42 protein-coding genes (1 of these 42 only partly in view) are annotated in these 51,306 nt (G+C 70.7%); 30 read left to right on the top strand and 12 right to left on the bottom strand.

The features are described from left to right. The first annotated feature begins 291 nt into the window (after positions 1-291). Positions 292-1,884, top strand: a complete 1,593-nt coding sequence (gene serA / locus GA0115234_RS24160; protein ID WP_093545300.1) for a phosphoglycerate dehydrogenase — start codon at positions 292-294, stop codon at positions 1,882-1,884. Between the two features lie 79 nt (positions 1,885-1,963). Further along, positions 1,964-2,569, top strand: a complete 606-nt coding sequence (locus GA0115234_RS24155; protein WP_093545297.1) for a TetR/AcrR family transcriptional regulator — start codon at positions 1,964-1,966, stop codon at positions 2,567-2,569. A 40-nt stretch (positions 2,570-2,609) separates the two neighbouring features. Here the strand turns inward: GA0115234_RS24155 and GA0115234_RS24150 are convergent, their stop codons facing one another. Beyond that, on the bottom strand, positions 2,610-3,752 hold the full coding sequence (locus GA0115234_RS24150; RefSeq protein WP_093545294.1) for a PucR family transcriptional regulator: 1,143 nt from the start codon (positions 3,750-3,752) through the stop codon (positions 2,610-2,612). A 179-nt stretch (positions 3,753-3,931) separates the two neighbouring features. Here GA0115234_RS24150 and GA0115234_RS24145 point away from each other — a divergent pair, with 179 nt between their 5' ends. Then, positions 3,932-4,858, top strand: a complete 927-nt coding sequence (locus GA0115234_RS24145) for a proline dehydrogenase family protein (RefSeq protein ID WP_093545291.1) — start codon at positions 3,932-3,934, stop codon at positions 4,856-4,858. Positions 4,859-4,897: 39 nt separating this feature from the next. Next, positions 4,898-6,529, top strand: coding sequence for an L-glutamate gamma-semialdehyde dehydrogenase (gene pruA / locus GA0115234_RS24140; RefSeq protein WP_093545288.1), 1,632 nt, complete (start codon positions 4,898-4,900; stop codon positions 6,527-6,529). A gap of 118 nt (positions 6,530-6,647) precedes the next feature. Here pruA and GA0115234_RS24135 read toward each other — a convergent pair whose 3' ends face one another. The 4 genes from GA0115234_RS24135 to GA0115234_RS24120 form a co-directional block, all read right to left on the bottom strand. Then, positions 6,648-7,358: a nitroreductase family protein gene (locus tag GA0115234_RS24135; RefSeq protein WP_093545344.1), complete on the bottom strand. Its 711-nt coding sequence runs from the start codon at positions 7,356-7,358 to the stop codon at positions 6,648-6,650. A gap of 79 nt (positions 7,359-7,437) precedes the next feature. Continuing rightward, on the bottom strand, positions 7,438-8,646 hold the full coding sequence (locus GA0115234_RS24130) for a lysophospholipid acyltransferase family protein (protein ID WP_093545285.1): 1,209 nt from the start codon (positions 8,644-8,646) through the stop codon (positions 7,438-7,440). Continuing rightward, entirely contained in the window at positions 8,643-9,503 is an 861-nt protein-coding gene (locus GA0115234_RS24125) for a phosphatidate cytidylyltransferase (protein ID WP_093545282.1), read from the bottom strand. Before GA0115234_RS24125 ends, GA0115234_RS24130 begins: the two co-directional genes overlap by 4 nt. Then, positions 9,500-10,075 (bottom strand): CDP-alcohol phosphatidyltransferase family protein, encoded by a 576-nt coding sequence (locus GA0115234_RS24120; RefSeq protein WP_093545279.1) that lies wholly within the window; start codon positions 10,073-10,075, stop codon positions 9,500-9,502. The genes GA0115234_RS24125 and GA0115234_RS24120 overlap by 4 nt, the downstream gene beginning before the upstream one ends. Before the next feature lie 609 nt (positions 10,076-10,684). On the opposite strand from GA0115234_RS24120, the gene GA0115234_RS43635 reads away from it, so the two are divergent. Continuing rightward, positions 10,685-10,813: a hypothetical protein gene (locus GA0115234_RS43635; RefSeq protein ID WP_093545276.1), complete on the top strand. Its 129-nt coding sequence runs from the start codon at positions 10,685-10,687 to the stop codon at positions 10,811-10,813. Positions 10,814-10,825: 12 nt separating this feature from the next. On the opposite strand, the gene GA0115234_RS24110 is transcribed toward GA0115234_RS43635, so the two are convergent. Then, positions 10,826-12,388 (bottom strand): purple acid phosphatase family protein, encoded by a 1,563-nt coding sequence (locus GA0115234_RS24110; RefSeq protein ID WP_093545341.1) that lies wholly within the window; start codon positions 12,386-12,388, stop codon positions 10,826-10,828. Between the two features lie 129 nt (positions 12,389-12,517). Here GA0115234_RS24110 and GA0115234_RS24105 point away from each other — a divergent pair, with 129 nt between their 5' ends. From GA0115234_RS24105 to cimA, 8 genes are all read left to right on the top strand, one after another. Beyond that, positions 12,518-13,561 (top strand): 3-isopropylmalate dehydrogenase, encoded by a 1,044-nt coding sequence (locus tag GA0115234_RS24105; RefSeq protein WP_093545273.1) that lies wholly within the window; start codon positions 12,518-12,520, stop codon positions 13,559-13,561. Between the two features lie 239 nt (positions 13,562-13,800). Further along, positions 13,801-14,889: a branched-chain amino acid aminotransferase gene (locus GA0115234_RS24100; RefSeq protein ID WP_093545270.1), complete on the top strand. Its 1,089-nt coding sequence runs from the start codon at positions 13,801-13,803 to the stop codon at positions 14,887-14,889. A gap of 260 nt (positions 14,890-15,149) precedes the next feature. Further along, on the top strand, positions 15,150-15,830 hold the full coding sequence (gene ureA / locus GA0115234_RS24095) for an urease subunit gamma (protein WP_093545268.1): 681 nt from the start codon (positions 15,150-15,152) through the stop codon (positions 15,828-15,830). Beyond that, positions 15,827-17,515 (top strand): urease subunit alpha, encoded by a 1,689-nt coding sequence (locus tag GA0115234_RS24090; protein ID WP_093545265.1) that lies wholly within the window; start codon positions 15,827-15,829, stop codon positions 17,513-17,515. The genes ureA and GA0115234_RS24090 overlap by 4 nt, the downstream gene beginning before the upstream one ends. 20 nt (positions 17,516-17,535) lie before the next feature. Beyond that, positions 17,536-18,537 (top strand): agmatine deiminase family protein, encoded by a 1,002-nt coding sequence (locus GA0115234_RS24085; protein ID WP_093545338.1) that lies wholly within the window; start codon positions 17,536-17,538, stop codon positions 18,535-18,537. Positions 18,538-18,540: 3 nt separating this feature from the next. After that, entirely contained in the window at positions 18,541-19,146 is a 606-nt protein-coding gene (locus GA0115234_RS24080) for a TetR/AcrR family transcriptional regulator (protein ID WP_176729253.1), read from the top strand. 98 nt (positions 19,147-19,244) lie between these two features. Beyond that, positions 19,245-20,579, top strand: coding sequence for an MFS transporter (locus GA0115234_RS24075; RefSeq protein WP_093545259.1), 1,335 nt, complete (start codon positions 19,245-19,247; stop codon positions 20,577-20,579). A 280-nt stretch (positions 20,580-20,859) separates the two neighbouring features. Beyond that, positions 20,860-22,467 (top strand): citramalate synthase, encoded by a 1,608-nt coding sequence (cimA, locus tag GA0115234_RS24070; protein ID WP_093545257.1) that lies wholly within the window; start codon positions 20,860-20,862, stop codon positions 22,465-22,467. Positions 22,468-22,527: 60 nt separating this feature from the next. Here cimA and GA0115234_RS24065 read toward each other — a convergent pair whose 3' ends face one another. After that, positions 22,528-23,442 carry a GNAT family N-acetyltransferase gene (locus GA0115234_RS24065; RefSeq protein ID WP_093545254.1) on the bottom strand — a complete coding sequence of 305 codons (915 nt, stop codon included), beginning with the start codon at positions 23,440-23,442 and terminating at the stop codon, positions 22,528-22,530. A gap of 286 nt (positions 23,443-23,728) precedes the next feature. On the opposite strand from GA0115234_RS24065, the gene GA0115234_RS24060 reads away from it, so the two are divergent. The 9 genes from GA0115234_RS24060 (at position 23,729) to GA0115234_RS24020 (ending at position 36,610) form a co-directional block, all read left to right on the top strand. After that, positions 23,729-24,703, top strand: coding sequence for a LacI family DNA-binding transcriptional regulator (locus GA0115234_RS24060; protein WP_093545251.1), 975 nt, complete (start codon positions 23,729-23,731; stop codon positions 24,701-24,703). 78 nt (positions 24,704-24,781) lie between these two features. Beyond that, positions 24,782-26,455, top strand: coding sequence for an ABC transporter substrate-binding protein (locus GA0115234_RS24055; RefSeq protein WP_093545248.1), 1,674 nt, complete (start codon positions 24,782-24,784; stop codon positions 26,453-26,455). Positions 26,456-26,606: 151 nt separating this feature from the next. Continuing rightward, the gene (locus tag GA0115234_RS24050) at positions 26,607-27,665 is read left to right on the top strand and encodes an ABC transporter ATP-binding protein (protein WP_093545335.1); all 1,059 of its coding nucleotides are present in this window, start codon (positions 26,607-26,609) and stop codon (positions 27,663-27,665) included. Then, positions 27,662-28,642: an ABC transporter permease gene (locus GA0115234_RS24045; protein WP_093545245.1), complete on the top strand. Its 981-nt coding sequence runs from the start codon at positions 27,662-27,664 to the stop codon at positions 28,640-28,642. Before GA0115234_RS24050 ends, GA0115234_RS24045 begins: the two co-directional genes overlap by 4 nt. Before the next feature lie 3 nt (positions 28,643-28,645). After that, on the top strand, positions 28,646-29,710 hold the full coding sequence (locus tag GA0115234_RS24040; RefSeq protein ID WP_093545242.1) for an ABC transporter permease: 1,065 nt from the start codon (positions 28,646-28,648) through the stop codon (positions 29,708-29,710). Beyond that, a complete protein-coding gene (locus GA0115234_RS24035) occupies positions 29,707-30,726 on the top strand; it encodes an ABC transporter ATP-binding protein (RefSeq protein WP_093545239.1) in 1,020 nt (339 codons plus the stop codon). The genes GA0115234_RS24040 and GA0115234_RS24035 overlap by 4 nt, the downstream gene beginning before the upstream one ends. 107 nt (positions 30,727-30,833) lie before the next feature. Next, a complete protein-coding gene (locus tag GA0115234_RS24030; protein ID WP_093545236.1) occupies positions 30,834-32,264 on the top strand; it encodes a GH1 family beta-glucosidase in 1,431 nt (476 codons plus the stop codon). 55 nt (positions 32,265-32,319) lie between these two features. Next, the gene (locus GA0115234_RS24025; protein WP_093545233.1) at positions 32,320-33,714 is read left to right on the top strand and encodes a hypothetical protein; all 1,395 of its coding nucleotides are present in this window, start codon (positions 32,320-32,322) and stop codon (positions 33,712-33,714) included. Positions 33,715-33,958: 244 nt separating this feature from the next. Then, complete coding sequence (locus tag GA0115234_RS24020) at positions 33,959-36,610, top strand: SpoIIE family protein phosphatase (RefSeq protein WP_370804558.1); 2,652 nt, start codon at positions 33,959-33,961, stop codon at positions 36,608-36,610. Positions 36,611-36,727: 117 nt separating this feature from the next. Here the strand turns inward: GA0115234_RS24020 and GA0115234_RS24015 are convergent, their stop codons facing one another. Next, positions 36,728-37,363, bottom strand: coding sequence for a YceI family protein (locus GA0115234_RS24015; RefSeq protein ID WP_093545227.1), 636 nt, complete (start codon positions 37,361-37,363; stop codon positions 36,728-36,730). Between the two features lie 383 nt (positions 37,364-37,746). On the opposite strand from GA0115234_RS24015, the gene GA0115234_RS24010 reads away from it, so the two are divergent. Continuing rightward, the gene (locus GA0115234_RS24010; RefSeq protein WP_093545224.1) at positions 37,747-38,271 is read left to right on the top strand and encodes a hypothetical protein; all 525 of its coding nucleotides are present in this window, start codon (positions 37,747-37,749) and stop codon (positions 38,269-38,271) included. 377 nt (positions 38,272-38,648) lie between these two features. Then, positions 38,649-38,894, top strand: coding sequence for a hypothetical protein (locus GA0115234_RS24005; protein WP_256088791.1), 246 nt, complete (start codon positions 38,649-38,651; stop codon positions 38,892-38,894). A 205-nt stretch (positions 38,895-39,099) separates the two neighbouring features. Here the strand turns inward: GA0115234_RS24005 and GA0115234_RS24000 are convergent, their stop codons facing one another. Further along, the gene (locus tag GA0115234_RS24000) at positions 39,100-39,627 is read right to left on the bottom strand and encodes a GNAT family N-acetyltransferase (RefSeq protein ID WP_237541660.1); all 528 of its coding nucleotides are present in this window, start codon (positions 39,625-39,627) and stop codon (positions 39,100-39,102) included. 184 nt (positions 39,628-39,811) lie between these two features. Between GA0115234_RS24000 and GA0115234_RS41885 the strand changes: the two genes are divergently transcribed. Further along, positions 39,812-40,786, top strand: a complete 975-nt coding sequence (locus tag GA0115234_RS41885) for a DUF3396 domain-containing protein (RefSeq protein ID WP_141718463.1) — start codon at positions 39,812-39,814, stop codon at positions 40,784-40,786. 100 nt (positions 40,787-40,886) lie between these two features. Here the strand turns inward: GA0115234_RS41885 and GA0115234_RS23995 are convergent, their stop codons facing one another. From GA0115234_RS23995 to GA0115234_RS23985, 3 genes are all read right to left on the bottom strand, one after another. Next, positions 40,887-42,116, bottom strand: a complete 1,230-nt coding sequence (locus GA0115234_RS23995; protein WP_093545218.1) for a glycoside hydrolase family 64 protein — start codon at positions 42,114-42,116, stop codon at positions 40,887-40,889. 159 nt (positions 42,117-42,275) lie between these two features. Continuing rightward, positions 42,276-42,599, bottom strand: coding sequence for a DUF397 domain-containing protein (locus tag GA0115234_RS23990; protein WP_093545215.1), 324 nt, complete (start codon positions 42,597-42,599; stop codon positions 42,276-42,278). After that, positions 42,596-43,420, bottom strand: coding sequence for a helix-turn-helix domain-containing protein (locus tag GA0115234_RS23985; protein WP_093545212.1), 825 nt, complete (start codon positions 43,418-43,420; stop codon positions 42,596-42,598). The genes GA0115234_RS23990 and GA0115234_RS23985 overlap by 4 nt, the downstream gene beginning before the upstream one ends. Before the next feature lie 111 nt (positions 43,421-43,531). Between GA0115234_RS23985 and GA0115234_RS23980 the strand changes: the two genes are divergently transcribed. The 5 genes from GA0115234_RS23980 to GA0115234_RS23960 all read left to right on the top strand — a co-directional run. Next, a complete protein-coding gene (locus GA0115234_RS23980; protein WP_093545329.1) occupies positions 43,532-43,972 on the top strand; it encodes an ATP-binding protein in 441 nt (146 codons plus the stop codon). Positions 43,973-44,088: 116 nt separating this feature from the next. Further along, positions 44,089-44,961 carry an MBL fold metallo-hydrolase gene (locus tag GA0115234_RS23975; protein WP_093545209.1) on the top strand — a complete coding sequence of 291 codons (873 nt, stop codon included), beginning with the start codon at positions 44,089-44,091 and terminating at the stop codon, positions 44,959-44,961. Positions 44,962-45,094: 133 nt separating this feature from the next. Beyond that, positions 45,095-48,970 carry an endo-alpha-N-acetylgalactosaminidase family protein gene (locus GA0115234_RS23970; protein WP_093545206.1) on the top strand — a complete coding sequence of 1,292 codons (3,876 nt, stop codon included), beginning with the start codon at positions 45,095-45,097 and terminating at the stop codon, positions 48,968-48,970. A gap of 262 nt (positions 48,971-49,232) precedes the next feature. Then, entirely contained in the window at positions 49,233-50,678 is a 1,446-nt protein-coding gene (locus tag GA0115234_RS23965; RefSeq protein WP_107405802.1) for a S1 family peptidase, read from the top strand. Then, positions 50,675-51,306, top strand: the start of a protein-coding gene (locus GA0115234_RS23960) for a serine/threonine protein kinase (protein WP_093545203.1). The gene runs 1,714 nt beyond the window's last position; 632 of the gene's 2,346 nt are visible here — the first part of the coding sequence; its start codon is at positions 50,675-50,677; its stop codon lies off the right edge, out of view. The genes GA0115234_RS23965 and GA0115234_RS23960 overlap by 4 nt, the downstream gene beginning before the upstream one ends.

The following is a 51,306-nucleotide window of genomic DNA, read 5'->3' as shown; positions in this document are numbered from 1 at the left end:
AACGACGAGGACGCGTAACACCGACGCCCCGGGGGCGGGTCCACGGACCGGCCCCCGGGGCGTTTCCCCGTTTCACCGCCGGAAGAGGCGGCGTCGTACGTGTGTACAAGTCGTCCACCCCCGTGCGGGTGATCCTTCCAAGGGGGCGCGGTATGCGTCCTGGCGCATGACTACACTTCTCCACACATACACGCGTCAGGCCCACAGTGTCGTGCGTCTTCCACGCGGCAAGCCCCTCCACCGCCTGCGGCCGTCGGGACGGCCGTCCGCACTGGACCTGTGAGGACTCACGTGAGCTCGAAACCTGTCGTACTCATCGCTGAAGAGCTGTCGCCCGCCACGGTGGACGCGCTGGGCCCGGATTTCGACATCCGGCACTGCAACGGCGCGGACCGCGCCGAGCTCCTCCCCGCGATCGCCGATGTCGACGCCATCCTGGTGCGCTCCGCCACCAAGGTCGACGCCGAGGCCATCGCCGCCGCGAAGAAGCTGAAGGTCGTCGCCCGCGCGGGCGTCGGTCTGGACAACGTCGACGTCTCCTCCGCCACCAAGGCCGGCGTGATGGTCGTCAACGCACCGACCTCCAATATCGTCACCGCCGCCGAGCTGGCCTGCGGTCTGCTGGTCGCCACCGCGCGCAACATCCCGCAGGCCAACGCCGCCCTCAAGAACGGCGAGTGGAAGCGCTCCAAGTACACCGGCGTCGAGCTCAGCGAGAAGACCCTCGGTGTCGTCGGCCTCGGCCGCATCGGCGTCCTGGTCGCGCAGCGCATGTCGGCCTTCGGCATGAAGATCGTCGCGTACGACCCCTACGTCCAGCCCGCGCGGGCCGCGCAGATGGGCGTCAAGCTCCTCACGCTGGACGAGCTGCTGGAGGTCGCCGACTTCATCACCGTGCACCTGCCCAAGACGCCCGAGACGCTCGGCCTGATCGGCGACGAGGCGCTGCACAAGGTGAAGCCCTCGGTCCGCATCGTCAACGCCGCGCGCGGCGGCATCGTCGACGAGGCGGCGCTCGCCTCCGCCCTCAAGGAGGGCCGCGTCGCCGGCGCCGGTCTCGACGTGTACGCGAAGGAGCCCTGCACGGACTCCCCGCTCTTCGAGCTCGACCAGGTCGTCTGCACCCCGCACCTCGGCGCCTCCACCGACGAGGCCCAGGAGAAGGCGGGCATCGCGGTCGCCAAGTCCGTGCGCCTGGCCCTCGCCGGTGAGCTGGTGCCGGACGCGGTCAACGTCCAGGGCGGCGTGATCGCCGAGGACGTGCGCCCGGGTCTGCCGCTCGCCGAGAAGCTCGGCCGGATCTTCACCGCGCTCGCCGGTGAGGTCGCGGTCCGCCTCGATGTCGAGGTGTACGGCGAGATCACCCAGCACGACGTCAAGGTGCTCGAACTCTCCGCGCTCAAGGGCGTCTTCGAGGACGTCGTCGACGAGACCGTTTCGTACGTCAACGCCCCGCTCTTCGCTCAGGAGCGCGGTGTCGAGGTCCGCCTCACCACCAGCTCCGAGTCGCCGGACCACCGCAATGTGGTCACCGTCCGCGGCACGCTCTCGGACGGCGAGGAGGTCGCGGTCTCCGGCACGCTGGCCGGGCCCAAGAACCTCCAGAAGATCGTCGCCGTCGGCGACTACGACGTGGACCTGGCGCTGGCCGACCACATGGTGGTGCTGCGTTACGACGACCGTCCCGGCGTCGTCGGCACGGTCGGCCGGATCCTCGGCGAGGCCGGTCTGAACATCGCGGGCATGCAGGTCTCGCGGACGGACGCGGGCGGCGAGGCGCTGGTCGTGCTCACCGTCGACGACGACGTCCCGGCGTCGGTGCTCGCCGAGATCTCCGTGGAGATCGGTGCCGCCTCGGCCCGCACGGTGAACCTCACCGACTGACGGTCCCCGGTGTCTCCCCGTACCCGGCATCTAGACGTACGTCTTACACGAACGTCTGCATGCCGGGTACGCTGCTGTCATGGGACACCGTGAGGATCTGCTCGAAGGCGCCAAGCGCTGCCTGCTGGAGAAGGGGTACGCCCGGACGACGGCACGTGACATCGTGGCCGCCTCCGGTACGAACCTCGCCTCCATCGGCTACCACTACGGCTCCAAGGAGGCCCTGCTCAACCTCGCCTTCCTCAAGGTGACGGAGGAGTGGGGCGATGTGCTCACCGAGAAGCCGGACGAGGGCGTGGACACCGGCGCCGAGGAGCGGAAGGCGCCGCTCGACCAGTTCCGCGACACCTGGCAGCGGGTGATCGACAGCTATGCGGAGACCCGGTCCGTCTGGCAGCTCCAGATGGAGGTCGTCTCCCGGATCGACCAGGACCCGGAGCTGCGGAAGGCCCTGATGGGCCCGCAGCGCGAGGGGCGTGACGGGCTCGCCGAGAACATGCTCGGCATCGACGCGGAGAAGGACCCCGAGCGGGCACGGGTGGCCGGGCTGTTCTGCCAGGCGCTGCTCGCGGGCGTGATGGTCCAGTGGATGATGGACAGCGAATCCGCCCCGTCCGCACAGGACTTGACCGATGGTCTGAAGGTCGTGCTGGAGGGCCGGATGGCTCCGGACGAGCGGCCCTAGGGCCTTGGGTCCGGACCCTGCCGGATCCAGAACAAAGGCCCTAGCTCCCGAGCCGCGCGGCCTTGAGTGTCATGTGCAGCAGCAGCCGGTCCTCGCCGTCGTTCAGGTCGAGACCGGTGAGCTGCTGGATGCGGGAGAGCCGGTAGTAGAGCGTCTGGCGGTGGACGCCCAGTGCGGCGGCCGTCCGGGACGCCTGGCCCGCGCAGTCGAGGAACACCTCGGCGGTGCGGGCCAGATCCTTGTGCGGCGGGGTGAGCAGGGTGTGGACCGCGGGGTCGGCGGCCGCCTCCGGGGGGAGCCCGGTCAGCAGCCGGTACGCACCGATCGCCGACCACTCGACGACCGGCCCGAACCGGGCCTCGGCCGTGGCCGCGCGGGCGGCCGCCACCGCCTCGTGCCAGGCCGCGGCCAGCTCCGCGAGACCCCGGCGGGGCACCGCGACCCCGGCCGTGGCGCCCCGGCCCGCGGCGGAACGCAGCCGGTCCGCGGCGGAGAGCGCCGGGTCGAGCACCTCGGTGGAGCGCAGCCGGACCAGCGCGGCCAGCGAGGGCAGCCCCCCGGTGCCGGGGATCGTGGCGAGCGCCGCCGCCGACGGCACCGTACGCACCGACGGCGGATCGTCCGGCCACGGGGTCACGCACACCACCGTGTGCAGTCCCGTCGCGTCCGGCCCCAGTGCCTCGTGCAGCGCGGCGACGGCCATGTCGCGCTGCCAGCCCCGCCCGGCGGTCAGCACCGCGCCGAACTCCCGCGACGGGTCGCCGCCCGCCCGCGCCTCCTCGGCGAACAGCGCCCCGATCCGGGCCGCCACCTCCATCGCCGCCCTGAGCTGTTCGTCGGTCGGTCCGGGGTCCGCGTCGAGCAGCCATACGTAACCGAGCACGGCCCCCCGGTGCCGTACCGGCAGGCAGATCCGGTCCCGGAAGACCCCGGCCTCCGGGGCCGCCGGGATGCGGACCGGGCCGGTGGCGCGGGTGATGCCGAAGGCCTCGAACCAGGCGCGGACGGCGGGCGTGGAGCGGCGGGTCAGGATCGAGCGGGTGCGGACCGGGTCCATCGCGGTGTCGTCGTCGCTGTCATGGGCGCCGAAGGCGACCAGGCCGAAGTCCCGGTTCTCCAGCGTCGCGGGGGCGCCGAGCAGCCCGGAGATCTCGTCGACCAGCTCCTGGTAATCGCCCTTCACCCGGCCATTCTCGCACCCCTTCAGACATATGTCTGAGAACGGGGGAGCGGATGCGTGACAGCTGTCGATGGCACAGGATCGGAGAGATCCTTAGATTTCACGGTGGTTCTCCGTGCTGTACCGATCTGTTCCCCCTGTACCGGTATGGCCTTCGTTCGTACTTTCCGTGGAGGTGCCCCGTGCTGGGTCCCGTGATTCTCGCCGCGTCCCGCAGCGACAAGATGCGCCGTTTCATCTCGGCCGCACCTGGCACCAAGCAGGTCGTCGACCGGTTCATCGCCGGTGAGACCGTCGACCAGGTCGTCCCGATCATCGAGGACGCCGCCGGCAAGGGCCTTGAGGTCACCCTCGACGTGGTGGGCGAGGACATCACCACCCCCGAGCAGGCCGCCGCCGCGCGCGACGCCTACCTCGAACTGATCGGCCGCCTCAAGGACCTGGGCCTGGGCACCAAGGCGGAGATGTCCGTCAAGCTCTCCATGTTCGGCCAGTCCCTGGACGGCGGGCACGAGCTGGCGCTCGCCAACGTCCGTCCGGTCGTCGAGGCCGCCGCCGAGATCGGCACCACGGTCACCCTGGACGCCGAGGACCACACCACCCTCGACTCGATGTTCGCCATCCACGAGGAGCTGCGGAAGGACCACCCGCAGACCGGCTGTGTGATCCAGGCCTACCTGTTCCGCACCGAGGAGGACGCCCGCCGCCTGGCCGACGCCGGCAGCCGCGTCCGCATCGTGAAGGGCGCCTACAAGGAGCCCGCCTCCGTCGCGTACCAGGACAAGGCCGAGATCGACAAGGCGTACGTCCGCATCCTGCGGATCCTCATGGAGGGCGAGGGCTACCCGATGATCGGGTCCCACGACCCCCGCCTGATAGCCATCGCCCAGGAGCTGGGCCGCAAGGCCGGGCGCAAGCTGGACGAGTACGAGTTCCAGATGCTGTACGGCATCCGCAGCGACGAACACCTCCGGCTCGCCGCCGAGGGCCACCGGATGCGCGTCTACACGGCGTACGGCACCGACTGGTACGGCTACTTCATGCGCCGCCTCGCGGAGAAGCCGGCGAACCTGCTGTTCTTCGGCCGCTCCATCCTCACCAAGGGCTGAGCCCCCCTCCACCTCTCTACCCAAGGAGCAACGGAACTCATGGACGCTGTGACCCAGGTCCCCGCGCCGGTCAACGAGCCGGTCCACTCCTACGCCCCGGGCTCCCCGGAGCGTGCCCGCCTGGAGGTGAAGCTCAAGGAGCTCGCCGAGAACCCGATCGACCTCCCGATGACCATCGGTGGCGAGAAGCGGATGGGCGGCGGCGAGCGCTTCGACGTCGTGCAGCCGCACAACCACAAGGCCGTCATCGGTACGTTCGCCCATGCCACGCAGAAGGACGCGCAGGACGCGATCGACGCCGCGCTCGCCGCCGCCCCGGCCTGGCGCGCGATGTCCTTCGACGACCGCGCCGCGATCATCCTGCGCGCCGCCGAGCTGCTCTCCGGCCCGTGGCGCGAGACGCTGGCCGCGTCCACGATGCTCGGCCAGTCCAAGACCGCGCAGCAGGCCGAGATCGACACCCCCTGCGAGCTCGTCGACTTCTGGCGCTTCAACGTGCACTACGCGCGCCAGATCCTGGCCGAGCAGCCCCCGGCCAACTCGCCGGGTGTGTGGAACCGCATGGACCACCGCCCGCTGGAGGGCTTCGTCTACGCGATCACGCCGTTCAACTTCACGGCCATCGCGGGCAACCTGCCCACCGCCCCCGCCCTCATGGGCAACGTCGTGGTGTGGAAGCCGTCCCCGACGCAGACCCACGCCGCCGTGCTGCTGATGCAGCTCCTGGAGGAGGCCGGTCTGCCCAAGGGCGTCATCAACCTGGTGACCGGTGACGGCATCGCCGTCTCCGAGGTGGCCCTGAACCACCGCGACCTGGCCGGTATCCACTTCACCGGCTCGACCCCCACCTTCCAGCACCTGTGGAAGACGGTCGGCACCAACATCGCCAACTACCGCACCTACCCGCGGCTCGTCGGTGAGACCGGTGGCAAGGACTTCGTCGTCGCCCACCCGTCGGCCGACCACGCCGTCCTGAAGACCGCGCTGACCCGTGGCTCCTTCGAGTACCAGGGCCAGAAGTGCTCGGCCTCCTCGCGTGCGTACGTCCCGGCCTCCATCTGGAACTCCGGTTTCAAGGAGAAGTTCGCCGCCGAGGTCGACTCGATCACCATGGGTGACGTCACCGATCTGTCGAACTTCATCGGCGCCGTCATCGACGAGCGCTCGTTCGCCAAGAACAAGGCCGCGATCGACCGTGCGAAGGCCGACCCGTCCTGCACGATCGTCGCGGGCGGCACGTACGACGACTCGGTGGGCTACTTCGTCCGCCCGACCGTCATCGAGTGCGCCGACCCGGCCAACGAGGTCTTCACGACCGAGTACTTCGGCCCGATCCTCGCCGTGCACGTCTACGAGGACGACACGTACGACGAGATGCTGGCGCAGATGGAGTCGGTCTCCGACTACGCGCTGACCGGCTCCGTCATCGCGAACGACCGCGCCGCGGCCGCGTACACGATGGAGAAGCTGCGGTACGCCGCGGGCAACTTCTACATCAACGACAAGTCGACCGGTGCCGTCGTCGGCCAGCAGCCCTTCGGCGGCGGCCGTGCCTCGGGCACCAACGACAAGGCGGGCGCCCCGCAGAACCTGCAGCGCTGGACCCTGACCCGGGCCATCAAGGAGACGCTGGTTCCGCCGACCGACTACACCTACCCCCACCAGGGCTGACACCCTTCGGGGCGCACCACCCCGGCGCCCCGCCACGAATTCCGCCTCCCGCCCGGTTCCCCTGCCGGCCGGGAGGCGGTTTCCATTCCGGGGCCGGCCGCGCGGGTCCGGCCGGGGTTCAGATCTCCACGAGCACCTGGTCCAGCGACTTGCGCACCAGACCGGGCACCTCGCAGTCGTCGGCCGGATATCCGACCGGGATCACCGCGAACGCCTTCTCGTTCTCCGGGCGGTCCAGCACCTCGCGCAGGAACCGCATCGGGCTCGGCGTGTGGATCAGCGCCGCCAGGCCGGACAGATGCAGGGCCGAGAGCAGCATCCCGACGGCGATCCCGACCGACTCGTCGACGTAGTAGTGCTTGCGCCGGGCGCCGTCCTCGCCCACCCAGTACCGCTGCTGGAACACCACGACCAGGGCCGGGGCGTCCGTCATATGGGTCTTGACGGCATCCGTGCCCAGCGGGCGCAGCGCCGCCAGCCACTCCTCGCCGAGCCGGCCGTCGTAACTGACGCGCTCCTCGTGCTCGGCCGCCTCACGGATACGCCGGCGCACCTCCGGGTCCTTGACCAGGACGAAGGTCCACGGCTGCTGATGCGCGCCGGACGGGGCGGTCGCGGCACAGGCGATCGCGTCCCTCACGACCTGCTCGGGAACGGGATCGGCCGAAAACCGGCGTACGGTCCTGCGCTCGCCCATCCGCTCCCGCAACCGGGCGGCACGCGCGAGCGACTCCTCCGCCGCGATGCGTGCGGGACGGTAGGGGACCGGCTGGTAGGGCGCGCCATGGGTGGGCGTCCACTGCGGGGTTACGGCTGTGGTCTCGGACATGTCGGCAGTGTGGCGGGCGACCATCGGTCCGGACCAGGGCATCCTCGGACAGAACCGGTACGCCGGCGTCGGTGTCCGGTCAGGCCCAGCCCGCGACGATCAGCGAGAGCCCCGCCGCGAACCCGCCGCCCAGCAGGACCAGGTACTGGCCGTACCGGCGGCGGTGCCGCCGCATCAGCAGCCCGAAGGCGGCGAAGCCGAGCCCCACGGTGAGCGTCCGGGATCCCCGTGCCGTCGCCGACGCGGCGAGCCAGTCGAGCGGGGGGACCCCGGCGCGGCCCGCCTCCGCCCCGTACACCTTGAACGGAATGCCGTTCCACGGCTGGTGCCGCACCGCGGAAGCGCCCTCCGCGGCGAGCTCGGAGCGGACCTCGGCCCGCATCCGCTCGGTGGTCAGCGGGGCGGGCGGATGGACGCCCGCGGCGGCCAGCTGAAGGGCGAGCAGACCACCGGCCAGGCTGCCGCACAGCGCGCCCAGCGACATCCGCAGCGCCGACCGCGGCACCGCCACACAGACCGCGGCCAGCAGCAGCTCCGGCATCAGCGGCCAGCTCAGCGCCTCCGCCAGGCCCCAGCAGAACGCCAGCGGAACACCCCAGCGGGAGGTGACGACCGAGGCCACCCGGCGCCGCGTGGCCGAATCCTTCAGCGGCTCGGCGACGGTACGCGCGTGCAGCGCGACCACCGCGTCGCGGGCCTCCCGGGGCCCGGTCGTCGACGGCAGCGGGCCGCCGATCGACACCCGCACCAGCGCCGAGCGCAGTCGGCCGTGCTTGGGCAGGAGCCGGTCCGTGCCCGCGATCCCCACCGGCACGACCGGCACCCCGGCCCGCTCGGCCAGGACCAGCGCGCCGCGGTGGAAGGAGCCCAGCTCGCCGTCCTTGCCCCGGGTCCCCTCCGGGAACAGCACGACCGCCCGGCCGGAGCGCAGCTCGTCCGCCATGGACAGCAGGTCGTCCATGCCGCCGCCGCTGCGCCGGACCGGGAATCCGGCCGCGAGCCTGCGGCAGATCCGGCGCCGCCACGGCGAGGCGAACCAGTAGTCGGCCGCCGCGCCGATCGCCGGGGTGTGCCGGGCGTCGAGCGCGGCGAGCAGCGCCGCCGTGTCCGCGTGCGAGGAGTGGTTGGCGACGACGACGCAGCCGCCGCGCGGCAGCCGGCCGCGCCGCTCCACCCCGCCGGTGAGGCTGAGGACGCCCCACCACAGGCCGCGCCGGAGCGCGGCGGCGAACCGGGACCGGGCGGGCAGCGCGATCCGGTCGCGAACGCGCGGAAGGGTGCGGGTCATGTCATCACCATCGCCAGGAGAAGGGCCACCAGCAGGGAGTCGATCCGGTCGAGGAGGCCGCCGAAGCCGGGCAGCCAGCTGCCCGCGTCCTTCACCCCCGACTCGCGCTTGACCATCGATTCGACCAGGTCACCGAGGACGCAGCCGCCGAGCACCGCGGCCCACAGCGGGAACGCGAACGCGCCGAGCACCAGCAGCGGCAGGGCCGTCGCCGCCGCCGCGCCGAGCACCCCCGCCCAGGTCTTGTTGGGAGAGAGCGGCGACAGCGGCCGGGCGAGCGGGCCCCGGCGGCCCAGCGCCGTACCGCCGCACCACGCGCCGACATCGCCGAGCGCCACCGCGAGGCCCACCACGACACCGGTGTTCCCGAGCGTCACCAGACCGGTCAGGGCGACCGGGATCCACAGCAGCCCGAAGGCGGTACGCGCGGTACGGGTGAAGCCCGTCCGGTCGTCACCGTCCAGCACCGGCACCAGCGCGGCCGCGATCAGCAGCAGTGCGGCCGCCCGGATATCGAGGACCTGCGGCGCCGCCCAGGCCAGCGCGGGGAGCGCCACCGAGGCCGCCACGAGCACCCCGAGGTCACCCCGGCGCAGCCCCGCCATCCGCGCGAACTCGCCCGCCGCCACCACCCCGAGCCCCGCGGCCAGCACGAAGGTCCCGCCGCCGCCCAGGAAGTACGCCCCCAGGAAGACCGGTGCCACCAGCGCCCAGGTCCGCCACCGCCTGCGCAGCTCGGCCCGCATCCGGACCTTCGACGGCAGTACGGCGACGGCGACACCGCCCGCCCCCAGCACCCCCGCGACCAGCGGCACGGCCCGCGCCGCGGCCTCCTCGGCGATCAGTACGGCGCTCATGCCAGCTCCCGCCACAGGCCCGCCAGCCGGAGCGCCGCGGTGAGCAGCGAACCGGCGGCGATCACGGTCAGGACGGGGACCGTCCAGCCGCTCGCCGCCGCGATCACGACCAGGAGGCAGCGCTCGGTCTTGCCGACCGGGCCGCCGTTGCGCCGGGGTGCGCCCGCCGCCGCCCCGGCCAGCGACACCCAGGACGGCAGCGTCGCGGCGAGCCCGGCCACCGCCACCAGCCAGAGCGGTGCGAGCGCCAGGAATCCGGCCAGCACGACCAGGTCCGCCACCCGGTCGCCGAGTTCGTTGAGCACCGCGCCGCGCCGGGTCGTCCGGCCGGTGTCGCGGGCCAGCGCGCCGTCCAGGTTGGCGAAGGCGAGCCGGGCCGCGAGCAGCAGGGCGACCGGCAGGGCGGCGGCCGGACCGGCGGGCAGCCAGGCCAGCGCGGCGGCGGCACCGGCCGCCGCGACCACACCGGCCGCGGTGAGGGTGTCGGGCGACACCTCGTGGCGGACCAGCGAGGCGCGGACACCGGAGAGCTGGTCCGCATACCAGGGCTTGAGAGCGTAGAGGCCGTTCATGGGGCCAACTCTCGTGCGACGCACAGTCTTTCGACACGTGGCAGCTACTCATCTACGACTGAGTAGCTGCCGGCCGTGGTGCCCATGAGGCCGGGGCGCATCAGCTGGCGGTCCTGTGTACCGGACACCGGGCGGGCGGGCGGACGGACGGCCGGGTACTGCGCGCCGGCTCCGGGACGCCTGCTCCTGGACACCGGTCCTCGTCCGTCGGGATGACGGATGTGAGGTGGACGACAACCGCTCCCAGGAAGCTCCGAAGATGGTCCGTCGGCTGTCACACCGCCTCTGACCAGGTGCGATCGCCGGAAACCGGGGTTCTTGTGCGGGGGGCGCGGGCGGGCACCGTCAAACCTCCGTCTCAGATAGTAGGAAGTCCGAGTAATTGTGGAGACAGAACGGCCGGGCTGCCCTAGCTTTGTAGAAGCCGAACGTCACGCTAGATCCAGCGACTGGCGGTCGTGAGTACGCGCCCCTGTGCAGGCAACCCCTGCGGCGCCCGCTCCCCGCCCTTCCGGCGCCTCGAAATCCCGATCTCGGAATCCCGATCTCGAAATCATCTTCACGATCTTCGATCTCGAAGTCCTCGCGATCTCAAGGAGTCGATCCATCATGGTCCAGACGACTGTCCGCCGTGTCCGTCACGCCCACCGCCCGACCGAGTCGGAGCGCCGGAATGCCGCCGCCGCCCTCCAGCGTGCCCTCGACCGCAGGGACAACGGCGGCTCCACCGGTCACTGAGGACCGGTCCGGTCAGCCCCGGCTGATCTCGAAGTGGTCGATGCGCTCGCCCGACTCGGCGAGCGCGGTGACCTTCATCCGGGCGTGCCGGCCGGGCAGCACCTCCACGGCCAGGAACGAGAAGCCGGTGTAGCGCACCCGGGACCACTCCACGGTCTCGGCCGCCTTCCCGCCGCCCTTGACCACGTGGTACGTGTTCACGCTGTCCCGGTCGACGACATGCCCCTCGTAGGTGTCCGGGGCCGGGAAGTTGTACAGCGCCTTGCCCGCGCCGCCCGCGGTGACGTACACGATGCCGTCCCGCGTGGGATCGGTGCGCTCGCCGATCGGCACCTGGCGCCGGACGGTGTTCTTCAGGATCGCGTCGGTGCGCTCGTAGACGTGGTTGTGGCCGTTGATGACCAGGTCCACCTGGTGCTTCTCGAAAAGCGGTACCCATGCGTCGCGCACCCCGCCGTCGGAGGCGTGCGCATTGGTCGTCGAGAAGGCGCAGTGGTGGAAGAAGACCACCACGAAGTCGATGTCGTGCCGGGCCCGCAGCTCACCGAGACGCCGGTCCAGCCAGCGGGTCTGCCGGCCTTCACTGATCCCGAAGTTGGCCGGGATCTCGTACGAGACGTCATTGGCGTCGAGGGCGACGACCCCCACATTGCCGTGCACGAACGAGTACGCGCCGGGCTGGTTCACCGGGTCCGGGCCGTTGTCGGGCAGCGTCCAGCGGGCGTTCTGGCCGCCGTAGCCGTCCGGCGAGTACCAGGCCTCCATGTCGTGGTTGCCGGTGGTGACCATCCACGGCACGGTCTTCGACACGGTCTCCGTCTGCGCCAGGAACTGGTCCCAGGTGCGGGCGTCGTAGCTGTCGGTGGTCTGCCCGGAGCCGGACGGGTCGGCGTAGCAGATGTCGCCCGCGTGCAGGTGGAACGCCGGGTTCTGGCCCAGGATCAGCTGGTCGTTGCCGAGCGCGTGGTAGCTGACGCCCTGGTCGCCGAAGGCGGTGAAGGTGAAGGCCTCGGCGCGCGAGGGCGCGGTGGTGAAGGTGCCGAGCGTGCCCAGGTTGCGGGTGTCGGCGGGGTCGAAGCCGTCGTGGCCGACGCCGTAGTAGTACGTCGTGCCGGGCTGGAGGCGCTCCAGGCTCGCGTGCACGTAGAACTGCTCGGCGGCCGCGATCTTGCCGCCGTTCAGCTCGGGGGTGGTGAGGTGTCGCACCTCGGCGTCGATCCGGCGGCTCAGCGCCCACGGCTTGTGGCCGATCCGGATGTACGGCCGCCTCACGGCGAACGGGACCTGCCAGGAGACCGCCATCTGCGTGCGCGGGTCGGCGCCGTAGGCCAGGTGCCGGCCGAACGGCGCCACCAGCGAGCCGTCCACATGGGTGGAGGTGCGGCGCGAGGTGAGCGTGGTGGGCGCGGCGTAGGCGGGCGAGGCGGCGAGACCTGCGCCGGCGACCGCGGCGGTCGCCACGCTCGTACGCAGCACGCCGCGCCGGGTCAGCCGGGCCCGCAGATAGTCGTGCTGCTCTGCCATGCTCATGCGGTCGGCGAGCTTCTCGGGGATTCCGAAACGGGGGATGTCCATGAAGCAGAACATCCACCTGTTGCCTGACGCCGTACCGTCGAATAGGTGAACGGTACACGTACAGCTCCCCATCTGTCCGTATGGTGGACGCTGCATGTCATGGGGTGGGACGCGCAGTAGGGTGCGGACATGTCTCGCAGCATCAATCTCGCAGTGATCCCCGGTGACGGTATCGGCCAGGAGGTCGTGGCCCAGGGCCTCAAGGTCCTCAGGGCTGTTCTCCCGCAGGATGTGAAGCTGGAGACCAAGGAGTACGACCTTGGTGCCCAGCGCTGGCACCGCACCGGCGAAACCCTCCCGGACGCGGAGCTCGAAGCCCTCAAGGGGCACGACGCCATCCTGCTCGGCGCGATCGGTGACCCCTCCGTGCCGTCGGGCGTCCTGGAGCGCGGGCTCCTGCTGAAGCTGCGGTTCGCCTTCGACCACTTCATCAACCTGCGGCCGTCGAAGCTGTTCCCGAACACCGCGACCCCGCTGGCCGGCCGCCCGGACATCGATTTCGTCGTCGTCCGCGAGGGCACCGAGGGCCCGTACACGGGCAACGGCGGTTCGCTGCGCACCGGTACGCCGGCCGAGGTCGCCACCGAGGTCAGCGTCAACACCGCGTACGGCGTCGAGCGCGTCGTCCGTGACGCGTTCGAGCGGGCGAACGCCCGCCCGCGCAAGAAGCTGACGCTGGTGCACAAGAACAACGTCCTCGTGTACGCCGGCCACATGTGGAAGAACATCTTCGACAAGGTCGCGACCGAGTACCCCGAGGTCACCACCGACTATCTGCACGTCGACGCCGCGACGATCTTCTTCGTCACCCAGCCGGAGCGCTTCGACGTCATCGTCACCGACAACCTCTTCGGTGACATCCTCACCGACCTCGCCGCTGCCGTGACCGGCGGCATCGGCCTGGCCGCGTCCGGCAACATCAACCCGACGGGCACCTTCCCGTCGATGTTCGAGCCGGTCCACGGCTCCGCCCCCGACATCGCGGGCCAGGGCAAGGCCGACCCGACCGCCACGGTCCTCTCCGTCGCCCTCCTGCTGCGCCACCTCGGCCACGAGTCCGAGGCCGCGCGCATCGAGGACGCCGTCTCCGCCGACCTCGCGGAGCGCGACGGTGCGGCGCGCCGTACGACCGAACAGATCGGCGACGCGCTCGCGGTACGCGTAGCGAACTGACCCGACGACTCCGTTTCAAAGCCGCCGGGTAGCAGCCGCACCCGGCGGCTTCACCTTGTGCGGCCCCGGGTGCGACCATCGACCACTGGACCGCATACGCGTCGTTTCGTGCACGGCCACCCGAGAGCGATAATCGAACGGGGCCGTGACTCGCGACAGAACTCGGACGTCCTAGCACCTGTCTGACAGGAGCGGCGCGCGTGCGGTCCCACACACACAACGGTGAAGGACACGCACTCATGACGACGCTCACGATCGAGCTCAAGCCCTCCTCGAACCCGCTGTCCGACGCGGAGCGCGAGGCGAGCATGGTCAACCCCGGATTCGGCCGCCACTTCACCGATCACATGGTGACCATCAAGTGGACCGAGGGCCGTGGCTGGCACGACGCCCAGCTCGTGCCGTACGGACCGCTCTCGATCGACCCCGCCAACATGACCCTGCACTACGCGCAGGAGATCTTCGAGGGACTCAAGGCGTACCGCCAGCCCGACGGCTCGGTCGCCACCTTCCGCCCCGAGGCCAACGCCAAGCGCTTCCAGGGCTCCGCCCGTCGGCTGGCCATGCCCGAGCTGCCCGTCGAGACGTTCATCGCGGCCTGCGACGCACTGGTCAAGCAGGACGAGGCGTGGGTCCCGGCGCACGGCGGCGAGGAGTCCCTCTACCTGCGCCCGTTCATGATCGCGACCGAGATCGGTCTCGGGGTGCGGCCCTCCAACGAGTACCTGTTCCTGGTGATCGCCTCGCCCGCCGGCGCGTACTTCCCCGGCGGCGTGAAGCCGGTCTCGATCTGGCTCTCCGAGAACCGGGTGCGCGCCGTCCCCGGCGGCCTGGGCGACGCCAAGACCGGCGGCAACTACGCCGCGTCCCTCCTCGCCCAGGCCGAGGCCACCGAGAAGGGCTGCGACCAGGTCGCCTACCTCGACGCGGTCGAGCACAAGTGGGTCGAGGAGCTCGGCGGCATGAACCTGTACTTCGTGTACGGAAACAAGATCGTCACCCCGACCCTGACCGGCTCGCTGCTCGCCGGGGTCACCCGTGACTCGCTGCTCAAGGTCGCCCGCGACCTCGGCTACGAGTCCGAGGAGGGGCGCGTCTCCATCGACCAGTGGCGCGAGGACAGCGCGAACGGCAGCCTCACCGAGGTCTTCGCCTGCGGCACCGCCGCCGTCATCACGCCCGTCGGCACCGTCAAGTGCGAGGGCGCCGAGTGGCTCCAGGGCGACGGCACGCCCGGCGAGGTCACGATGAAGCTGCGCGAGCGCCTGCTCGACATCCAGCGCGGCGTCGCCGAGGACACCCACGGCTGGATGCACCCCCTCGGTTAAAGGTTCCTTCCTGCGGACCGGAGCCGGATCGTCGGCCCGGAACCCGTAGGTACGAAAGACCTGTAGGTACGAAAGACCCGTAGTACGAAAAGCCGCGCCCGCTCCCGCCGGGCGCGGCTTTCGTATGTCCGGACGGCGGCATCCCACCGGGACCTGCTCTCCCGCAGCCGTCCGGAGTGCGCCTTCTCACATACTTAGAGCGCCGCTCTAACCGCGGGTTAGAGTGTTGCTCCAAGTGAGAGGTCGAGAGGTGTGGAGACATGCGACTGACTCCGACGGAACGTGACCGGCTACTGCTCTTCGGCGCCGCCGAGCTGGCCAGGGCCCGCCGCGCCCGGGGACTCAAGCTCAATGTCCCCGAGGCGACCGCGCTGATCGCGGACACGGTCTGCGAGGCCGCCCGGGACGGGCGCAGGCTGGCCGAGGCCATCGAGGCCGCACGGTCCGTGCTCGGCCCCGACGACGTGCTGCCGGGCGTCGCCGACGTCGTCACCGAGGTCCATGTGGAGGCCGTCTTCGACGACGGCTCGCGGCTCGCCGTGGTCTCCCGGCCGCTCGGCGACGGGCTGGGCGACGAGGCGCCCGGGGCCGTCCTCCCCGGACCCGCCACACCCGAGCCGGAGCCCGCCGTACGGCTGACCGTCCACAACACCGCGACCGTGCCGGTCTCCGTGACCTCGCACTTCCACTTCTTCGAGGCCAACCCCCGGCTCGACTTCGACCGCGGTGCCGCCTACGGGATGCGGCTCTGCGTCCCTGCCGGGTCCTCCGTCCGGTTCGGGCCCGGCGAATCCGTCGACGTGGGTCTGGTCCCCATCGGCGGCGAGCGGATCGCGATCGGCTTCGCGGGCCTGGTCGACGGGCCGCTGGACGCCCCCGGCACGCGCGAAGAGGCCCTGCGGCGCGCCGCGGCCTGTGGATACCTGGGAGCTGAACGATGAGCATCGATCCGTACGAGTACGCCTCCGTGCACGGCCCGCGCGCCGGGGACCGGGTCAGGCTCGGCGACTCCGGGCTGACCGTCCGCGTCGAGTCCGACGCACAGCGGTACGGCGAGGAGTTCCTCGCCGGATTCGGCAAGACCGCCCGCGACGGGCTGCACCTCAAGGCCGCCGCGGTCCGCGACACCTGCGACGTCGTCATCAGCAATGTGCTGGTCATCGACGCCGTGCAGGGCATCCGCAAGGTGTCCATCGGGATCCGCGAGGGCCGGATCGCGTCGATCGGCCGGGCCGGCAACCCGGACACCCTGGACGGCGTGGACGTCGTCGTCGGCACGGGCACCACCATCGTCTCCGGCGAGGGGATGATCGCGACGGCGGGCGCCGTCGACACCCATGTCCACCTGCTCTCGCCCCGGATCATGGAGGCGTCCCTGGCCTCCGGCGTCACCACGATCATCGGCCAGGAGTTCGGCCCGGTCTGGGGCGTCGGCGTCAACTCGCCCTGGGCGCTGCGCCACGCCTTCAGCGCCTTCGACGCCTGGCCGGTCAACATCGGCTTCCTGGGCCGGGGTTCCTCCTCCCACCAGGCCCCGCTGGTCGAAGCGCTCGCGGAGGGCGGGGCCTGCGGCTTCAAGGTCCACGAGGACATGGGCGCCCACACCCGCGCCCTGGACACCGCGCTGCGGGTCGCCGAGGAGCACGACGTCCAGGTCGCCCTGCACAGCGACGGGCTGAACGAGTGCCTGTCGGTCGAGGACACCCTGCGCGTCCTGGAGGGCCGTACGATCCACGCCTTCCACATCGAGGGCTGCGGCGGCGGACACGTCCCCAACGTCCTCAAGATGGCGGGCGTCGAGAACGTCATCGGCTCGTCCACCAACCCGACGCTGCCCTTCGGCCGGGACGCGGTCGCCGAGCACTACGGGATGATCGTCTCCGTCCACGACCTCAAGACCGACCTGCCGGGCGACGCCGCCATGGCCCGCGACCGCATCCGCGCCGGGACGATGGGCGCCGAGGACGTGCTGCACGACCTGGGGGCCATCGGCATCACCTCCTCCGACGCGCAGGGCATGGGGCGGGCCGGCGAGACGGTGCGCCGCACCTTCGCCATGGCCGGGAAGATGAAGGCCGAGCTCGGCCCGATGGACGGCGACGGCCCCGCGGACGACAACGCCCGGGTGCTGCGCTACATCGCCAAGCTCACCATCAACCCCGCCATCGCCCACGGCCTCGCGCACGAGATCGGCTCCATCGAGACCGGCAAGCTCGCCGACATCGTGCTGTGGCGGCCCGAGTTCTTCGGCGCGAAGCCCCAGCTCGTCCTGAAGTCCGGCTTCCCCGCGTACGGGGTCACGGGCGACCCGAACGCCGCCACCGACACCTGCGAACCCCTCATCCTCGGACCGCAGTTCGGGGCGTACGGAGCCACCGCCGCCGACCTCTCCGTGGCCTTCGTCTCGCAGGCGGCGACCCAGCTCGGCGCGGACTCGATGCCCACCCGACGCCGCCGCGTCGGCGTGCGCGGCACCCGGGGCATCGGCCCCGGCGATCTGATCCACAACTCCCGCACCGGAGAGGTCGCCGTGGACGCCCGCAGCGGTCTGGTCACCCTGGACGGCGACCCGCTGCGCTCCGAGCCCGCCGACTCCGTCTCCCTGAACCGTCTCTACTTCCTCTGAGGACCCCCGTGACCTTCCGCATGCCGCCCGAGTGGGCCCCGCACGAACGCACCTGGATGGCCTGGCCCGGCCCCAACCCCACCTTCGGCACCGACGCCGAACTGGACGAGGCCCGCGCCGCCTGGGCCACCGTCGCCCGCGCCGTGCGCCGCTACGAACCCGTCACGATGGTCGTCGGCCCCGGCCAGGAGGACGGCGCCCGCGAACTCCTCGGCCCGGACGTCGAGCTCGCCGTCCGCCCCCTGGACGACGCCTGGATGCGGGACATCGGCCCCACCTTCGTCACCGACGGACAGCGACTGGCCGCCGTCGACTGGACGTTCAACGGCTGGGGTGCCCAGGGCTGGGCCCGCTGGGAGCACGACCAGCACATCGCCCGCTCCGTCGCCGGGCTCGCCGGCGTCCCCGTGCACAGCTCGAAGCTGGTCAACGAGGGCGGCGCCATCCATGTGGACGGCGAGGGGACCGTCCTGCTCACCGAGACCGTCCAGCTCGGCAAGGAGCGCAACCCCGACTGGACCCGCGAACAGGTCGAGGCCGAGGTCCACGCCCTGCTCGGCACCGAGAAGGTGATCTGGCTGCCGCGCGGACTGGCCGGCGACTACGGCACGTACGGCACCCTCGGCCATGTCGACATCGTCGCCGCCTTCGCCCGCCCCGGCACCGTCGTCGCCCATGTCCAGCCGGACCCGGCCCACCCCGACCACGAGATCACCCGCGAGATAGTGCGGATCCTGCGCGAGGCCACCGACGCACGGGGCCGCTCCCTGGAGGTCGTGGAGGTCCCGGCGCCCACCGTGCTGAAGGCGGACGGGGAGTGGGTCGACTACTCCTACATCAACCACTACCTCTGCAACGGCGGTGTGGTCCTCTGCGCCTTCGACGACCCGCGCGACAAGGAGGCGGCGGCCATCTTCGGCGAGCTGTTCCCCGACCGTACGGTGACGCTCGTCGATGCCCGTACGATCTTTGCCGGCGGTGGAGGCATCCACTGCATCACGCAGCAGCAGCCGAAGGTATGAACCGTGCCCCCCGCGCCACGCCGTCGTAACACCGCCCCGCCCCGCGAGGAACTGCTGGCCGCCGTCATGGCCACCATCGCCGAACGGGGGCTCGACGGCCTCACCATGGCCGGACTCGGCCGCGAGGTCGGCATGAGCAGCGGACACCTCCTCTACTACTTCCGCACCAAGGACGAGCTGCTGCTCCAGACCCTGGAGTGGAGCGAGGGACGGCTCGGCGCGGAGCGGCGCGCCCTGCTGGCCGGGCCGGGCACGGCCCGCGAACGGCTCGACGGATACATCGACCTGTACCTCCCCGACGGCCACCGCGATCCGCACTGGACGCTCTGGCTGGAGGTGTGGAACCGCGCGCGGAACGCGGACGACGACGCGCGCGCCCGCCAGGCCGCCGTCGAGGCCGCCTGGCACCGCGACCTGGTGGCCCTGCTGGCCGGGGGCGCGGCGGCCGGGGAGTTCCGCCCGGTCGACGCGGAACGGTACGCGACCCGGCTGCGCGCCCTGCTCGACGGCTTCAGCGTCCATGTCGCGGTCGGCCTCCCCGGCACCGGACGCCCCCAAGTCCTCGCGCAGGTCGGGGAGTTCATCGAGGAGTCGCTCACCGTCCGGTAGCGGGCGCGGAGCCGTGAACGAAACGCACGTAAGTACGCGCGATCGTTGCGCATTGCGCCCTTGTTCCGGTCCCGGCTGTTCGGGCACGGTGACGGACCATGGGACGAGAGCAGTGGAAGAAAATCTGGGTCGGCTCGGCCGGCAACATGGTCGAGTGGTTCGACTGGTTCGTGTACGCGACCTTCGCGGTCTACTTCGCGGATTCGTTCTTCCCCGAAGGCAATGAGACCGCCAATCTCATGAACACCATGGGCATCTTCGCCGTCGGTTTCTTCATGCGGCCGGTCGGCGGCTGGCTGCTCGGCCGGATCGGCGACCGCAAGGGCCGCAAGGCGGCACTCACCCTCACCGTCACGCTGATGTCGGCCTCCGCGATCCTCATCGCCATCGCGCCGACGTACGACGTCGCGGGGTACGGCGGCGTCGCCGTCCTGCTGGTGGCCCGGCTGCTCCAGGGCCTGTCCGTCGGCGGCGAGTACGCCGCCAGCGCCACGTACCTCACCGAGGCCTCCGCCCCCGACCGGCGCGGCTTCGCCTCCAGCTTCCAGTACGTGTCCATGACCGCGGGGCAGCTGGTCGGCCTCGGCCTCCAGATCGTCCTCCAGCGCAACATGTCCGAGGCGGCCCTGCACAGCTGGGGCTGGCGCATCCCGTTCGTCGTCGGCGCGCTCGGCGCCGCGATCGTCTTCTATCTGCGCCGCTCGATGCTGGAGACCGAGGTGTACGCGGAGTCCGGCGCCGCCGGCCAGGAGGACCGCGGCACCCTGAAGGCGCTGTGGCGGCACCGGCGCGAGGCGTTCCTGGTGATGGCGCTGACCATGGGCGGAACCGTCGCCTATTACACGTACACGACCTATCTCTCCAAGTTCCTCTCCACGAGCGCGGGCATGGACAAGCCCACCGCCTCGCTCGTCAGCTTCTGCGCGCTGTTCGTCTTCATGTGCATCCAGCCGCTGGCGGGCATGGTCTCCGACCGGATCGGCCGCCGCCCGCTGCTGATCACCTTCGCCGTCGGCTCCACCTTCCTGACCGTGCCGATCATGACGATGCTCAAGCACGCGGGCACCTTCTGGCCCGCCTTCGGCCTGGCGCTGCTCGCCCTGGTCGTCGTCACCGGGTACACCTCGATCAACGCCTGTGTGAAGGCGGAGCTCTTCCCGACCGGCATCCGCGCCCTGGGCGTCGCCCTCCCGTACGCCCTCGCCAACGCGCTCTTCGGCGGCACCGCCGAGTACGTGGCGCTCTGGTTCAAGAAGGCGGGCATCGAGTCCGGCTTCTACTGGTACGTGGCGGGCTGCGCGGCGGTCTCCCTGGTCGTCTACCTGACCATGCGCGAGACCCGCGACATCGACCTGGGCCGGGTCGGTGCCCGGGACGCGGACCGGCCGAGCGCGGAGCCGTCCGGGGCGACCAGCGTCACGCCCGCATCCTGAGACGGGGCGGGGCACGGAGGCGGCGCTGTGCAAGACTGCTTCCGTGCCCTCGTTCGCCATGATTATCGGCAGCAGGCGCGCCGGTCCGCAGTGACCGTCCCGCACCACCATGTGCGGCACGGCCATCGTGCCCCAGACCCGCGCGCAGACCTCTCGCACCCGCGAGGGGTTTTTTCGTTTTCCGGCCCTCACCTCGGCCGGAGCGAGGCGCGCACGGGATGATGGGGGCAAGTGGAGCCAGATCGTCCGGATCCGCTCATCCGACAGGAGTCAGACCAGCATGACCACCAAGGCCAAGGCCACCGACGACAGTTTCCATGTCTTCGACACCACACTGCGCGACGGGGCCCAGCGTGAAGGCATCAACCTGACGGTCGCGGACAAGCTCACCATTGCCCGGCACCTGGACAACTTCGGCGTGGGCTTCATCGAGGGCGGCTGGCCCGGTGCCAACCCCCGCGACACCGAGTTCTTCGCCCGCGCCCAGCAGGAGATCGAGTTCAAGAACGCCGAGCTGGTCGCCTTCGGCGCGACCCGCCGGGCCGGTGGCAAGGCCGCCGAGGACCCCCAGGTCAAGGCGTTGCTGGCGTCCGGCGCCCCGGTGATCACCCTGGTCGCCAAGTCCCACGACCGCCATGTGGAACTCGCGCTGCGCACCACCCTCGAAGAGAACCTGGAGATGGTCGTCGACACCGTCTCCTACCTCCGTGAGCAGGGCCGCCGGGTCTTCGTGGACTGCGAGCACTTCTTCGACGGCTACCGCGCCAACCCCGAGTACGCCAAGGCCGTCGTCCGCGCCGCCTCCGAGGCCGGCGCCGATGTCGTCATCCTCTGCGACACCAACGGCGGCATGCTCCCCGCCCAGGTCCAGGCCGTGGTCTCCACGGTGCTCGCCGACACCGGCGCCCGGCTCGGCATCCACGCCCAGGACGACACCGGCTGCGCGGTCGCCAACACCCTCGCCGCCGTCGACGCGGGTGCCACCCACGTCCAGTGCACCGCCAACGGCTACGGCGAACGGGTCGGCAACGCCAACCTCTTCCCGGTCGTCGCCGCCCTGGAGCTCAAGTACGGCAAGACCGTCCTGCCCGAGGGCGCGCTCGCCGACATGACCCGCGTCTCGCACGCCATCGCCGAGGTCGTCAATCTGACCCCCTCCACCCACCAGCCCTATGTGGGTGTCTCCGCCTTCGCCCACAAGGCCGGACTGCATGCCTCCGCGATCAAGGTCGACCCCGACCTCTACCAGCACATCGATCCCGCCCTGGTCGGCAACACCATGCGGATGCTGGTCTCCGACATGGCGGGCCGCGCCTCCATCGAGCTCAAGGGCAAGGAGCTCGGCATCGACCTCGGCGGCGACCGCGAGCTCGTCGGCCGCGTCGTCGAGCGGGTCAAGGAACGCGAGCTCAAGGGCTACACCTACGAGGCCGCCGACGCCTCCTTCGAACTGCTGCTGCGCGCCGAGGCCGAGGGCCGGGTACGCCGCTACTTCCGCACCGAGTCCTGGCGCGCCATCGTCGAGGACCGCCCCGACGGCACGCACGCCAACGAGGCGACCGTGAAGCTCTGGGCCAAGGGCGAGCGGATCGTCGCCACCGCCGAGGGCAACGGCCCGGTCAACGCCCTGGACCGGGCGCTGCGGGTCGCCCTGGAACGGATCTACCCGCAGCTCGCCAAGCTGGAGCTGATCGACTACAAGGTCCGCATCCTCGAAGGCCGCACCGGCACCGAGTCCACCACCCGCGTCCTCATCACCACCGGCGACGGCACCGGCGACTGGGCGACCGTGGGCGTCGCGGAGAACGTCATCGCCGCGTCCTGGCAGGCGCTGGAGGACGCGTACACCTACGGTCTGCTGCGGGCGGGGATCGAGCCCACGGAGTAGAGCGCGCGCGGAGCGGGCCCATCGTGCGTGCGCCGTGGGCCCGCCGCCCGGCCGTGCCGCTCAGGCGGCGGGGCGCGGAAGGGCGAGGTAGCGCACCTCCTCCACGACCCGGTAACCGGCGCTCGTGTACAGATTCATGGCCACCTCGTTGCCGCCCCACACCGTGAACATCAGCGTCGAGTCGCCGGCCGCGAGCGTCGCCCCTTCACCGGCCGCCATCGCCGCCCGGCCGTACCCCTTGCCGCGGAACCGCTCCTGGACGTGCAGCCCGTAGCCGTACGTGACCCCCGGCAGATGCCGGTGCTTCAGCCAGCCGGTGCCGATGGGTTCGCCCGCCGCCTCCAGCACCAGGAGCGTGTGGTCGGGCGTGGCCAGGCCCTCGGGGAGCAGATCCGCGAAGTCGCGGTCGGACTTGCGCAGGGCCTCCTCGTGACTCAGGGTTCCGGCCCGGATGATGTCGCCGGCGTAGGAGGCCTTCTCGGAGGCGAGCCACTCGGGGAACTCGCCCTGCGTCATCGGCCGGGCCGTGACCTCGCCGACGGGTTCCGGCGGGGAGCCGAGCAGCCGTGCCCGGACCTGGCCGCGTACGTCGTACGTGGCGAACAGCTCACCGGCGGGCTCGGTGAGCCGTACGCCGATGCGGGCCGCTCCGCGCTCCGCGCACCATCCCTCGGCCCAGTCCCGGGCGGCCCGCCCGTACCCGCCGCCGGCGTGCGGCGCGTCGATGTGCAGGTCGCCGATCCGGCCCGCGAGCAGACCGTTGTCGTCGCCCACGGCCACGGCGACGTGGCCCACCCTGGCCCCGGCGTCCGTGATCACGGCGACGGTCCAGTCGCCGATGCCCTCCCGCACACCGTCGAGCATCTGCTCCGCGGCGGGCAGCCCGATCCCGGCCGCCGCGTACGAGGCGCGTAACCGCCGCTCCAAGTCCTGCTGCCAGTCGGCCCTGTCGTCGAGAACGCTGAATTCTGTCACCTGATCACACTAGCCAGGCCGTTGAGGCGGAGCAGCTGTCGATCGAGCCGAAAGGCGAATCGCTCCCGGTGGCGCGTCACGCGGTTGTGCCTTCAGGAAATGAACGGACAATACCCTGCGCCCGCAAGGGAGATGAGGTCCGGGATGGGTACGGACCAATGTCGGCGTGAAGTATTGACGGCGGTGTTCCGGCGGGGTTAACTCACGCCGCAACGCCGGTACCGGTTCCGGAACCGGTTGCGGTACCGGTTCCAGCTGTCCCTCATGCCTTGCTCCGGAGGCCCCGATGCGTGTCACCATCGCCGATGTCGCCCGTGTGGCCGGCGTCAGCAAGACGACCGTGTCGCGCGTCGTCAACACCAAGGGCGAGGTGGACGGTTCCACGGCCGCCCGCGTTCGTGAAGTGATCGCACAGCTCGGCTACGTACCCAGCTCGGGCGCCGTCGGGCTGGCGCGCGGCAGCAGTCGTACGGTCGGCATGCTGGTGCCCTCGCTCACCTGGCCGTGGATGGGTGAAGTGCTCCAGGGTGTCGTCGACACCGTCGAGGCCGCCGACTACGGGCTGCTGCTCTTCACCTGCAACCGGGGTGCCGAGTCCGTGCGGCGCTTCACCGGCCAGGTGTCGGCGCGCGCCTTCGACGGGCTCCTGGTCGTCGAACCCGAGAACACCCTCGACCATCTCACCGCGCTGCACCGCGGCGGTCTGCCGATCGTGCTGATCGACGACCGCGGCCACCACCCCGAATTCCCCTCCGTCGTGACCACCAATCACGAAGGAGGCGCGAGTGCCGCACGTCATCTGCTCGCCGCCGGACGGACCCGGCCCCTGGTCATCACGGGTCCCCAGCACTTCGGCTGCGTACGCGACCGGCTGGACGGATTCCGTACGGTCCTGCCCACCGATCTCGTCGTCGAGGGGGACTTCACCGAACGAAGCGGCCGGCTGGCCGTGGAGCGGCTCCTCGCCTCGGGCGCGGAGTTCGACTCGGTCTTCGCGCACAACGACATCAGTGCGGCGGGCGTGCTGCGGGCGTTGCGCGCGGCCGGACGGTCGGTGCCGGGCGACATCGCCGTGGTCGGCTTCGACGACATCCCGATGGCCGAGCACACCGAACCGCCACTGACCACCGTGCGCCAGCCCGCCCGCCGGATGGGCGAGACGGCCGCACGGGTACTGCTCTCCCACCTCGGCGGCACGGCCGTGCCCGACGCACCGGTCGTGCTGCCCACCGAACTGGTCGTGCGCCACTCGGCGCCGTAGCGGTCCGGCCGGATTCCGCGGCCGACCGCTCCTCCGTACCCCCGGATCTTCCAGATCGCAGTCCCCCTTGGAGTCGCCATGTCCGTACGACGTCACGCCGTTTTGAGAGCGCTCTCGATCGCCACCGCAGCGGTGGCGCTCGCCGCTGGTTGCTCGTCCGCCAACTCGGGTGCCAACAAGGGGGGCGGCGCCTCCGGCGTACTGACCCTCGGCAAGCCGGACGGGCCGCAGACCGACAACAGCAACCCGTTCCTGAACACCTCGGCCGGCGCCACGCTCGGCTACCGCTACATGATCTACGAGCCCCTCGCCATGACGAACCAGATCCGGCCCGCCGACAAGGCGGCCCCGTGGCTGGCGACCGACTGGAAGTGGGAGTCCAACTTCACCAAGGTCACCTTCACCCTCGACTCCAGGGCCAAGTGGGCCGACGGCAAGCCGCTGACCGCCGACGACGTCGCGTACACCTTCGAGCTGCTCAAGAAGCACACGGCACTCAACTGGAACGGCATCCCGTTCGACGGGGTCACCGTGCGGGGCCAGAAGGTCGTGCTGACCTTCAAGGAGTCCCAGTACGTCAACCAGAACAAGATCATTCAGCAGTTCATCGTGCCCAAGCACATCTGGGAAGGCGTCAAGAACCCCGAGACCTGGCCCAACCGCACGCCCGTCGGCTCGGGCCCGTACAAGCTCAAGACGTTCACCCCGCAGACCACCACGCTGACCGCCACGCCCACGTACTGGAAGGGCGAGACCAAGGTCAAGGAGCTGCGCTACACCGCCTACAACGACAACAGCGCGGCGACCACGGCGCTGGCGAACGGCAAGGTCGAGTGGTCGTTCGTCTTCATGCCCAACTACAAGCAGCTGTTCATAGCCAAGGACCCCAAGAACCACAAGCTCTGGTTCCCCTCCGGGCTCGGCATCCACGGACTGTGGTTCAACACCGCGCGCAAGCCCTTCGACAACCCGGCGCTGCGCAAGGCCATGGCGATGGTCGTCGACCGCAAGGCGATCTACACCCAGGCCGAGGCCACGCTCTACCCCGAGATCACCAACCCGACCGGCATCCCGCTGCCCGCCGGTGAGTCCTTCCTCGCCCCCGCGTACAAGAGCGCCACCATCGCGCCGGACGTGGCGGGCGCCAAGAAGCTTCTCGCCGACGCCGGATTCGAGCTCGCCGGCGGTGTGCTGAAGGACCCGGACGGCAAGCCGGTGAAGCTCACCTTCACCGACCCGGCCGGCTGGAACGACTACATCACCGGTCTCGCGATCATCAAGGACAACATCAAGCAGCTCGGCATCGAGGCCAAGGTCAAGACGCAGACCGCCGAGGCCTGGGGCGCGGACGTCGCCAACGGCAACTTCGACGCCACCCTGCACTGGACCAACAGCGGGGCCACCCCGTACGACATGTACCAGAACATCATGGACGGCGCGCTGCTCCAGCCCGTCGGCAAGGCCTCCCAGCAGGGCAACTTCGGCCGCTTCAAGAACGACGAGGCCACCAAGGCGCTCAAGGACTTCGCCACCGCCACCGAGGACTCCGCCCGCACCGAGGCGATGAACACCCTCCAGAAGATCATGGTCGAGCAGGCGCCGATGATCCCGACGGCCGCCGCCCCCATCGGAGCCGAGTACTCCACGAAGAACTGGGTGGGCTGGCCCACCGAGGCCGACCCGTACGCCCCGCCGCAGCACACCCAGCCGTCCGCGCTGCAGATCGTGCTGAAGCTCCAGCCCGCCAAGTAGAGCCAGGGGATACGGGACACAGGGACCGGCCATGTCGAAACAGCCCGCACAGAACCAACGGAACGAACAGAACCAACGGAACGAACAGAACCAACGGAACGAACAGAACCAACGGAACGAACAGAACGAACAGAACGAACAGAACCACGTCGTGCTCGAAGCGCGCTCCGTCACCAAGCACTTCCCCGTGCGCCGCACCGGACGCGACCTCGTCGCGGGCCGACGCCGTACCGTCCACGCCGTCGACGACGTCTCGCTGGAACTGCGGCGCGGCACGGTCACCGCGCTGGTGGGGGAGTCGGGCTCCGGGAAGTCCACCGTGGCCAGACTGCTCGCCCGGCTCCATCCGCTGACCGGGGGCGAGATCCGGCTGGACGGCGCGGCCGTGAAGGCCGGGCGGGGCCGGTCCTTCCGCGCCTATGTACGCCGGGTCCAGCTGATCTTCCAGGACCCGTTCGCCTCGCTGAACCCGGTGCACACCGTGCGCTACCACCTCACCCGGGCCCTGCGGATCCACGGCCGGGCGGGCAGCGGGGAGGCGGAGCTGGAGGAGAACCTGACCGCGCTGCTGAACCGCGTCCAGCTGACCCCTCCTCATCAGTACCTGGACAGGTTCCCGCACGAGCTGTCGGGGGGACAGCGCCAGCGCGTGGCCATCGCCCGCGCGCTCGGCGCCGACCCCCAGGTCCTCCTCGCCGACGAGCCCGTCTCGATGCTGGACGTCTCGATCCGGCTGGGCGTGCTCAACCTGCTCAAGGACCTCAAGGACCGGCTGCGGCTCGCGATCCTCTACATCACCCACGACATCGCCTCGGCCCGCTACTTCGCGGACACCACGCTGGTGATGTACGCGGGCCGGATCGTCGAGGGCGGTGACAGCGAGACCGTCACCCAGCGCCCCGCCCACCCCTACACCCAGCTCCTCATCGCCTCGGCGCCCGACCCGGACCGGGTCGCCGCCGAGGCGGAGCAGGAGGACACCGGCAGCGGCGAACCGCCCTCGCTGATCGACCCGCCCCCGGGCTGCCGCTTCCACCCCCGCTGCCCGAAGGCCATGGAGCGCTGCCGCACCGAACTCCCGCCCCGCTTCGACCTCGAAGGCGGCCAGTGGGCGGCCTGCTGGCTGTACGCGGACGGTATGGAAGCCGGTCACGGGTCGACCAGCCACGGCTCGACCGGTCACGGGCCCCGGAAGGAGAGCGCGGCGTGAAATACCTGCTGCAACGGCTCGCCTTCTACCTGGTCACCGCCTGGGCCGCGATCACCATCAACTTCCTGATCCCGCGCATGATGCCCGGCGACCCGGTCCAGGCGCTGCTCTCCCGCTTCCAGGGCCAGCTCGACACCGGCGCCATCGACTCCCTCAAGGCGCTCTTCGGCCTCGACCAACACCGCTCGCTCTGGCAGCAGTACACCGACTACTGGGCGCATCTGCTCGACGGCGACCTCGGGCTCTCCTTCACCTTCTTCCCGACGCCGGTCGGCGAGGTGATCGCCCAGTCGCTGCCGTGGACACTGGCGCTCGTCGGCATCACCACACTGATCAGCTTCCTGCTCGGCACCGGCATCGGTGTCCTCACCGGCTGGCGGCGCGGCTCCTGGATGGACGGCCTGCTGCCCGTCACCACCTTCATCTCGGCCATCCCGTACTTCTGGCTGGGGCTCATCGCCATCGCGCTGTTCGCCGTGAAGTGGCCGGTCTTCCCGGCCGCCGGAGGCTACGACGGCTCACTCGTGCCCGCCTTCGACTGGCCGTTCATCTCCAGCGCGCTCTACCACGGGGCGCTGCCCGGCCTCACCATCGTGCTCAGCGCCGTGGCCGGCTGGATCCTCGGCATGCGGAACATGATGGTGACGGTCTCCTCCGAGGACTACGTCATGGTCGCCCAGGCCAAGGGGCTCTCCGAGCGCCGGGTGATGTTCGGGTACGCCGCCCGCAACGCGATCCTCCCCAACATCTCCGGCTTCGCCCTCTCACTGGGCTTCATCGTGGGCGGCACCCTGCTGGTGGAGATGGTCTTCTCCTACCCCGGCATCGGCTACCAGCTCTTCCAGGCCGTGGGCGCCAAGGACTACCCCCTGATGCAGGGCGTCTTCCTGATCATCACGCTCTCCGTCCTCGCGGCGAACCTGCTCGCCGACATCCTCTACATGGCCCTCGACCCCCGTACCCGAAGGGAGGCCTAGGACATGGCCGCCACCATTGCCGAGGCCGCCGTGGCCGACCCGGCCGGGACCGGTCCGGACGGGACCCCGGCCTCCGGCCGGCGCAGGCTGCGCTTCCTGCGCGGCCGCAAGACCGTCGTCGGCCTCGGGATCCTCGCCTTCTTCGTCGTGATCGCGGTCGTCGGACCCTGGATCGCCCCGTACGACCCCGACACCATGGGCGACCAGCTGCTCCAACCGCCGTCCGGTGCCCACTGGTTCGGCACCACGCAGACCGGTCAGGACGTGCTCTCGCAGATCCTGGTCGGCACCCGGGGCGTCCTGGTCGTCGGCTTCGTCGCCGGGATACTCGCGACGCTCCTCTCCGTACTGATCGGGGTCAGCGCCGGCTTCCTCGGCGGCACCGCCGACGAGCTGCTCTCGCTGCTCTCGAATGTCTTCCTGGTCATCCCGGGGCTGCCGCTGATCATCATCATCGCCAGCTTCGTCTCCGACACCGGCGACCTGCTCATCGCCGCCGTCATCGCCCTCACCTCCTGGGCGTGGGGAGCGCGGGTGCTGCGAGCCCAGACGCTCTCGCTGCGCCGCCGGGACTACGTCGAGGCGGCCCGCGCCACCGGGGAGTCGACCTGGCGGATCATCTTCTTCGAGGTCCTGCCGAATCTGACGGCCGTGATCGCCTCCGGCTTCGTCTCCACCGTCATCTTCGCGATCCTCTCCGAGATCACCCTCGCCTTCATCGGCGTGGCCGACATCTCCGACTGGAACTGGGGGACCGTCCTGTTCTGGGCGCAGTCCAACCAGGCGCTGGCCCAGGGCGCATGGTGGTGGTTCGTCCCGGCCGGGCTCTGCATCGCCCTGCTCGGCATGTCGCTCGCCCTGATCAACTTCGGCATCGACGAGTTCGTCAACCCGCGCCTGCGCACGGAGACCGGCGCGTCCGGGAAGGTCCGGATGAGGGTCGGCTTCACACCCGTGGTGCACGCGTCGGAGCCACGGGCATCCGGGCCGACCGCGTCCGAGCCGCGTGCATCCCTGGCACGCCCACCCCTGGCACCCGGTACGCACGACAAGGAGCCCCGCCCATGAGCAGCAGCGAGCCCGTTCTCACCGTCCGCGGCCTGAACGTGGACTACGGGACCGGGGACGGCGCCGTGCACGCGCTGCGCGACATCGACCTCACCCTGCACCGGGGCGAAGTCCTGGGCCTGGCGGGCGAGTCGGGCTCCGGGAAGTCGACGCTGGCGTACGCCGTGACCCGGCTGCTGTCACCGCCCGGGGTGATCACCGGCGGCGGGGTCCACTACCACCGGCGGGACGGTGGGGCGCTCGATCTGCTGGCCCTGTCTGCCACCGAGCTGAGGGCCTTCCGCTGGCAGGAGCTGTCGATCGTGTTCCAGGGCGCGATGAACTCGCTCAACCCGGTGCACACGGTCCACAGCCAGCTCACGGACGTACTCCAGGCCCACCGCCCGGAGCTGGGTCGGCCCGAACGGACCGCGCGCGCCCGGGAGCTGCTGGCGCTCGTCGGCATCTCCGCCGACCGGCTCGCCGCCTACCCGCACCAGCTCTCCGGCGGGATGCGCCAGCGCGTGATGATCGCGATGGCGCTCGCGCTGGAGCCCGAGATCGTCATCATGGACGAGCCGACGACGGCCCTGGACGTCGTCATGCAGCGCCAGATCCTGCGCCAACTGGTCAGGCTCCGCGAGGAGCTGGGCTTCTCGGTCGTCTTCATCACCCATGACATCTCGCTGCTGATCGAGTTCTCGGACCGGATCGCGATCATGTACGGCGGCCGGATCGTCGAGGAGGCGGCGGCCTCCGCGATCTACCGGGACCCCCGCCACCCCTACAGCGACGGGCTGCTGCACTCCTTCCCCGCCCTGCACGGCCCCCGCCGCGAGCTCACCGGCATCCCCGGATCGCCCCCGCACCTGTCCGCGATGCCGGCCGGCTGCGCCTTCCACCCCCGCTGCGGCAAGGCGGTCGACGCCTGCGCCACCCACGTCCCGGCGCTCGCCGCACCGGACGGGGACGCCACGCGCACGGTCGCCTGCTGGCTCCACCACCCGGCCCCGGCGACGACACCACCCCGCCCCTAGCGACACCCGCCGGGCCCGCGACGACCGTACGTACCGCCCCACGTGCCTTGGCCACACCGCCCCACGGCATCCGCCCGCAGTGACCCCACGCACACCACAGGAGACCCATGAACATCGTCACCCCCGCCGTCACCCCCACGGCCTACGCGCGCGAGATCACCGCCGCGGCCGTCCCCGGCCTGCCCGCGGACTTCCGCTGGGGCGTCGCCACCGCCGCGTACCAGATCGAGGGCGCCGCCGCCGAGGACGGCCGGACCCCGTCCATCTGGGACACGTACTGCAGGGTGCCCGGCATGGTCGTCCGCGGCGAGAACGGCGACGTGGCCTGCGACCACTACCACCGGATGCCCGAGGACGTACGCCTCATCGCGGACCTGGGCGTCGACACGTACCGCTTCTCGCTCTCCTGGCCGCGCATCCAGCCGGGCGGGCGCGGCCCGGCCAACGCGAAGGGGCTGGACTTCTACAAGCGGCTGGTCGACGAGCTGGAGGACAAGGGCATCACGCCCTGGATCACCCTCTACCACTGGGACCTCCCGCAGGAGCTGGAGGACGCCGGCGGCTGGCCGGCCCGTGACACCGCGTACCGCTTCGCCGAGTACGCCGCGCTCGCCCACGACGCGCTCGGTGACCGGGTGAAGCACTGGACGACGCTGAACGAGCCCTGGTGCTCGGCCATGCTCGGCTACGCGTACGGCAACCAGGCGCCCGGCCGGCAGGACTTCGGCGACGCGATCAGGGCCGTCCACCATCTGCTCCTGGGCCACGGCCTCGCCGCGCGGCAGCTCCGCGAGACGGCCGCCGCCCGCGGCCACGAACTCGAACTCGGCATCACCCTCAACCTCGGCACCGCCACCCCCGAGACCGACAGCCCCGAGGACGCCGAGGCCTGCCGCCGCGCCGACGGCATGGGCCGCCGTCTCTATCTGGACCCGCTGGTCAGGGGCGCCTATCCGCAGGACGTCGTCGCCGATCTCGCCCTGCACGACGCAGAGCTCCCGGTCCGGGACGGCGACCTGGACGTCATCGCCACCCCGATCGACGTCCTCGGCGTCAACTTCTACCGCGGCACCCTCTTCTCCGGGGTCACGGAGGAGGGCTCCCCGGTGGACACCGAGGGGCTGCCGGTCACGCGCGGCGTGGACCGCGACCTGCCGCGCACCGCGATGGACTGGGAGATCACCCCCACCGCCCTCACCGATCTGCTGGTGGGTCTGGAGAAGGAGTACGGCCTCCCGACGGTGATCACCGAGAACGGCGCCGCGTTCGAGGACACCGTCGCCGAGGACGGAGAGATCCACGACGCCGACCGCACCACCTATCTCGCCGACCACATCGCCGCCGTCGCCGCGGCCCGCGCCGAGGGGGCCGATGTCCGGGGCTACTTCGCCTGGTCGCTGATGGACAACTTCGAGTGGTCCTACGGCTACGACAAGCGGTTCGGCATCGTCCGCGTCGACTACGACACACAGGAGCGGACGCTCAAGGACAGCGCCAAGTGGTATCGCGACACCATCCGGCTCACCCGGGGCCGGTGAGCCGGCGCGTACGACGGCTGTCGCACGCGCCACCCATCCGGGTTAGCGTCGAACTATGCGGAACAGGCTGTTCCCGACGATGCTGGCCGGCCTGCTGCTGATGCCGGCGGCGGCCGTTCTCGGCACGGCCACGGCTGCGGGCGAGCCCGCGGCGACGGGGACGTCCGCGTCCGCCGTCGCCGCGTCCACCGTCGACGATGTCGCGCGGGCCCTGCGCAAGGGCCCGGTGTATGTCGATCCGGCGGCCTCCGGGCAGCTCTCGCCGGGCCAGGCCGCCGCCCTGGCGAAGAAGATCAAGGACGCCGACAAGCCCGTGTTCGTGGCGGTGCTGCCGCAGAGCTCCGCGTTCCCCGCGAAGACCCTGCTGAGCACCCTGCGCACCGACACCGGCATCACCGGCGTCTACGCGGTCCGCCTCGGCGACGGGTTCGACGCGGGCGCCGACCCCCAGGTGATGTCCACCCGGGCGGTCCACAACCTCACCGCCGCGGTGAAGACGCCCGGCGCGGACACCGACGCCGCCACGCAGCTGAACGCCTTCGTCGACCGGGCCGTCGAGCAGGCCCGGGGCAGCGCCCCCGCCTCCTGGGGCGGCTCGTCCGGCCGCGGGCCGTCCTCCACCACGGGGCTGATCACGGCCGGCGCGGTGCTGGCGCTGGGCGGTGGCACGGCCTACGCGCTGGTCCGCCGCAACCGCAGGCGCAAGGAGGCCGAGGAGCGGGCCGCGCTCGACAAGCTCCGGGTCGTCGTGGACGAGGACATCACCGCGTACGGCGAGACCCTGGACCGGCTCGACTTCCACCCGGCCGAACCGGGCGCCGACGACGCCATGCGCGCGGACTACGAGCGGGCCCTCGACTCCTACGAGGGCGCGAAGAACCTGATGGACCGGGCCCGGCGCCCCTCCGACGTGCGCGGGGTCACCCAGGCCCTGGAGGACGGCCGCTTCTCCCTCGCCGTCCTTGAGGCCCGCCGCTCCGGTGGCCAGCTGCCGGAGCGACGTCCGCCGTGCTTCTTCGACCCGCGCCACGGTCCCTCGGTCGCCGACATCCGGTGGTCGCCGTCCGGCGGAGCGGCGCGCGAGGTCCCGGTCTGCGCCTCGGACGAGCTCCGGCTCCGCACCGGCGACGAGCCGCTGAGCCGCACCGTCGACACCGGTGACGGCCGCCGCCCGTACTGGGAGGCGGGCCCGGCCTACGGTCCGTGGGCGGGCGGCTACTTCGGCGGCGGCCTGCTCCCCGGTCTGCTCGTCGGCACGATGCTCGGCTCCATGCTGTCGAGCCCCGCCTACGCGGCGGAGTACGGCGGCGGCGACTTCGGCTCCGGCGGGGACTGGAGCGGCGGCGACTTCTCCGGGTCCGACTTCGACTCGTCGGGCTTCGACGGCGGAGGCTTCGGAGGCGGAGACGGCCTCGGGGGCGGCGGCGGATTCGACGGCGGCGGGTTCTGAGCCGCTGATCAGCGACGTCCCGGGCAGGTGCGGATCAGCGAACTCTCGGGCAGGTGCGATTCATGCTAGACCTGAAGTTATGTCTGGTATCGGCCGATTCCGGGCGCGGCTGCGACGCTCCGTCCGGCGATCACATCGGCACGATGGAGGACGCCCGGGGCAGGCGGCCCCCGCGCCGTCCGAGCGGGACACGACCGGCCGGCCCCCGGACCGCTCACTGCGCGCCCTGTTCAGTGTGCACACCGTGGCGGGTCAGGTCTTCGTCTTCGTCCTCGGTCTCGTGCTGCTGCTCGTCCTGGCGGGGGCGGTCGCGATGGTGGTGCAGGGCCGCCGCGACAGCATGGCCGAGGCCCGCGCCCACACCCTGAGCGTCGCCGAGACCTTCGCCTACGCGCCCGGGACCGCTGCCGCGCTGGACAGCAAGAACCCCACCGCGATCCTCCAGCCGCGCGCCGAGGAGGTCCGCAAACGGGCGCAGGTCGAGTACGTCGTCGTGGCCGGCCAGGAGGGCATCCGCTACACCCACCCCAACCCCGCGCTGATCGGCGGGCACCTCACCGGCCCGTACAAGGAGGCACTGGCCGGACACGCGTACACCTGGACGTTCACCGGAGGCGGCGGGTCCTCGGTCAATTCGGTCGTGCCCGTGCCCCGGGCGGACGGCTCGATCGCCGGACTGGTCTCGGTAGGGATCACCGTCGAGTCGGTGAACGCGGTGGCGGACCGCTCCATCCCGCTCGCCGCGGGCGCCGCGCTGGCCGCCCTCGCGATCACCACGGCCGGCGCCACGCTCCTGAGCAGACGGCTGCGCCGCCAGACCCATGGCCTCGGGACCGCCGAGATGACCCGGATGTACGAACACCACGACGCGGTGCTGCACGCGGTCCGCGAGGGCGTCCTCATCGTCGAGGCCGACCGGCGGATGACCCTGGCCAACGACGAGGCCCGCCGGCTCCTCGACCTGCCCCCGGACGCCGAGGGCCGGCCGGTGGCGGAGCTGGGCCTGGACCCGGACACCGCGGAGCTGCTCGTCTCCGGCCGGACCGTCACGGACGGGGTGCTGCGGGCCGGCAACCGGCTGCTGGCCGTCAACCTCCGCCCGACCGACACGCACGGCGGCCCGCCCGGCACCGTGGTGACCCTGCGGGACACCACCGAACTCCGCGCGGTCACCGGGCAGGCGGAATTCGCGACCGAACGGCTGCTGCTCCTGTACGAGGCCGGTGCCCGGATCGGCACCACGCTCGATGTGACCCGCACGGCCCAGGAGCTGGCGGACGTGGCGATCCCCGGGTTCGCCGACGCCGCGACGGTGGACCTCGCCGACCCCGTACTGCGCGGGGACGAACCGGCCACGCCGGACGGCGCCACACTGGAGATGCGCCGCACCGCCATCGCGGCGGTCCGCTCGGACCACCCGCTCTACCCGGTCGGCCATGTGGTGGGCTTCGTCCCCGGGAGGACCCGCGCGATGCGGGTGCACAGCGACGACGCCGACCTGAAGGCCGATTTCACGAGGCTGGGCTGGCGGAACTGGGATCATGGCGTGGCCGAGCGGATCAAGGAGCAGGGGTTCCACTCGATCGTGTCGGTGCCGCTGCACGCACGCGGCGTCATCCTGGGCATGGCCAACTTCTGGCGCTCGGGCGATTCGGAACCGTTCGACGACGACGACGTGTCCTTCGCGGAGGAACTCGTGGCGCGGGGCGCGGTGGGCGTGGACAACGCCCGCCGCTACACCCGGGAGCACTCCATGGCCGTGACGCTGCAACGCAGTCTGCTGCCGCGCAGCCTGCCCGAGCAGAACGCCCTCGACGTCGCCCACCGCTATCTGCCGGCGCACGAGGGGGTCGGGGGCGACTGGTTCGATGTGATCCCGCTGTCCGGCGCCCGGGTGGCGCTGGTCGTCGGCGACGTGGTCGGGCACGGACTGCACGCCGCGGCCACCATGGGGCGGCTGCGCACCAGCGTCCACAACTTCTCCTCGCTGGACCCCACGCCCGACGAACTCCTCGGGCATCTCGACGAACTGGTCGCCCGGATCGACCGGGACGAGGCCGGGAACGGCAATGTCGAGATCGCCGGAGCCACCTGTCTGTACGCGATCTACGACGCGGTCTCCGGCAACTGCACGGTGGCGCGGGCCGGCCACCCGGGGCCCGTGCTGGTCCTGCCCGACGGCACCGTCGAGTTCCCCGAGGTCCCCACCGGACTTCCCCTCGGCATCGGCGGCATGCCCTTCGAGGCGGCCGAGTTCCACGTACCCGAGGGGAGTCGCCTGGTCCTCTACACGGACGGCCTGGTCGAGCGGCGGGACCGGGACATCGACACCGGTCTCGACCTGCTGCGCGACGCCCTCGCCGGCCGTGACCGGACACCGGAGGAGACCTGCGACGACGTGCTCGACGCGATGCTGCACGACCAGCCGATGGACGACGTCGCCCTGCTGGTGGCCCGCACCCGCACCCTCGCTCCCGACCAGGTCGCGCAGTGGGCGGTGGCCACCGACCCGGCGGCCGTCGCCGGAGTCCGCAAGAACGTCGCCGAATGGCTCACCGACCGGGGCCTGGAGGAGGAGGCGTTCGCCACCGAACTGATCCTGAGCGAGCTGGTCACCAACGCGGTGCGCTACGGCACGGCCCCCATCGAGGTCCGCCTGCTGTACGACCGCAACCTGATCTGCGAGGTGTCCGACAGCAGCAGCACCTCACCGCATCTGCGCTACGCGGCGACGACGGACGAGGGCGGCCGGGGCCTGTTCCTCGTCGCCCAGTTCGCCGAACGCTGGGGCACCCGGTACACGGAGACGGGCAAGGTCATCTGGTCGGAGCAGACGGTCGCCGAACACGAGGAGGACGCCGCGTCGGCAGGCGAGCCCGAGGAGAACGCTTCCTGAGCGACGTGCCCGACGGCGTGACACGGCCCCTCGACCGGGGCAACGCCGAGCGCCCGCCTCCCTCCCCGGCGGGGGAGGGGCAGGCGGGCGCGCGCGGGACAGGGAGTACGGCGGGCGTCAGCCCTGCGCCACGGCGGACTTGATCGCGGAGATGTCGAAGTTCAGCTTGACCTTGTCGCTGACCATCACACCGCCGGTCTCCAGCGCCGCGTTCCAGGTCAGGCCCCAGTCGGAGCGCAGGATGTCCGCGCTGCCCTCGAAGCCGACCCGCTCGTTGCCGTAGACATCGGTGGCGGAGCCGTTGAACTCCAGGTCGATGGAGAGCGGCCGCGTGACGTCCTTGATGGTCAGGTCGCCCGTGACGCGGTACGTGTCGCCGCCGAGCTGCTCGGCGCGGGTGGAGCGGAACGTCATGAGCGGGAACTGCTCGGCGTCGAAGAAGTCGCCGCTGACCAGGTGGTTGTCGCGGTCGGCGATGCCGGTGTCGACGCTGCCGATCCTGACGTCGATCGACGCGGTGGAGTTCGCCGGGTCGGAGCCGTCCAGCTTCAGGCTGCCCTCGTGCTCGCCGAAGGTGCCGCGCACATTGGTGACCATGGCGTGCCGCACGGTGAAGCCGATGCTGCTGTGGGCCGGGTCGATCGCGTAGTCGCCGGTCAGGGCGGCGAGGGCCGGGTCCACGGCGGGGGCGACGGCGGTGGCGGTGGCGGTGGCGGACGGGGCGTTGTTGTTCTTGCGGTTGAACAGAGCCATGGCTCCTCCTCGGGGGACGTGATCGAGCACGGGGTCGAGCGGCGGTCGAAGCTTTTGTTTAACCTTCAACGAGATTGACTCTAGCGCGATCTAGTTCAATGTTCAACATCAAGGTGTGGGGATGTCGTGCCCAAAGGCCGGGGATGCCACGAGTGGCGGCCGGTCGAAGACCGGGCGAGAGCTGATCCAGGCTCGATCGAAGACCGAACCGCGACCGATCGAAGGTCGATCGAAGGTCGAACCGCGACCGAACGAAGGCCGAACGGGCAACGACCGGCGGCCCAATTGCCTCCGGTCGTTGCCGCCACCCTCTGGCGGACGCGCGTAGAACTCGGGCAGTATCTCCATGCCCCTCACTTGTCATGAGCAGGAGGAATCCCCCCATGCCGTCCTCTATGAGACTGCGTCCCGTCCTGACCGCATTCGCCCTCGTCCTGGGTGTTCTCTTCGCCCCGGGCATCGGTGTCCTCGGCGGCGGCGCCACCCAGGCCCACGCCGCCACCAAGCTCACCCACGCCGACGCCGCCGCCCGGTTCAACTCCTCCGGGGTCACCTGGTCGTCCTCCGGCGGCTGCTCCGACCGCAACGTCGCCACCTGCACCTCGTTCGACCAGCTCAACCTGGCCACCGCCCAGGGCGCCCAGACCCTCAAGAGCGCCACGGGCTGCGCGCTGAACATCACCGGCGGCACCGAGACCGGGCACGCCAGCGGTACGTACTCCCACTGGAACGGCTACAAGCTCGACTTCGCCAAGTCGACCTGCCTCACCAACTACATCCACAACGTCTTCGCCTACATCGGCCTGCGCGGCGACGGCGCCCCCCAGTACCAGGCGGGTTCCGGCAACGTCTACGCCGACGAGGGCAGCCACTGGGACGTGACGTACTACAACTGCGGCGGCTGCTGACCTCCGTACGCATCGACCCGCACGGGGTGTCCCTGTCCGCCGGACAGGGACACCCCGTGTCGCTGTCCCGGGCCGCGTCGGTCATTCGCGCTTGGAGATCTCAACGGCACGGCGCAGGGACTCATCAGCGGCTCGCCCGGCTACACCGCCGACGAGGCCGGCAAGCACCTTGAGAAGGGATCGAACCTGAGCGATGTGAAGAGGAGGCACCACCGCCCCACGTTCATGAACTCGATCGGCAAGTTCGGTGGGAAGATATGCGGTGCGCAGGCCGTCGTGTTGGCGACGGGAATCGACTTCTACTGCACCCCGTCGAAGAAGGAACTCAGTGACACCCACGTGGAATCCCCGGCAGAACCAGGAATGGTGAGTCACTGGTGACACACTCCGCAGGCCCGCCGTCGCCCGGCCGCCGCCGTCCGAACCTGTGGCACTGGCTGAGCCCCCGGGGATCACGGGCGTTCGTCCTCGGCGTCAGCATGGCCGTCGGCGGGCTCGTCGGCGGGGTGCGCTCCATGGTGGACGGAAAGGGGATCTGGACGGGCTTCGGCATCTTCGGCGTGGGAGTTCTCGGGGTCGTCTTCACTATTGCGTGGATCGTGACGTACGCGCGGGAGCGCTGAGGAGAAGGCTCGGGCACGGCACGGCGCAGCACTCCGGTCGCGGGCACGTCCGGATGCCGGGAGTCGGCCCGCCGAGCAGTGCGGCCAAGTGTCCGAACAGCGCGGCCCAGTCAACGAGTCGGTCCCACCGCCTGGGCTGCCCGGCCCGAACTCCGGCGGCGCCCTGTACGCGGCGCCCTGGAAGCGCCGCGCCCCCTGGTTCCGGCTACGGCGTCGCCGTGGTCAGCGACAGCTCATAGCGCACCTCCGGCACGGGAGTTCCGTCGATGTCGGAACTCTCCTCGTGCCCGTCGGGGCGGAAGCCCGCCCGCTCGTAGAAGCGCCGCCCCGGAGCGTTCTCCTTGAGGACCCAGAGCCTCACCCAGGGCAGCCCCCGGCGGCGCCCCTCGGCGACCACTGTCTCCATCAGCGCCCGCCCGATCCCCGTGGAGCGCTGCTCGGGCAGCACGTACATGGCGTACAACTCACCACCGCGCGGCGGCCCTTCGGGTTCCTGATGGGGGCCGAAGCAGGCCCATCCCACGACCTCGCCCCCACGTTCGGCGACCCAGTTGGCCATGGCGCCGGTGCCGCGTTCCAGGAACGCGCGGCGCTGACGGGCGTCCTCCGTCACGGACATCGAGTCCAGATACGGCTGCGGCATGAGCCCGGCGTAGGCCGTCTGCCAGCCGCGCACGCGTACTTCGGCCACGGCGTCGACATCGTCCAGTGTCATCTCGCGTATGAGAATCATGCGGCGATGTTATCGAATTCTTTCACTGTTCTACGCAAGAGAATGGGCCCTGCCCCGTGTCGGGGCCCATCGCGATTCAGGCATGGCGGTCGACGTCGCAGCAGCAGAGATATATTCTCTGGCGCAACGAGGGCAGGAGTACTCTGCGTAGTCGGAAATGACTTGGAACTCTTCGAGGTGAAAAATGGATGCCTTTTCCTTGGTGAATTCAGGCCTTAGTCATGATCTTGTGATGGAGCTTACTATCTATGATGAAGATGATGATGGATTGTCTTCCGTGGCATTCGACTGGCTTACCGAGGGAGTAGCCAAGGCTGCCATCGGCGGAGAACTGGGTAGACTTCAGGATGGTCTTCGAGTTTCGGTGGATGGGCTCTTGCGAATGCGAGACAGTATTCCGATGCAACGGGGGGTCGGGCTGTGGGGATCGATATCCGTCTCTCCTCTGGGTACTTTCGATGTGCTGTACAACCCTTATGTAGAAGAAGCCCGGCCATGGTTGAAGAGTCGTCTCGTTGAAAAGCCTGAATCGGCCGATGTCAAGATCGGTAAGTTCGCCGGAGATGGTGAGATCTCCAATTCCGTAATCCGGCTCTCGGCTTCCTTTGATGAGGAATTGCCGAATTATGTCAAACTTGTTTACCAAGTCGACGAGGCTGTGTTGGCTAATTCCGATACGGCACGAAATGAGCATTCGCGCTTGCTGTCTACGGTCCGCTGGGCGTGCGGTCGCTATAATGTGGTGTTCGGGCACTTCTCGTACGCGCATTCCGGCGGGCGTACTGAACTTGAGAGCTATCTTCGCGGGCCAGTGCGTGTTCCATCGCGTAATACGCCAAACTGGCGTGAGCGGCTCAGGGGATATTCATGGCTCACGGTCGCCCCCGACGATATTTTGCACCATCTCGGAGGCGTCGACGCGCTGCGTGATTCGGGTGCTTTCTCCTCGATCTCGGTGCTGCCGAATGGCTCCTTTCTGCTTCAGGCCACTGACTGGTTCCATGAGTACCGAGACGAACCAGTAGCGGCCGTTCATCGTGCCCTGCGCGCTAGGCTCATCGAGGGCGAATTTCGGCGGCCTTCCCCCGCGTCAGGCCAGCCCTCTACGCACATGGTTCTCTTCGACAAGGCAGGGCCTCCGGGTGGCTCGGTGGAGTGATCCCCATCCGCACAGTTTCCCGGAGGCCCTTTCACCGTTGTTGTGGGCATCTGGGCCGCCCGTCGTGTCGCCAGGGCGGGCGGCCCCGGGGGCCGTCGGCTCAGGCCCCCACGGTCACCGTGAAGCGGTGGGGGTTGCCGTCGTTGGCGGCGCCTGAGACGTCGGGCTCGCCGTCGGGGCGGACGTCGTCGTAGGGGAAGGCGTAGCCGATCGGGGTGTTGGCGTGGACGACGCGGGACCAGTGGTTGGTGGCCGGGTCCTGGTAGTAGTCGGCGGTCGAGGTGCCGTTCGGCTGGTCGGGGTGGGTGAGCATCAGGGAGCGGTTGAAGCCGGAGGCCAGGCGGGCCAGGAGGGCCTTCTTGTCGTCCGGGTCGTCCGGGTTGTTGGCGAACGGGCCGTGGTTGCAGGTGAAGACGTCCTTGGAGGCGGGCTTGGTGAAGGTGTGGCCGCCCTCGAAGGTCAGGAGGTCACCACTGACCCGGCCTGTGCGTACTCCCCGGCCGCCCTGGAGGTCGATGCGCAGGTCGGTGGAGCGGTACTTCTCCCAGACCCGGTCGATGTACGACGTGAACACGTCCCGGAACGGCATCTCGTCCGGGCGGTCGAAGAACGGTGCCATCAGGTTCTGCGGCGAGATCACCCGCAGGACGTTGCCGTCCGACCCACGGATCACCAGCTTGTCCCACGGCTGGCCGTCGGCGGCGGCCTGGGCGGTGAGGCCGTCCGCGATCCGCTGCACCGCGCCGTCCGGGAGCGGCGCCACCGTGTGCGTCGCGTCGCCGGTCAGGGTCAGGCCGATCGGCAGTGCGGTGACCAGGTCGACGTAGCTGATGTTCGCGTACAGCTGCTGAGGGTTGAAGGTGAACTCGCAGAACGACCACGTACGGCCGTAGTTGGCGTCGGTGGACGTCGCGAACGCCGGCTCGACCAGGGCGGGCCCGGGGTTGAGGTAGAACGTGAGTGTGTCGTCGCGTACGAAGTACACGCGCGCGCCGTACATCTGCGGCAGCGTGAGGACCACCGGAGCACTGCCCGCCGGGTTCAGGGGGATGGCGCAGTCGACCGGCAGCGGGGTCTGCGGGGCGGCGGGGGAGTCGGGGTGGTAGACGCTGCCGTCCGCGCGCAGCAGCACCCAGCGGTCGGTGCCCTGCTCATGGCCGGTGACATAGGCGTTGACCCTGCCCGGCAGCGAGCGGTTCTCCAGGGCGAGTTCACAGGTCGCCGGAGCGGCGGAAGCGCTCGGGCTCAGGGCGCTGCCCCAGACCGGGTAGGTGAGGGCGGTCGCGGTGGCGGCAGCGCCGCCCGTCAGAAACAGCCTGCGCGAAATCACGAGAGGACTCCCGAGGTGTGTGGGGGGATCAACCACTCTCCTGAGGGCTGCCTCAGCCGTCAATACTTATGACTGAGAGCGCTCTCAGAAACGGGAAGTCTTCACAACTCGACGTCACTCGATGGGGGTTGCGGCCCGGCGTGCCGGGCCACAGCGTCGTCAGACCGTGGCGTCCAGGAACGCGGTCCAGGCGGCGGGGGGAACCGTGAGGACGGGGCCGTCCGTCACCTTGGAGTCGCGGATGTGCACGGCGGCGGGGTGGGCGGCCACCTCCACGCAGTCACCGCCCTGGCCGCTGCTGTAGCTGGACTTGTGCCAGTCGTAGGCCACTTCGAGGCAGGCGCCGCCCTGGTCGCTGCTGTAGCTCGACTTGCGCCATTCATGGGCGACTTCGATGCAGTCACCGCCCTGGGGTCCGCTGTAGCTGGACTTGAACCAGGCGAGGGTGGTGGTGCTGGCGGCCGGGTGTGCTGCGCGGGTCATCTCTCTCCAAGCAGTTCGTCCAGTAGGCGCGCGCTCTTCTCGACGGAAAGCGCCTGCGAACGCAGCATCCCATATTTCTGCAAGAACACACTGACGACGTCGGGGTCGTCGTGCAGGTAGCTGGTCAGCTGCCCTTCTACGTAGGCGAGGTGGTCGTGGTCGGGGGTCTCCAGCAGCACCATGGGTCCCGTCAGCCCGGCGTGCTTCGGCAGGTTCATCGGCATGATCTGGAGCCCGAGGAAGGGGAGTTCCATGCAGCGGCGCAGGTGGGCGATCTGCTCCCGAAGCATGGCTGGATCGCCGATCTGGCTGCGCAGGATGCTCTCCTCCAGGATGAAGTGCAGCATCGGGCGCGGCCTGCGTTCCAACAGCCGCTGCCGGTCGAGACGGGCGGCCAGCCACTCCTCCGCCTGATCCTCTTCGAGGGGCGGGTATTCGCAGGCGAAGAGGAAGTGCGCGTACTCCTCCGTCTGGAGCAACCCCGGCACCACCCTGTCCTGGTACGAGAGCAGAGTCACCGCCTCCTGCTCGTAGTCCACGAAGTCCTGTACGAACGCCGAGAACAGCTCCTTCTTCGGCACCTTCTCCACCGCGACCCGCAACGCCCCCTTCGTGTCCAGCAGTTCGTCGAGCTTGACCGCGAAGTCCCATTGCAGCGCCCTCCGTCCCTGCTCGATCGACGCGATCGTGTCGTCGCCCACCGAGCACCGCTCCGCCAGGGCCGCTTGCGTGAGCCGGGCCGCCTTGCGGAACATCGCCAGCTGGGCGCCGATCAGGTGCCAGGACGTGACCCGCTTGCTCTTCTTCTTTGCCGGTTGCATGGAGTGCCTCTCCCCGTCATGAACCCCGGATGATCCGTCAGAAGTCGTACATCGCTGATGTACGACCCGACGCGCTGCTCAACGCTAGTGACGTTGTGTGACCTTGGAAGCGTGAACGAGACAACTCAACTCCCCCACTTCCGCGAGGTGTTCCACCGCCGGGAACGCCGGTCCGTCCCGCTCGTACGACAGTTCGTGCGCGCGGCGCTCGTCGACTGGGCGTGCGACGCCCGCGCCGACGACGTGTTGCTCTGTGTGAGCGAGCTCGTGACCAACGCACTGCTGCACGGAGTGCCGCCCGGCCGTGGATTCCGCCTCCGGCTCCACCTGGAACCGGTCGACGGCATCCTCCGCGTCGAGGTCCACGACAGCGGGGGAGGGGCGGTCCGGCTTGCCGATTCCTGGGCGGGCCGCGAGGAGGAAGGGGGCCGTGGGCTGCGGCTCGTGGCGGCGCTCGCCGACAAGTGGGGGGTGGGGGAGCGGGAGCCGGGCAAGGTGGTGTGGTGCGAGTTCGCGGTGTCGGTGGGGGCGTGCGGCCTAGCGACGAGATAGACCCCGGCGCCCAGAGACAAGATCGGCGCGGTCTACCCGTTCCGGTCGTGCGTGGGCTATCCCTGGAGGGGCGGCCCTCGACGGGCCGTTCCTGTGAAAGTGGAAGGAGCCAAGCCATGACCGACTGGTACGTGGACGACCGCTGCACCAACTGCGACGTCGCCCGGCAGTTCGCGCCCGAGCTGATCGTCGAGGAGGAACGGGCGTCGCGGATCCTGCGGCAGCCGGGCGACGAGGCGGAGAACCGGCGCTTACACGCGGCCGTCTTCGCCTGTCCCACCCGCTCGATCCGTTCCGCGTCCGGGCAGCCGGACCCCGCGCTCGACCCGTTCCCGATGGCGCTCGACGACGGCGTACTCATCTGCGGGCACAACTCCCGGCAGACCGCCGGCGCCAACTCCTATCTGCTGCGGCGCCCGTCCGGCACGGTCATGATGATCGACACCCCGCGCTGGAGCCCCGGACTGGCCGAGCGGTACGTGGCGGCGACGGGGCCCGTCACCGATGTGCTGCTCACCCACCGCGACCACGTCGCGCACGGGCGCCGGTACGCCGACCACTTCGGCGCCCGGCTGTGGATCCACGAGGGCGACCTCGACGCCGTACCGGACGCGGACCAGGTGATCCGGGGGACCGACCCGGTGGAGATCGGGGAGGGCGTCACCGCCCATCCGTTGCCCGGCCACACCCGGGGCAGTGTGCTCTACCTCGCGGACGACCGGTACTGCTTCAGCGGCGACAGCTTCTACTGGTCGCGCACGACCGACGATCTCGAAGTCGCGGAGAGCGTGACCTGGTATTCCATCGAGGAGCTGGCCGTCTCCCTGGCGAGGGCAGACGGGAAGCTGCGGTTCGAGTGGGTGCTGCCCGGCCATGGCGACCGGCGGCGCCGGGACGCCGAGGAGATGTCCCGGCGGCTGCACGCACTGGCCGAACGCACCGCGTCGGCGCGGCCCCGGCCGATCGACTTCACCGCCGTGCGCTGGTGAGGAGGCCCGGCCTCCGTCGCCCGGCGGAAACCCGCCGTCCACTTGGACTTACGCGGAGCGGTTGTTGGACTGGAGGGCTCCGAGTCGTCGCAGGTCGTTGACGGTGTCCGGTCACGGGGGCTACTCAGGGCACATGTCGCGAAGATTCACTTCGGCGGGCGCCGTCGCCGCCGCCTCAGCCGCCGTCCTGGCGCTGGTGGGGACCGCGCTCCCCGCCACCGCCGCCTCCGCTCCCTCACCCGCCGCAGTCGGACCGGCCGTACCCGCGGGCGCCACCGTCATCGGGTCGGCGCAGCTCTCGGTCGCCGTCGCCGACGACTTCCCGCGCGTCCTGGCGTACACCGACCGGGCCAGTGGCGCCCGGCTGTTCGGCAGCACCCAGCCGGTCACCGCCGTCACCCTCAACGGCACCGCGCACCCGGTGAAGCTCAAGGGCGCCCCCAAGGTCACCGCCTCGGCCGCCCGCTACACGCTGACCTTCACCGACCTGCCCGGCGTCGAGATCGACGCCTCGCTCTCGGTCTCCGGGCGCGCCACCACCTTCAAGGTGACGGCCGTCCGCGACACCGGGGCGTTCCGCGTCGGCACCATCGACATCCCCGGCCACGACCTGGTGTCCGTGGGCTCCACGGACACCGGCGGGGCCACCGCCTTCACCCGGCTGGACAACGACTCGACGAAGACCGCCGACGTCTTCTCGAAGGTCACCGCGGACACCGCCGCCGACAAGGCGCCGGTCGGTGCCTCGTACGCGATCGTCAATACTGGTGCGCTCGCCGCGGCGGTCGAGTCCAACTCCTCGTACGACAAGCCGTCCGGCGCCACCGGCGGCGACGACGCCCGGTTCTGGCACCAGACCCGCAAGGCCGACGACGGCGGCGTCCGGGTCGGCGTCTGGTCCGGCCAGTGGACCTACCGCGGCGACGGGGCACCGAAGCCGGAAAGCGGGGACGACCTGCCCTGGGCGAAGGTCGTCGTCACCCCCGACGCCAACGGGGACAAGACGGTCGACTGGCAGGACGGCGCCGTGGCGTTCCGCTCCATCGGCGTGAAGGCGCCCGGCGGCGAGGACACCCCGGACCGGGTCGTCACCCACATCCCGTTCAACTTCGCCAGCCAGGCCACCCACCCCTTCCTGCGCACCCTCGACGACGTCAAGCGGATCTCGCTGGCCACCGACGGACTCGGGCAGCTGGCACTCCTCAAGGGGTACGCCTCCGAGGGCCACGACTCCGCCCACCCCGACTACGGCGGCGACTACAACAAGCGCGCCGGCGGGCTGAAGGACCTCAACGAACTCCTGAAGGACGGCAAGAAGTGGGGGGCCACCTTCGGCGTCCACGTCAACGCCACCGAGGCGTACCCCGAGGCCAAGGCCTTCGACGAGAAGCTCGTCGACAAGACCAAGCCCGGCTGGAACTGGCTCGGCCAGAGCTACTACATCGACCAGCGCCGCGACATCAACAGCGGCGACCTGGCCAAGCGCTTCCAGCAGCTGCGCGACGAGACCGACCCGAACCTGAGCCTGCTCTACATCGACGTCTACTACACGCACGGCTGGATCGCCGACAAGACCCTGCGGTCGGTGCAGAAGCAGGGCTGGAACGTCGCCACCGAATGGGCCGACAAGTTCGAGCGGGGCTCGCTCTGGTCGCACTGGGCCAATGACCTCGACTACGGCGGCGCCACCAACAAGGGCCTCAACTCGAAGATCATCCGGTTCATCCGCAACGGCGAGAAGGACGTCTGGAACAACGATCCGGTCCTCGGCCAGGCGGCCATCGACGAGTTCGAGGGCTGGACCGGCGAGACCGACTGGAACGCCTTCTACGACAACATCTGGCAGCGCAACCTGCCCGCCAAGTACCTCCAGCAGCAGCAGATCACCCGCTGGGACGGCAACGACGTCACCCTGACCGGCGGTGTCCGGGGCACGGTGGAGAACGGCACGCGGACGTTCTACGACCACGGCCGCAAGGTCCTCAGCGGCACCGACTACCTGCTGCCGTGGGACGGCGGCAAGAAGCTGTACCACTACAGCAAGTCCGGCGGGACGAGCAGCTGGGCGGTGCCGTCGAACGGCACGTACACCGTCTACGCGCTCACCGACAACGGACGGGTCAAGACGGGCACGGTCAAGCCGGTCGACGGGAAGATCACGCTGACCGCCGAGGCCGGGCAGCCGTACGTCCTCTACCCGAAGCAGGCGCCGAAGGCCGCCGACCCCCGGTGGGGCCAGGGCACCCCGGTCGACGACCCGGGCTTCAACGACCAGGGGCTGACCTCCTGGTCGAAGACCGGAACCGTCACCCGCGACACCGACGGCCAGGGCCGCAACAGCGCCGAGCTCTCCGGCACCGGCACCGCCGCGCTCTCCCAGCGCATCGACGGCCTCACCCCCGGCAAGCGCTACACCGCCTCCGCGCTCATCGAGGTCCAGCCCGGGAAGACCCGGCACACCACCCTCTCGGCCGGCGGGAAGTCCGTCGCCGTGGACCGCTCCACCGTCAAGGACCAGGTCGCCGCGTCCGACTGGCACGGCACCTACTTCCAGCGCGCCAAGGTGAACTTCACCGCCCCCGCGAACGGCCGCACCACCCTGCGCATCGAGGCGGCCAAGGGCAGCGCCGCGAGCGTGCGGGCCGATGACGTACGCATCGTCGCCAACGCCCCGAAGACCAAGGCGAACACCCTCTCCTACGAGGACTTCGAGGCCGTCGACCAGGGCTGGGGCCCCTTCCTCAAGGGCGACGCGGGCGGCTCCACCGACCCCCGCACCGTCATCTCCCAGCTGCACGCCCCGTACACCCAGGCCGGGTGGAACGGAAAGCTGATCGACGACGTGATCGGCGGCGAGGAGTCCCTCAAGTCCCACGAGGAGAACGCCGGACTCGTCTACCGCACCGCCCCGTGGACCGTGCCGATGACCGACGGGCACCGCTACGAGATCGCGTACGACTACCAGTCCAGCCACGCGGGCGCCTACGAATGGGTCGACGGCTACGACCGGATCACCGCCGACGGGAAGCCCGACGCGGTCGAGACCCGGACCACCGCCATCGGGCAGCAGCGCACCACCGGCCACTTCGCCGAGACCGTCACCGCGGGCTGCGGCGACACCTGGACCGGACTGCGCAAGCGTGACGACGCCCCCGACGGCGCCGACTTCGTCCTCGACTCCTTCACCGTGACCGACCTCGGACCGGCCCCCGCCTCCGAGCAGGCCGCCTGCGGCACCCTCGGCGTCGAGCCGGCCGCCGAGACCCTGGAGCCGGGCACCGCCAACACCGTCAAGGTCTCGTTCACCAACTACGAGGCGACGGCCGCGACCGGCGTCGCCCTGAGCCTGTCCGTGCCCGAGGGCTGGCAGGCGGAGCCCGCGGGCGCCGTCTCCTTCGACTCGGTCGCGGCGGGCGCCGAGGCCACCGGCAGCTGGCGGGTCACCCCGCCGGTCGACGCCAAGTACCAGACGTACAGCCTGAGTTCAAAGGCGACGTACACCGTCGGCGGCGCCCGGCGCACGCTCGGCGCGCAGACCTCCGTACGGACCCTGCCGCCGCCGCCCACCACCGACAGCTGGGCCAGCGACCTGGACTGGACGGCCTCCGAGAACGGCTGGGGGCCGGTGGAGCGGGATCTCTCCAACGGTGAGACCGGCACCGGCGACGGCTCCCCGCTGACCGTCGGCGGCACCGTCTACGCCAAGGGCCTGGGCAGCCACGCACCGGCGAGGATCCGCTACTACCTGGGCGGCAAGTGCACCTCGTTCACCGCCCAGGTCGGCGTGGACGACGTACAGAAGAGCGCCGGCAGCGTGCAGTTCTCCGTCAGGGCCGACGGCACCGAGAAGGTGAAGTCGCCCGTGCTGAAGGCGGCCGACAGCGCCTGGTCGCTCACGGCCGACGTCACCGGAGCCAAGTACGTCGACCTGGTCGTCGGCGACGGCGGCGACGGCAACGGCAACGACCACGCGGACTGGGGCGACGCGCGCTTCCACTGCGGCGGCTGAACCCCGGTGAGGCGGGACGGAAGCGCCCCACGGGCGCTTCCGTCCCGCCTCACGCGTACGCGGGGGCGGAAGCCGGCGTCGGGGCCCCGTCCCACGCGTGTGCGGGCGGTCCGCGTCAGCGGGGAGCCGGCCCCGGCCAGGGCACCCCGCCTCACGCGTACGCGGGGCGGGCCCCATGGCGTGACATCCGGTGGACGCCGGGTGACCGGAGTACGTCCAGGGACTGGGTGCGGCGCCCGCTACGCGCGTATTCTCTTGCGGCATGGGGGAGTTGAAGGCGGACTGGCGGCTGCGATTACGGCAGGGCGGCGCGGACGGGCCGGTCTGCGGCGCCGGGGTGCTGCTCACCCAGGACCGGGCGCTCACCTGCGCGCACGTCGTGAAGGAGCCGGACGCCCGGATCTGGGTGGAGTTCGCGGAGAACTCCGCCATCGCGTCCGTCGGGGCACGCGTCGCCGAGGGCGGCTGGCTCCCCACGGTCGGCGCGAGAGGCGAGGACATCGCCGTACTCGCCCTGGAGAGCCCCCGCCCGCACGCCACCCCCGCCACGCTCGAACGGCGTCTGGAGCGCGGGGACGAGGTGTGGATCGGCGGCTACGCGCGGTCCTTCGCCGACGGGATGTGGCTGACCGGGCGGATCAGTGGGGCGCACGGCGCCTGGATCCAGCTCGACGCCGACCGCAACGAACAGGTGGTGAGACGCGGGTTCAGCGGGGCCGCCGTGCAGGTGCGCCGCGGACCGGCCGGATCGCCCGAGCGGGTCGTCGGCATGGTCGTCAGCTGGCGCGGCGACCTCGAACTCGCCCTGCCGGCCGACAACGACCTGGCGTTCTCGTACATGATCCCGATCGACAAGATCGCCGAACACATCCCGCTGGTCGCCGAGTTGAGCGGGCCGGACGCCTGGGACCACGGGCTGGACCGGCGGCTGCGGCGATGGTTCGCCGGGAGCGAGGAACCCGCCGTCCGCTTCAGCGTCGTCCCGCACGGCGGCGGCCGCGACCGCACCCTCGGCCACCACCTGCACCGCGCCCATCTCGTCTACCGGGGCGGCCGCACCACCCCCGAGGAATTCGCCGACGAGCTGATCACCAGGCTGCGCACCCCCCGCCACCAGGCCCATGCCTACCGCGACTGGCTGCTCGCGGGCGGCACCCCGCCCCACCGGCCGGAGGACGCGGAGCCAGGGGGCGTGGGGCCCGGGACCTTGCGCCCGGACCGGGCCGGACCCCACGGGCCCGGCGTGATCCGGGCGAAAGGCCCCAGCCTCGCCGTGATCGGACTCGACGAGGACCGGCAGCCGCTCCGCCTGGTGCCCCTGCTGGCCCGGGTGCGGGAACTCGGCTTCCGGCTGCTCGTCATCGTGCGGAGCAGCGGCGGCGAAGAGGTGACCGAAGTGGTGCGGCAGCTGCTGTTACCCGCCCTCGACGAGCGGGCCGACCTCCTGACCCGCCGCGTCGAGGGCATCGAGACGGAGTGGGCCGCACTGAACGGCCTGGTGGAATCGGCCTCCCTGAGCCCCCCGCCGCGCGCCACCGCGGCCCGCCGCCGCCACCAGCTGGCCCGGCTGCGCGCCCTCGACGACCCCTACGAGCGGCTCACCGCCCTGCGCGCCCTGCTGCGCGAACTCCGGGCGGACCTGGAGCGGCACGGCGGGGCGGGCGTACCCGGACAGCGCGGCGACCCGGGCCCGGCCGGTCGCCGATGAGGATTCCCTGCCCGCACCGCCGGTTCACCGGAGCCCCCTGCGAGGGCGCCGTGCAGACCACCGGCCACTGCGACACCTGCGGCCGCTCCGAGGACGGCCCCGGACTCCCGCCCCTGCCCGCCTCCCCCGAGAAGTGCGGGCCCAGAGGGCTGCTGGAACTGCCCCCGCTCAGCCCGAGCACCCCCGCACAGCGGCTGAGCGCGGCCGTGACCCAGGCACACGTCCGGATGAGCTGCTCGTCCAAGGACTGCGCCACGTACTTCGTCGCCCCGTACACCGCCGCCCCGCCGCCCGACGAGGGCCACTGCCCCCGATGCGGGGTGCCGTACAACTACCGCCCCGAACTCACCCGGGACGGCCCGCTCCTCCAGGACCAGTACCGGATCCTCGGGCCCATCGCCCACGGCGGCCAGGGCTGGGTCTACCTCGCCCTCGACACCCACCTCGAAGACCTCGTCGCCGTGAAGGGAATGCTGAACCGGTACGCCGAACGGGGCGCCGCCCAGGCCGCCGAGGAGCGCCGCAGCCTCGTCGCCATCCGGCACGAACGCATCGTCCAGATCCGGGACTTCGTCAGCACCAGCAACGAGGACGGCACGGTCTCCGGCGGCTACATCGTGATGCAGGA

The organism is Streptomyces sp. DvalAA-43, assembly GCF_900091725.1.
Taxonomy (GTDB): domain Bacteria; phylum Actinomycetota; class Actinomycetes; order Streptomycetales; family Streptomycetaceae; genus Streptomyces; species Streptomyces pulveraceus.
This window is presented reverse-complemented; position numbering and strand designations above follow the sequence as displayed.

Excerpts from the sequence above, each read along its gene's own strand:
- GA0115234_RS24030 (WP_093545236.1), top strand. The coding sequence starts at position 30,834 with ATGAACATCGTCACCCCCGCCGTCACCCCCACGGCCTACGCGCGCGAG.
- GA0115234_RS23965 (WP_107405802.1), top strand. The coding sequence starts at position 49,233 with ATGGGGGAGTTGAAGGCGGACTGGCGGCTGCGATTACGGCAGGGCGGC.
- GA0115234_RS24085 (WP_093545338.1), top strand. The coding sequence starts at position 17,536 with ATGCCGCCCGAGTGGGCCCCGCACGAACGCACCTGGATGGCCTGGCCC.
- GA0115234_RS24000 (WP_237541660.1), bottom strand. The coding sequence starts at position 39,627 with ATGATTCTCATACGCGAGATGACACTGGACGATGTCGACGCCGTGGCC.
- GA0115234_RS24055 (WP_093545248.1), top strand. The coding sequence starts at position 24,782 with ATGTCCGTACGACGTCACGCCGTTTTGAGAGCGCTCTCGATCGCCACC.
- GA0115234_RS23990 (WP_093545215.1), bottom strand. The coding sequence starts at position 42,599 with ATGACCCGCGCAGCACACCCGGCCGCCAGCACCACCACCCTCGCCTGG.
- ureA (WP_093545268.1), top strand. The coding sequence starts at position 15,150 with ATGCGACTGACTCCGACGGAACGTGACCGGCTACTGCTCTTCGGCGCC.
- GA0115234_RS24135 (WP_093545344.1), bottom strand. The coding sequence starts at position 7,358 with ATGTCCGAGACCACAGCCGTAACCCCGCAGTGGACGCCCACCCATGGC.
- GA0115234_RS24125 (WP_093545282.1), bottom strand. The coding sequence starts at position 9,503 with ATGAGCGCCGTACTGATCGCCGAGGAGGCCGCGGCGCGGGCCGTGCCG.
- GA0115234_RS24100 (WP_093545270.1), top strand. The coding sequence starts at position 13,801 with ATGACGACGCTCACGATCGAGCTCAAGCCCTCCTCGAACCCGCTGTCC.
- cimA (WP_093545257.1), top strand. The coding sequence starts at position 20,860 with ATGACCACCAAGGCCAAGGCCACCGACGACAGTTTCCATGTCTTCGAC.
- GA0115234_RS24090 (WP_093545265.1), top strand. The coding sequence starts at position 15,827 with ATGAGCATCGATCCGTACGAGTACGCCTCCGTGCACGGCCCGCGCGCC.
- GA0115234_RS24155 (WP_093545297.1), top strand. The coding sequence starts at position 1,964 with ATGGGACACCGTGAGGATCTGCTCGAAGGCGCCAAGCGCTGCCTGCTG.
- GA0115234_RS24025 (WP_093545233.1), top strand. The coding sequence starts at position 32,320 with ATGCGGAACAGGCTGTTCCCGACGATGCTGGCCGGCCTGCTGCTGATG.
- GA0115234_RS24015 (WP_093545227.1), bottom strand. The coding sequence starts at position 37,363 with ATGGCTCTGTTCAACCGCAAGAACAACAACGCCCCGTCCGCCACCGCC.
- GA0115234_RS24040 (WP_093545242.1), top strand. The coding sequence starts at position 28,646 with ATGGCCGCCACCATTGCCGAGGCCGCCGTGGCCGACCCGGCCGGGACC.
- GA0115234_RS24130 (WP_093545285.1), bottom strand. The coding sequence starts at position 8,646 with ATGACCCGCACCCTTCCGCGCGTTCGCGACCGGATCGCGCTGCCCGCC.
- GA0115234_RS24120 (WP_093545279.1), bottom strand. The coding sequence starts at position 10,075 with ATGAACGGCCTCTACGCTCTCAAGCCCTGGTATGCGGACCAGCTCTCC.
- GA0115234_RS43635 (WP_093545276.1), top strand. The coding sequence starts at position 10,685 with ATGGTCCAGACGACTGTCCGCCGTGTCCGTCACGCCCACCGCCCGACC.
- GA0115234_RS24010 (WP_093545224.1), top strand. The coding sequence starts at position 37,747 with ATGCCGTCCTCTATGAGACTGCGTCCCGTCCTGACCGCATTCGCCCTC.
- GA0115234_RS41885 (WP_141718463.1), top strand. The coding sequence starts at position 39,812 with ATGGATGCCTTTTCCTTGGTGAATTCAGGCCTTAGTCATGATCTTGTG.
- GA0115234_RS24060 (WP_093545251.1), top strand. The coding sequence starts at position 23,729 with ATGCGTGTCACCATCGCCGATGTCGCCCGTGTGGCCGGCGTCAGCAAG.
- pruA (WP_093545288.1), top strand. The coding sequence starts at position 4,898 with ATGGACGCTGTGACCCAGGTCCCCGCGCCGGTCAACGAGCCGGTCCAC.
- GA0115234_RS23975 (WP_093545209.1), top strand. The coding sequence starts at position 44,089 with ATGACCGACTGGTACGTGGACGACCGCTGCACCAACTGCGACGTCGCC.
- GA0115234_RS24105 (WP_093545273.1), top strand. The coding sequence starts at position 12,518 with ATGTCTCGCAGCATCAATCTCGCAGTGATCCCCGGTGACGGTATCGGC.
- GA0115234_RS23985 (WP_093545212.1), bottom strand. The coding sequence starts at position 43,420 with ATGCAACCGGCAAAGAAGAAGAGCAAGCGGGTCACGTCCTGGCACCTG.
- GA0115234_RS23970 (WP_093545206.1), top strand. The coding sequence starts at position 45,095 with ATGTCGCGAAGATTCACTTCGGCGGGCGCCGTCGCCGCCGCCTCAGCC.
- GA0115234_RS24075 (WP_093545259.1), top strand. The coding sequence starts at position 19,245 with ATGGGACGAGAGCAGTGGAAGAAAATCTGGGTCGGCTCGGCCGGCAAC.
- GA0115234_RS24110 (WP_093545341.1), bottom strand. The coding sequence starts at position 12,388 with ATGGACATCCCCCGTTTCGGAATCCCCGAGAAGCTCGCCGACCGCATG.
- GA0115234_RS24035 (WP_093545239.1), top strand. The coding sequence starts at position 29,707 with ATGAGCAGCAGCGAGCCCGTTCTCACCGTCCGCGGCCTGAACGTGGAC.